This is a genomic window from Micromonospora sp. NPDC005203, from assembly GCF_042872705.1.
Lineage (GTDB): Bacteria > Actinomycetota > Actinomycetes > Mycobacteriales > Micromonosporaceae > Micromonospora.
Map to the genome: position 1 here is coordinate 1 of NZ_JBIAKV010000007.1, position 57671 is coordinate 57671.

Annotated in this window: 47 protein-coding genes (1 of these 47 running past the window's edge); 21 read left to right on the forward strand and 26 right to left on the reverse strand. The window is 72.9% G+C overall.

Going from position 1 to position 57671, the window contains the following annotated elements:
* Positions 1-116 precede the first annotated feature (116 nt).
* A complete protein-coding gene (panB, locus tag ACFYPM_RS17250; RefSeq protein ID WP_387197402.1) occupies positions 117-962 on the reverse strand; it encodes a 3-methyl-2-oxobutanoate hydroxymethyltransferase in 846 nt (281 codons plus the stop codon).
* Positions 963-1150: 188 nt separating this feature from the next.
* The gene (locus ACFYPM_RS17255; protein WP_387197405.1) at positions 1151-2908 is read right to left on the reverse strand and encodes an NAD+ synthase; all 1758 of its coding nucleotides are present in this window, start codon (positions 2906-2908) and stop codon (positions 1151-1153) included.
* A 259-nt stretch (positions 2909-3167) separates the two neighbouring features.
* Here ACFYPM_RS17255 and glnA (ACFYPM_RS17260) point away from each other — a divergent pair, with 259 nt between their 5' ends.
* The 4 genes from glnA (ACFYPM_RS17260) to ACFYPM_RS17275 all read left to right on the forward strand — a co-directional run bounded on the left by glnA (ACFYPM_RS17260) (position 3168) and on the right by ACFYPM_RS17275 (position 6324).
* Entirely contained in the window at positions 3168-4517 is a 1350-nt protein-coding gene (gene glnA / locus ACFYPM_RS17260) for a type I glutamate--ammonia ligase (RefSeq protein ID WP_387197408.1), read from the forward strand.
* 90 nt (positions 4518-4607) lie between these two features.
* Complete coding sequence (locus tag ACFYPM_RS17265; protein ID WP_387197410.1) at positions 4608-5033, forward strand: DUF350 domain-containing protein; 426 nt, start codon at positions 4608-4610, stop codon at positions 5031-5033.
* A 79-nt stretch (positions 5034-5112) separates the two neighbouring features.
* Entirely contained in the window at positions 5113-5805 is a 693-nt protein-coding gene (locus ACFYPM_RS17270; protein ID WP_387197413.1) for a helix-turn-helix transcriptional regulator, read from the forward strand.
* A gap of 147 nt (positions 5806-5952) precedes the next feature.
* Positions 5953-6324: a VOC family protein gene (locus tag ACFYPM_RS17275; protein ID WP_387197416.1), complete on the forward strand. Its 372-nt coding sequence runs from the start codon at positions 5953-5955 to the stop codon at positions 6322-6324.
* A gap of 239 nt (positions 6325-6563) precedes the next feature.
* Here ACFYPM_RS17275 and ACFYPM_RS17280 read toward each other — a convergent pair whose 3' ends face one another.
* On the reverse strand, positions 6564-7091 hold the full coding sequence (locus ACFYPM_RS17280) for a hypothetical protein (protein WP_387197419.1): 528 nt from the start codon (positions 7089-7091) through the stop codon (positions 6564-6566).
* 185 nt (positions 7092-7276) lie between these two features.
* On the opposite strand from ACFYPM_RS17280, the gene ACFYPM_RS17285 reads away from it, so the two are divergent.
* Positions 7277-8170 carry a virginiamycin B lyase gene (locus tag ACFYPM_RS17285; RefSeq protein ID WP_387197421.1) on the forward strand — a complete coding sequence of 298 codons (894 nt, stop codon included), beginning with the start codon at positions 7277-7279 and terminating at the stop codon, positions 8168-8170.
* A 74-nt stretch (positions 8171-8244) separates the two neighbouring features.
* Here ACFYPM_RS17285 and ACFYPM_RS17290 read toward each other — a convergent pair whose 3' ends face one another.
* On the reverse strand, positions 8245-9180 hold the full coding sequence (locus ACFYPM_RS17290; protein WP_387197424.1) for an LD-carboxypeptidase: 936 nt from the start codon (positions 9178-9180) through the stop codon (positions 8245-8247).
* 104 nt (positions 9181-9284) lie between these two features.
* Here ACFYPM_RS17290 and ACFYPM_RS17295 point away from each other — a divergent pair, with 104 nt between their 5' ends.
* Together ACFYPM_RS17295 and ACFYPM_RS17300 are read left to right on the forward strand one after the other, a co-directional pair.
* Positions 9285-10052 carry a type 1 glutamine amidotransferase gene (locus ACFYPM_RS17295; protein WP_387197427.1) on the forward strand — a complete coding sequence of 256 codons (768 nt, stop codon included), beginning with the start codon at positions 9285-9287 and terminating at the stop codon, positions 10050-10052.
* Complete coding sequence (locus ACFYPM_RS17300) at positions 10052-13153, forward strand: bifunctional [glutamine synthetase] adenylyltransferase/[glutamine synthetase]-adenylyl-L-tyrosine phosphorylase (RefSeq protein ID WP_387197430.1); 3102 nt, start codon at positions 10052-10054, stop codon at positions 13151-13153. The genes ACFYPM_RS17295 and ACFYPM_RS17300 overlap by 1 nt, the downstream gene beginning before the upstream one ends.
* A gap of 5 nt (positions 13154-13158) precedes the next feature.
* Here ACFYPM_RS17300 and ACFYPM_RS17305 read toward each other — a convergent pair whose 3' ends face one another.
* Positions 13159-14844 (reverse strand): hypothetical protein, encoded by a 1686-nt coding sequence (locus tag ACFYPM_RS17305; RefSeq protein ID WP_387197432.1) that lies wholly within the window; start codon positions 14842-14844, stop codon positions 13159-13161.
* Positions 14845-14888: 44 nt separating this feature from the next.
* On the opposite strand from ACFYPM_RS17305, the gene mptB (ACFYPM_RS17310) reads away from it, so the two are divergent.
* Both mptB (ACFYPM_RS17310) and mptB (ACFYPM_RS17315) read left to right on the forward strand, forming a co-directional pair.
* Positions 14889-16289 carry a polyprenol phosphomannose-dependent alpha 1,6 mannosyltransferase MptB gene (gene mptB, locus ACFYPM_RS17310; protein ID WP_387197435.1) on the forward strand — a complete coding sequence of 467 codons (1401 nt, stop codon included), beginning with the start codon at positions 14889-14891 and terminating at the stop codon, positions 16287-16289.
* 44 nt (positions 16290-16333) lie between these two features.
* A complete protein-coding gene (gene mptB, locus ACFYPM_RS17315; protein ID WP_387198028.1) occupies positions 16334-17818 on the forward strand; it encodes a polyprenol phosphomannose-dependent alpha 1,6 mannosyltransferase MptB in 1485 nt (494 codons plus the stop codon).
* 68 nt (positions 17819-17886) lie between these two features.
* Here mptB (ACFYPM_RS17315) and ACFYPM_RS17320 read toward each other — a convergent pair whose 3' ends face one another.
* From ACFYPM_RS17320 to glnA (ACFYPM_RS17330), 3 genes are all read right to left on the reverse strand, one after another.
* Positions 17887-18870, reverse strand: a complete 984-nt coding sequence (locus ACFYPM_RS17320) for a hypothetical protein (protein WP_387197438.1) — start codon at positions 18868-18870, stop codon at positions 17887-17889.
* Positions 18867-19232, reverse strand: a complete 366-nt coding sequence (locus tag ACFYPM_RS17325; RefSeq protein WP_387197441.1) for a PadR family transcriptional regulator — start codon at positions 19230-19232, stop codon at positions 18867-18869. Before ACFYPM_RS17325 ends, ACFYPM_RS17320 begins: the two co-directional genes overlap by 4 nt.
* Before the next feature lie 136 nt (positions 19233-19368).
* Positions 19369-20793 (reverse strand): type I glutamate--ammonia ligase, encoded by a 1425-nt coding sequence (gene glnA / locus ACFYPM_RS17330; RefSeq protein ID WP_387197444.1) that lies wholly within the window; start codon positions 20791-20793, stop codon positions 19369-19371.
* A 262-nt stretch (positions 20794-21055) separates the two neighbouring features.
* On the opposite strand from glnA (ACFYPM_RS17330), the gene ACFYPM_RS17335 reads away from it, so the two are divergent.
* Positions 21056-21454 (forward strand): RDD family protein, encoded by a 399-nt coding sequence (locus ACFYPM_RS17335; RefSeq protein ID WP_357245033.1) that lies wholly within the window; start codon positions 21056-21058, stop codon positions 21452-21454.
* A 451-nt stretch (positions 21455-21905) separates the two neighbouring features.
* Here ACFYPM_RS17335 and ACFYPM_RS17340 read toward each other — a convergent pair whose 3' ends face one another.
* Positions 21906-22592, reverse strand: coding sequence for a DUF4191 domain-containing protein (locus tag ACFYPM_RS17340; protein WP_387197447.1), 687 nt, complete (start codon positions 22590-22592; stop codon positions 21906-21908).
* 102 nt (positions 22593-22694) lie between these two features.
* On the reverse strand, positions 22695-24428 hold the full coding sequence (locus tag ACFYPM_RS17345; protein WP_387197450.1) for a hypothetical protein: 1734 nt from the start codon (positions 24426-24428) through the stop codon (positions 22695-22697).
* Positions 24429-24630: 202 nt separating this feature from the next.
* On the opposite strand from ACFYPM_RS17345, the gene ACFYPM_RS17350 reads away from it, so the two are divergent.
* Positions 24631-25287, forward strand: a complete 657-nt coding sequence (locus ACFYPM_RS17350) for a hypothetical protein (protein WP_387197453.1) — start codon at positions 24631-24633, stop codon at positions 25285-25287.
* A gap of 127 nt (positions 25288-25414) precedes the next feature.
* Positions 25415-25654, forward strand: coding sequence for a hypothetical protein (locus ACFYPM_RS17355; protein WP_387197455.1), 240 nt, complete (start codon positions 25415-25417; stop codon positions 25652-25654).
* Positions 25655-25745: 91 nt separating this feature from the next.
* Here the strand turns inward: ACFYPM_RS17355 and lipA are convergent, their stop codons facing one another.
* Entirely contained in the window at positions 25746-26741 is a 996-nt protein-coding gene (gene lipA / locus ACFYPM_RS17360; protein ID WP_387197458.1) for a lipoyl synthase, read from the reverse strand.
* A gap of 445 nt (positions 26742-27186) precedes the next feature.
* Between lipA and aspS the strand changes: the two genes are divergently transcribed.
* The gene (gene aspS, locus ACFYPM_RS17365; protein ID WP_387197461.1) at positions 27187-28473 is read left to right on the forward strand and encodes an aspartate--tRNA(Asn) ligase; all 1287 of its coding nucleotides are present in this window, start codon (positions 27187-27189) and stop codon (positions 28471-28473) included.
* A 104-nt stretch (positions 28474-28577) separates the two neighbouring features.
* Here the strand turns inward: aspS and lipB are convergent, their stop codons facing one another.
* From lipB to ACFYPM_RS17380, 3 genes are all read right to left on the reverse strand, one after another.
* Entirely contained in the window at positions 28578-29219 is a 642-nt protein-coding gene (lipB, locus tag ACFYPM_RS17370; protein WP_387197464.1) for a lipoyl(octanoyl) transferase LipB, read from the reverse strand.
* Positions 29220-29300: 81 nt separating this feature from the next.
* Positions 29301-30560: a TolB family protein gene (locus tag ACFYPM_RS17375; RefSeq protein WP_387197467.1), complete on the reverse strand. Its 1260-nt coding sequence runs from the start codon at positions 30558-30560 to the stop codon at positions 29301-29303.
* A 56-nt stretch (positions 30561-30616) separates the two neighbouring features.
* Entirely contained in the window at positions 30617-32449 is a 1833-nt protein-coding gene (locus tag ACFYPM_RS17380; RefSeq protein WP_387197470.1) for a DUF2079 domain-containing protein, read from the reverse strand.
* A gap of 226 nt (positions 32450-32675) precedes the next feature.
* Here ACFYPM_RS17380 and ACFYPM_RS17385 point away from each other — a divergent pair, with 226 nt between their 5' ends.
* Positions 32676-33917: a PHB depolymerase family esterase gene (locus ACFYPM_RS17385; protein WP_387198031.1), complete on the forward strand. Its 1242-nt coding sequence runs from the start codon at positions 32676-32678 to the stop codon at positions 33915-33917.
* Positions 33918-33999: 82 nt separating this feature from the next.
* On the opposite strand, the gene ACFYPM_RS17390 is transcribed toward ACFYPM_RS17385, so the two are convergent.
* Positions 34000-34899 carry a TIGR01777 family oxidoreductase gene (locus ACFYPM_RS17390; protein ID WP_387197474.1) on the reverse strand — a complete coding sequence of 300 codons (900 nt, stop codon included), beginning with the start codon at positions 34897-34899 and terminating at the stop codon, positions 34000-34002.
* Positions 34900-35210: 311 nt separating this feature from the next.
* Here ACFYPM_RS17390 and ACFYPM_RS17395 point away from each other — a divergent pair, with 311 nt between their 5' ends.
* Positions 35211-36062, forward strand: a complete 852-nt coding sequence (locus tag ACFYPM_RS17395) for an NmrA family NAD(P)-binding protein (protein WP_387197477.1) — start codon at positions 35211-35213, stop codon at positions 36060-36062.
* 56 nt (positions 36063-36118) lie between these two features.
* Here ACFYPM_RS17395 and ACFYPM_RS17400 read toward each other — a convergent pair whose 3' ends face one another.
* Positions 36119-37117 (reverse strand): aldo/keto reductase, encoded by a 999-nt coding sequence (locus tag ACFYPM_RS17400; RefSeq protein WP_387197480.1) that lies wholly within the window; start codon positions 37115-37117, stop codon positions 36119-36121.
* A gap of 56 nt (positions 37118-37173) precedes the next feature.
* Here ACFYPM_RS17400 and ACFYPM_RS17405 point away from each other — a divergent pair, with 56 nt between their 5' ends.
* Positions 37174-37587 (forward strand): MerR family transcriptional regulator, encoded by a 414-nt coding sequence (locus ACFYPM_RS17405; protein WP_387197483.1) that lies wholly within the window; start codon positions 37174-37176, stop codon positions 37585-37587.
* Here the strand turns inward: ACFYPM_RS17405 and ACFYPM_RS17410 are convergent.
* Together ACFYPM_RS17410 and ACFYPM_RS17415 are read right to left on the reverse strand one after the other, a co-directional pair.
* Positions 37577-37711, reverse strand: coding sequence for a hypothetical protein (locus tag ACFYPM_RS17410; protein WP_387197486.1), 135 nt, complete (start codon positions 37709-37711; stop codon positions 37577-37579). The two genes, ACFYPM_RS17405 and ACFYPM_RS17410, sit on opposite strands and share 11 nt — an antisense overlap.
* Before the next feature lie 81 nt (positions 37712-37792).
* Positions 37793-39130 (reverse strand): low temperature requirement protein A, encoded by a 1338-nt coding sequence (locus ACFYPM_RS17415; protein WP_387197489.1) that lies wholly within the window; start codon positions 39128-39130, stop codon positions 37793-37795.
* Positions 39131-39344: 214 nt separating this feature from the next.
* On the opposite strand from ACFYPM_RS17415, the gene ACFYPM_RS17420 reads away from it, so the two are divergent.
* Positions 39345-40280: an SDR family NAD(P)-dependent oxidoreductase gene (locus tag ACFYPM_RS17420; protein WP_387197492.1), complete on the forward strand. Its 936-nt coding sequence runs from the start codon at positions 39345-39347 to the stop codon at positions 40278-40280.
* Positions 40281-40344: 64 nt separating this feature from the next.
* On the opposite strand, the gene sucB is transcribed toward ACFYPM_RS17420, so the two are convergent.
* Together sucB and lpdA are read right to left on the reverse strand one after the other, a co-directional pair.
* Positions 40345-42183, reverse strand: a complete 1839-nt coding sequence (gene sucB, locus ACFYPM_RS17425) for a 2-oxoglutarate dehydrogenase, E2 component, dihydrolipoamide succinyltransferase (RefSeq protein ID WP_387197495.1) — start codon at positions 42181-42183, stop codon at positions 40345-40347.
* Between the two features lie 68 nt (positions 42184-42251).
* A complete protein-coding gene (lpdA, locus tag ACFYPM_RS17430; RefSeq protein WP_387197498.1) occupies positions 42252-43682 on the reverse strand; it encodes a dihydrolipoyl dehydrogenase in 1431 nt (476 codons plus the stop codon).
* A 140-nt stretch (positions 43683-43822) separates the two neighbouring features.
* Between lpdA and ACFYPM_RS17435 the strand changes: the two genes are divergently transcribed.
* Positions 43823-44149, forward strand: a complete 327-nt coding sequence (locus ACFYPM_RS17435) for a hypothetical protein (protein ID WP_357245075.1) — start codon at positions 43823-43825, stop codon at positions 44147-44149.
* Between the two features lie 146 nt (positions 44150-44295).
* On the opposite strand, the gene ACFYPM_RS17440 is transcribed toward ACFYPM_RS17435, so the two are convergent.
* Positions 44296-45870: a leucyl aminopeptidase gene (locus tag ACFYPM_RS17440; RefSeq protein ID WP_387197501.1), complete on the reverse strand. Its 1575-nt coding sequence runs from the start codon at positions 45868-45870 to the stop codon at positions 44296-44298.
* Positions 45871-46032: 162 nt separating this feature from the next.
* Here ACFYPM_RS17440 and gcvT point away from each other — a divergent pair, with 162 nt between their 5' ends.
* Positions 46033-47163, forward strand: a complete 1131-nt coding sequence (gcvT, locus tag ACFYPM_RS17445; protein WP_387197504.1) for a glycine cleavage system aminomethyltransferase GcvT — start codon at positions 46033-46035, stop codon at positions 47161-47163.
* 104 nt (positions 47164-47267) lie between these two features.
* On the opposite strand, the gene ACFYPM_RS17450 is transcribed toward gcvT, so the two are convergent.
* From ACFYPM_RS17450 to ACFYPM_RS17460, 3 genes are all read right to left on the reverse strand, one after another.
* Complete coding sequence (locus ACFYPM_RS17450) at positions 47268-48563, reverse strand: DUF2314 domain-containing protein (protein ID WP_387197508.1); 1296 nt, start codon at positions 48561-48563, stop codon at positions 47268-47270.
* 66 nt (positions 48564-48629) lie between these two features.
* Entirely contained in the window at positions 48630-49403 is a 774-nt protein-coding gene (locus ACFYPM_RS17455) for an adenosylcobinamide-GDP ribazoletransferase (protein WP_387197511.1), read from the reverse strand.
* Positions 49393-51372, reverse strand: coding sequence for a bifunctional adenosylcobinamide kinase/adenosylcobinamide-phosphate guanylyltransferase (locus ACFYPM_RS17460; protein WP_387197514.1), 1980 nt, complete (start codon positions 51370-51372; stop codon positions 49393-49395). The genes ACFYPM_RS17455 and ACFYPM_RS17460 overlap by 11 nt, the downstream gene beginning before the upstream one ends.
* A gap of 328 nt (positions 51373-51700) precedes the next feature.
* Between ACFYPM_RS17460 and ACFYPM_RS17465 the strand changes: the two genes are divergently transcribed.
* Positions 51701-51901: a hypothetical protein gene (locus ACFYPM_RS17465; protein WP_357010793.1), complete on the forward strand. Its 201-nt coding sequence runs from the start codon at positions 51701-51703 to the stop codon at positions 51899-51901.
* On the forward strand, positions 51901-52701 hold the full coding sequence (locus tag ACFYPM_RS17470) for a site-2 protease family protein (protein ID WP_387197517.1): 801 nt from the start codon (positions 51901-51903) through the stop codon (positions 52699-52701). The genes ACFYPM_RS17465 and ACFYPM_RS17470 overlap by 1 nt, the downstream gene beginning before the upstream one ends.
* A gap of 89 nt (positions 52702-52790) precedes the next feature.
* Here ACFYPM_RS17470 and ACFYPM_RS17475 read toward each other — a convergent pair whose 3' ends face one another.
* Positions 52791-53789 (reverse strand): aldo/keto reductase family protein, encoded by a 999-nt coding sequence (locus tag ACFYPM_RS17475; protein WP_387197520.1) that lies wholly within the window; start codon positions 53787-53789, stop codon positions 52791-52793.
* Between the two features lie 44 nt (positions 53790-53833).
* Positions 53834-57671, reverse strand: the 3' portion of a protein-coding gene (locus ACFYPM_RS17480) for a WG repeat-containing protein (protein ID WP_387197523.1). The gene runs 926 nt beyond the window's last position; 3838 of the gene's 4764 nt are visible here — the last part of the coding sequence; the start codon falls outside the window, past its right edge; the stop codon is at positions 53834-53836.

A 57671-nucleotide genomic window follows, 5' to 3' on the forward strand; every position in this document is an offset into this window, starting at 1 on the left:
TCGCGCCGCGCCGGTCGCGCCGCGCCGGTCGCGCCGCGCCGGTCGCGCCGCGCCGGTCGCGCCGCGCCGGTCGCGCCGCGCCGGTCGCGCCGCGCGAGACCGGCCGACCGGCCGGACTAGAAGGTGTGTTCGGCCGTCGGGAACTCGCCGCCGCGGACCTCGTCGGCGAAACGCCGGGTGGCGTCGGTGAGGGCGCCGGCCAGGTCCGCGTAGCGCTTCACGAAACGCGGCGCCTTTCCGGTGCGCAGCCCGGCCATGTCCTGCCAGACCAGCACCTGCGCGTCGGTGTCCGGGCCGGCGCCGATGCCCACGGTCGGGATGGGCAGCTCGTGGGTGATCCGCTTGGCCACCTCACCGGGCACCATCTCCAGCACCACCGCGAACGCGCCCGCCTCGGCCACCGCCCGCGCGTCGGCGAGCACCTCGTCCGCCGTGTCGCCCCGACCCTGCACCCGGTAACCGCCCAGCGTGTGTTCGCTCTGCGGGGTGAAGCCGATGTGCGCCATCACCGGGATGCCGGCGCCGACGATCGCGGCGATCTGCTCGGCGCAGCGGCGGCCACCCTCCAGCTTCACCGCGTGGCAGCCACCCTCCTTCATGAACCGGACGGCGGTGCGCAGCGCCTGCGCCGGCCCCTCCTCGTAGGAGCCGAACGGCAGGTCACCGACGACCAGTGCCTGCCGGGTCGAGCGCACCACGGCCCGGACCAGCGGAAGCAGGTCGTCGGCCGTGATCGGCAGGGTGGTCTCGTAGCCGAACACGTTGTTCGCGGCCGAGTCGCCGACCAGCAGCACCGGCACGCCGGCCTGGTCGAAGATCCCCGCGGTGTACTGGTCGTACGAGGTCAGCATCGGCCACCGCTCGCCACGCTCCTTGGCGGCGAGCAGGTCACGGGTGCGGACCCGACGGGTGACCGGCCCGCCGTACAGCGCGGTCACCTCATTCGGAGCGGACTCCACCATCTCTGTCTCCCTTCCTCGAGGCCGCCTGCGCGGTCCCCGGGTTCTGCCGCGATCGTCGCACCGCGAGACCGGGCGACGGCAGAGTCGAGTGCGAGATATCACTGCACCGCGCGAGGTCCGGGCCGCGCGGCCCACGCGAGGCGACGCCGGGCCGGCCGCACCGACCCGCCACCTTCGAGGAGTACGACTCAGCCGTGCTCGCGCCACCGGTTGGTGATCGGCAGACGACGGTCCCGGCCGAACGCCTTCATGGAGATCTTCGTGCCCGGCGCCGACTGGCGTCGCTTGTACTCGGCGGTATCCACCAGCCGCAGCACCTTGTCGACCACCGCCGGGTCGTGGCCCGACTCGACCAGCCCGTCGCGGCCCAGGTCACCATCGACGTACCCGATCAGGATCGGGTCCAGGACGTCGTAGTCGGGCAGGTTGTCACTGTCGAGCTGGCCCGGGCTCAGCTCGGCGCTCGGTGGCTTGCCGATCGAGTTCTCTGGAATCGGGGCGGTCTCACCGCGCCGATCCGCGTCCCGGTTGCGCCACTTCGCGAGCCGCCAGATCAGCGTCTTCCAGACGTCCTTGACCGGGTTGAAGCCGCCCACCGAGTCGCCGTACAGGGTGGAGTAGCCGACCGCCAGCTCACTCTTGTTGCCGGTGGTCAGCACCAGGTGGCCCTCCTGGTTCGACAGGGCCATCAGGATCACGCCACGGACCCGGGCCTGGAGGTTCTCCACGGCCACCCCGGACAACGACAGGTTGGCCAGGAAACCGTCCACCATCGGCTGGATCGGCTCGACGCGGTAGTCCAGGCCGGTGCGCTTGGCCAGGTCGGCGGCGTCGGACCGGGAGTGCTCGGAGGAGTGCTGGCTGGGCAGCGACACCCCGACCACCCGGTCCGGCCCCAGGGCGTCGACGGCCAGCGCGGCCACCACCGCCGAGTCGATGCCGCCGGAGAGTCCGAGCACCACCGACGGGAACCGGTTCTTGTTCACGTAGTCGCGCAGGCCGAGCACGAGCGCCTGCCACACCTCGGCCTCGTCCGCCACCGGCTCGATCAGCCCGCCGGTGGCGGCCGGGCCGGACGGCGTGGGCGCAACGCCGTCCAGCGTGTGGTGCGCGATCCGCATCCCGTCGGCGATGGTCTCCGTGGTCGGCGAGGAGGTGGCGGCCGGCAGGTCGACGTCGTGCACGAGCAGGTGCTCGACGAACTGCGGGGCGCGGGTGAGCAGGTCACCGTCGGCGGTCACGATCATCGAGTCGCCCTCGAAGACGAGCTCGTCCTGGCCGCCGATCATGTTGACGTACGCGATGGTGGCGCCCGCCTCGGCGGCCCGGCGGCGGACCAGTGGCAGCCGGATGTCGTCCTTGTTCAGCTCGTACGGCGAGCCGTTGATGTTGACCACCAGGCCGACGCCGGCCTGCCGGGCGGCGGCGAACGGGCCGCCGGCCTGCCACAGGTCCTCGCAGATGGTCAGCGCGACGTCCACGCCGCCGAGCCGGACCACGGTCAGCGTGTCGCCGGAGACGAAGTAGCGGTCCTCGTCGAAGACCCCGTAGTTGGGCAGGTGGTGCTTGAAGTAGCGGGCGGCGACGACTCCCCGGTGCAGCAGCGCGGCGGCGTTGCGGGCACCCCGGCCCGGCTCGGCGTCCCCGCTGACCTGCGGCGGCCCGTCGGCGTCCAGGTAGCCGACCACGACCGGCAGCTCCCCGAGGCCGTCGGCGGCGAGGTCGGCGGCGAGCCGCTCGACGGCGGCCTGGGACGCGGCCACGAAGGAGCGCCGGAAGACCAGGTCCTCGACCGGATAACCGGTCACCATCAGCTCCGGGAAGAGCACCAACTGGGCACCGGCATCGGCGGCCTGGCGTGTCCAGCTGCGGACCAGGTCGGCGTTGCCGGCGAGGTCGCCGACGCTCGGATTGACCTGGGACAGGGCGAGACGCAGGGTGGGCATGCCCTCATCTTGCCCCAGCTTCGTCGCGACAACCGCCACCCTCCGGCGAGACGGCCGCCACGCTGCGCCGGATGCGCGCGCGCAGCCGCAGCGGGTTGGCCGGTCGGCGGCGGGGCACGCGTCTGCCGAGCGGGAGGCGAGGGGACGGCGGGCGGCAGTTCGCGTAACGTCTGCGTAATGAGGCCCGGGAAGACTGGGCGATCAGGTCGGGTGCAGCCCGACCAAGGCGGACAAAAGAGCGTCGCGAGGGGTTGGGGAAGTGGACCGTCAGCAGGAGTTCGTCCTCCGTACGCTGGAAGAGCGGGACATCCGGTTCGTCCGGCTGTGGTTCACGGACGTGCTGGGGACGCTCAAGAGTGTTTCGGTGGCGCCGGCCGAGCTGGAGGCGGCCTTCGAGGAGGGCATCGGCTTCGACGGCTCGGCCATCGAGGGTTTCGCCCGGGTCTTCGAATCGGACATGGTGGCCATGCCCGACCCGACGACCTTCCAGGTGTTCCCGTTCGAGGGCGGGGTCAGCGGCGAGAGCGCCCGGATGTTCTGCGACATCCTGCTGCCCGACGGGGGTCCGTCCTGGGCCGACCCCCGGCACGTGCTGCGCCGCGCGCTGTCCAAGGCCGCCGAGAAGGGCTTCACCTTCTACACCCACCCCGAGATCGAGTTCTTCCTGCTGGAGAACGGCCCCCAGGACGGCTCGGTGCCGACCCCGGTGGACACCGGCGGCTACTTCGAGCACACCACCCACGCCGTGGCGCGCGACTTCCGCCGCCAGGGTGTGCTGGCGCTGGAACGGATCGGCATCTCGGTGGAGTTCAGCCACCACGAGGTCGCGCCCGGCCAGCAGGAGATCGACCTGCGTTACGCCGACGCGCTCACCACCGCCGACAACATCATGACCTTCCGGCACGTGGTCAAGGAGGTGGCGCTCTCCACCGGTGTGCAGGCCAGCTTCATGCCGAAGCCGTTCACCGACCAGCCGGGCAGTGGGATGCACACCCACCTGTCGCTGTTCGAGGGCGAGCGCAACGCGTTCCACGACAGCGGCGACCCGATGAAGCTGTCCAAGGTGGCCAAGTCGTTCATCGCCGGCCTCCTGGTGCACGCCCGGGAATACACCGCGGTCACCAACCAGTGGGTCAACTCGTACAAGCGGCTCTTCCCGCAGGCACTGCCGGACCGGATCACCGAGAGCCCGGCGTACGTCTGCTGGGGTCACCTCAACCGCTCCGCGCTGGTCCGGGTTCCCGCGTACGGCAAGCCCAACTCGGCCCGGGTCGAGGTCCGCTCGTTGGACTCGGCCGCCAACCCGTACCTCGCCTTCGCGGTGCTGCTCGGCGCCGGCCTGAAGGGCATCGAGGAGGGGTACGAGCTGCCGCCGGGCGCCGAGGACGACGTCTGGTCGCTGACCAGCGGCGAGCGGCGTGCCATGGGATACGAGGCGCTGCCGGAGAACCTCGCCGAGGCGATCGACGTGATGGCCGGGTCCGAGCTGGTCGCCGAGGTGCTCGGCGAGCACGTCTTCGACTTCTTCCTGCGCAACAAGCGGGCCGAGTGGGAGCAGTACCGCCGCGAGGTCACCCCGTACGAGCGGCAGCGCTACCTGGCGCTCTGATCGCCGGGGGCTGACGCGGTTGCGTACTGCCGCTATCGTCTCGATCACCGCGCCGGTACTCCTCCGGGCGGAGAGTCGGGAGGCAAGTCGGTGCTGGAGGATCTGCTCAACGGTGCCTGGCAGAGCGTCGTGTTCGGGATCGTCGGTGTGGGGCTGATGGCGGCCGGGTTCGGCCTGGTCGACCTGCTCACCCCCGGGCGGTTGCGGGACCTGATCTGGGTCGACCGCAACGCCAACGCGGGGCTGCTGCTGGCCGCCAACCAGCTAGGCATCGCCGGGATCGTCTTCACCGCGATCCTGACCAGCTACAGCGACTTCGGCAGGGGTCTCGCCTCCACTGTGGTGTTCGGGCTGCTCGGGTTGGCGATCATGGCGCTGGCCTTCGTGGTGCTGGACCTGCTCACCCCGGGCAAGCTCGGCGAGGTCATCTGCTCGCCGGAGCCGCACCCGGCGGCCCGGGTCAGCGCCGCCACCCACTTCGGCGCCGCGCTGATCGTCTGCGCCTGCATCGCCTGACGGCGGTCGGTCCCGGTCCGGTCGCTGGTCCGGTCGCGTGCGGGTCCGGGCGTCGTACCCCGGTCGTAGCGTGCGGGGAATGAACCGTACGGACCGGCTCTACGCCCTGGTCGAGGAGCTGCGGGCGATGTCGCCCCGGCCGCGCAGCGCGCGCTGGCTGGCGGTCCGCTTCGAGGTCAGCAGCCGGACCATCGAGCGGGACATCGGCGCTCTCCAGGAGGCCGGTGTGCCGATCTGGGCCGAGCCGGGGCGCACCGGCGGCTATGTCCTGGACCGCAGCCGCACTCTGCCGCCGGTCAACCTGACGGCGGCGGAGGCGGTGGCGATGGCCGTCGCGCTGCACCGGCTCGACGGCACGCCGTTCGCCGGGCCGGGTGCCACCGCGCTGCGCAAACTGGTGGCGGTGCTGCCGGCCGCCGACGCCGCCGAAGCGCACCGCCTCGCCGGCCGGGTGCACCTCGTCGGCGACGGACCCGCCACGCCCGTCCCGGCCATCGTCGCCGACGCGGTCACCGCGCGGCGGGTGCTGCGCATCCGGTACGCCGACCGCGCCGGCGTGGACTCGGTGCGCGACGTCGAACCGCTGGGCTACCTCGGCAACCCCCGACACTGGTACCTGCTCGCCTGGTGCCGGCTGCGCGACGAGTTGCGCTGCTTCCGTACCGACCGGATCCGGAGCGTCCAGGCGCTGCCCGACGTGGTGGTCCGGGAGTTCCGCCCGACGGATCTGGACATTCCGCACGAACGGGTCCGCGCGTTGAGCCTGGTCTGAGGCGCATCGGCGGGCGGCGCCGACGGCCCGGTCGCAAGGAACCCCGTCGGGTGATCTGGAAACACCGACAGGACGGTGTCGCGGACGACCCCGAGACTGCTCCGGACGGCGGCCGAACGACCGGCACGCACAACCTGGAGGCAGCAGATGTCAACAACGCCCATCACCTGGTTCGAGATCGGCACCGACCGGCCGGAGGAGACGGAACGTTTCTACGGAGAGCTGTTCGGCTGGACCTTCGAGGAGCAGGGCTCGACCGACGGCGGGTCCTACCGGGTGACCGGGGCCGGCGGGGACACCGGCATCGGCGGGGGCATCCGGGCGACCGACGGGACGTCCCCGAACTACGCGGTGTTCTACGCCGAGGTCGCCGACGTGGCGGAGACCTGCCGAAGGGCCGAGGCGGGCGGCGGCCGGGTGCTGGTGCCGGTGCGGACGGCCCCGAGCGGGCTCACATTGGCCCACCTGCTCGACCCGGCCGGCAACCACCTGGGAGTGTTCACGCCCCCGCCGGCCTGACGCCCGTGTGGCCTGACGTCCGTGCGGGCCTGACGCCCGTGCGGGCCTGACGCCCGTGCGGGCCTGACGCCCGTGCGGGCCTGACGCCCGTGCGGGCCGCACTGGCGTCCCGGGGGCGGTGATCGACTCGGTTTTCGTGATTCGGGGGTGTCGGGCCGTCGTGGACACCGCGAAATCACGGACGTCGAGTGGATCAGGCCTGGGGCAGGCCCGGTGTGGCCTGGGCCTGCCCCGAAGCGCTACGCGCCGGGCGTGGCCGCGGGGGCGCCGGGGCCGCCGTCACCGCCCGGGCCGTGACCGCCGGGGCCGCCGCGCCAGCCGGGGCCGCCGTGGCCACCCGGGCCGGGGAAGACGCCGGCCTCGACGGCCTTGGTGATGGCATCGGCCTGCTGCTGGGTGAGCTTGCCGTCCTTGACCGCCTGGTCCAGCCGTTGCTTGAGCGCGGCCTGCCGCTCCGCGGCCGACGGGCGCTGCGGCCGATCGGCCTGCCGGCGCTGCTCGCGGACCTTCTCCAGCGCGGCGGTCACCTTGTCGCTGGGCACGCCCAACTCCTTCGCGAGTGCCTCGGCGAACTCGTTCTGCCGGTCGGCCTTCGCGCCGGTAGCGGCGTCGACCTTCGCTCCGGGAGCCGGGGCGGTGCTGGCGCTCGGTGCCGGCGTCGGGGTGTCCGCGGCGAAGGCGATGGTCGGGGCCGCGATCCCCACGCCGAGGACGCCAGCGGTGGCGAGGCCGGCCAGGAGATGCTGCCGACGGATGGTGCGGGACATGCTGTCCTCCAGGAGGTCGGTGACGCTCGTGTCACCACCGACAGTGACCAGCCAGCCTGGGTGCGACCCGTGGCGAACCTGTCAGCGACCTGACAATCCGGGCGCGCGGGCGGCTAATTCGGTTGCGTCCTCGTCGGCGGCGCCGGCAGGGTTGGCGATCCACCGACGGAAGGGCGCAGCTGGTGATGAGCGTGGAGATTCGGGAGATACCGCTCGTCGAGCCGGGCGCTGGCCCGTACGACATCGCGGCCGGCCCCGACGGCGCGCTGTGGCTGACGCTGGTCCACGGCGGCGGGATCGCCCGCCGGGGGGCCGACGGCGCGGTACGGACCTACCCGCTGGATCCGCCGGGCGGCCGTCCGTTGATCATCACGGCCGGGCCGGACGACGCTCTCTGGTTCACCCGCTCGGGAGACGACAAGATCGGTCGGATCAGCCTCGACGGCGCGCAGCGCACGATCGCCCTGCCGACCGGCACCGGGCCGGGTGGTATCGCCGCCGGCCCCGATGGCGCGCTCTGGTACACCGGGATGACCTCCGACACGATCGGCCGGCTGGACACCGATGGCGCGGTCAGCACGTTCCCGCTGCCGGTGACCGGCGGGCTCGCCTCGATGATCACTGCCGGCGCGGACGACGCTCTCTGGTTCACTCTGCATCAGGCGAACGCGATCGGCCGGATCGACCTCGATGGCAGGGTGACACTGCATCCGTTGCCCACCCCGGACGCCGGCCCGGTCGGCATCACACTCGGTGGCGACGGTGCCATCTGGTTCGTGGAGATCGCCGCCGGTCAGCTCGGCCGGATCACCCCGGACGGCCGGATCAGCGAATTGCCGCTGCCGGACCGGGCAGCCCGTCCGCACGCGATCGTGGCCGAGCCGGCGGGCGGCGTCTGGTTCACCGAGTGGGGCGCCAACCGGATCGGTCACCTCGATCCCGCCGGACGGATCGACGGCTACGACCTGCCCACCCCCGAGTCTGAGCCACACGGCATCACTGTCACCCCCAACGGCATCTGGGCAGCCCTGGAAACCGGCGCGCTGGCCCACCTGACCCGAACCCCCACCCCAGCCTGACCATCCCCGCCCCGTCGCGAGTGACGACAACGCCATGATCACCGGGGGAGGCGGCCGGGGGAGTAGGGAGGGGGCTACTGGACGGCGGGGGCTGCCGTCAGGGTGTTGGTGTTGGTGTTCAGGGTTGCTTCGGTGCCGAAGGGGACTGTCAGTTGGTTGGGGCCGTGGCCGATCGGTAGGCCGCCGAGCACCGGTACGCCCAGGTCGCCCAGGCGTTCGGTGAGGACGTCGACGATCGTGGTGTCCCAACCGTCGCCGCAGTCGGTGAACTGCCCGACCGCCACGCCGGCCAACCCGTCCAGCGCGCCCGCCCGCCGCAGTTGGGTGAGCATCCGGTCGACCTTGTACGGGGGTTCCTGTACGTCCTCGATCAACAGCACCGCGCCGGTCAGGTCGGGCAGGTCCGGGGTGCCGATCGACGCGGCGATCAGGCACAGGTTGCCGCCGAGCAGGGTGCCGGTGGCGTGACCCGGGACGCGTACGTCGAAGGTCTCCTCGGTGGGCAGCGCGGTGATCGACACCGGCTCGGTCGTCATCAGCGCTGCGTGCAGGGATTCGGCGGAGCGAAGCGGGGTCCGCTCGTCCCGCCAGGCCGCCCCCGGGCCGTGCACCCCGGCCAGCCGGGCGCCTCGCCACAGCGCGAACTGCAACGCGGTGATGTCCGAGAATCCGGCCACCACCTTCGGGTCGCGGCGCACGGCGGCCATGTCGATGGCGTCCACGATCCGCTGGGCGCCGTACCCGCCCCGGGTGCAGATCAGCCCGCGTACCTGCGGGTCGGCGAACGCCGCGTTCAGGTCGGCGGCGCGCAGGTCGTCGGTGCCGGCGAGGTAGCCGTGGCGGGCGTACGCGTTAGGTGCCGGCACCGGCCGCAGCCCCCAGCTGAGCAGCAGCTCCATCCCCCGGGCCACCCGCTCCGGCGAGGTCGGCCCGGACGGTGACACCAGCAGCACCGTGTCACCAGGTCGCAGCACGGGCGGGCGGACGGCGGCGGTGTCCTCGTTGATCACAATTACAGAGCCTAGCGACCCCGCCGGATCCGGGACCGACGCCCGGCGCGCACATCCCGGTGGCGGGGGGTGGCCGTACGCGGTGCACCGGCTAGCCTCGACGGGTGGCAACCGCGCTGGTGATCGAGAACGACCCGACGGACGACGCGCGCCGGCTGGGTGAGTGGCTGACCGAGGCTGGGCTGGAGCTGCGGGTGGTTCGCCCGCACGCCGGCGACGAACTCCCCGCCGACCTGGAGGGGTACGCGGCGCTTGTGGTGCTCGGCGGCGACCAACAGGCGTACCCGCTGCCGGACGGCTCGCCCGGCGCCCCGTGGTTTCCCGCCGTGGAGGGGCTGCTGCGCAAGGCGGTCCGCTATCGGGTGCCCACCCTGGCGGTCTGCCTGGGCGCACAGCTGCTCGCCACCGCGCACGCCGGGCTGGTCGAGCGGAGCCCGTCCGGGCCGGAGATCGGCCCCGGCGTGGTCGGTCGGCGCGACGCCGCCGAGAACGACCCGTTGTTCCGGTACGTGCCGTTGATCCCGGACGTGCTCCAGTGGCACGCTGACGAGATCTCCGAGCTGCCCCGGGGCGCCACCCTGCTGGCCGCGTCCACCCGCTACCCGCACCAGGCGTTCCGGCTCGGCGACCGGGCCTGGGGGTTGCAGTTCCACATCGAGTGCGACGCCGCGATGATCGCCGACTGGGCCACCGATTCGACGCAGCTCACCGAGCTGGGCTACGACCCGGAGTTGGTGGTCGCGGCCTGCGCCTCGGTGCTGCCCGACGTCGAGGAGGTCTGGCAGCCGTTCGCCGCCCGGTTCGCCGCGCTGTCCCTCGGCGAGTTGGACGACAGCACGATCCGGCGCGGCCTGCCGCTGCTCGGGCACTGATGAGCCGGCCGACCAGGGCACCGGGCCGGCTCGCCCGGTACGGCTTCGGTACCGCCGACGGCGACGGCGGCGCGCGCGCCGCGGACCTGCTCGGCCCGGACGGGCTGCGGCTGTGGCGGCCGGCCGAGCAGGAGCCCGCGGACGAGTCGGCCGGGGAGTTGCTCGCCGCGCTGTCCCGGGCCGCCGACCCGGACCTGGCGCTGCGGCAGCTGCACCGCATCGTGGAGGCCGAACGCCGCCCGAGCGGAGCCGGGGCCGAACGCCGCCCGAGCGGAGCCGGGGCCGACCGCGGCACGAGCCAGGCCGGAGCCGGAGGCGGCGCGATCGGCAGCAGTACCGAGTCGTCGCTGCTCGCGGAGCTGCACACCGACCCGGGGCTACGGCGGCGGCTGATCGCGGTGCTCGGCGCGTCGGGGGCGCTCGGCGATCACCTGGTGGCCAACCCCGCACACTGCCTGGCGCTGCGGACCGCCCCGGACGGGCTCGCGCCGATCGCCGAGGGCCGGCTGGAGGTGACCGGCGGCGGCGACGCGGTGGCAGTGCTGCGGACCGCGTACCGGTTGGCACTGCTGCGGATCGCGGCGGCCGACCTGACCGCCGGGCGCGGCCTGGAGCAGACCATGGCCGCGCTGTCGGCGCTGGCCGACGCGACGCTCACCGCGGCGTACGAGATCGCCGTCGCCGAGCTGGCCGAGGGCACCGAGCGGCCCCGGCTCGCGGTCGTGGCGATGGGCAAGTGCGGCGGCGGCGAGCTGAACTACGTCTCCGATGTGGACGTCATCTTCGTGGCGGCCGAGGACGCCGACCTGCCGGCGGCGACCCTGGTGGCGACCCGGCTGATCCACATCTGCGGGCTCGTGGCCTGGCCGGTGGACGCCGCGCTGCGACCGGAGGGCAACCGGGGTCCGCTGGTGCGGACCCTGGCCAGCCACCTGGCCTACTACCGCCGGTGGGCGCGCACCTGGGAGTTCCAGGCGCTGCTCAAGGCCCGCCCGGCCGCCGGTGACGTGCCGGTGGCCCAGGAGTGGATCGACCAGCTCGCGCCGCTGGTGTGGCGGGCGGCCGAACGGCCCGAGGCGGTCGAGGACGTCCGCGCCATGCGACGCCGGATCATCGACCACATCCCGCCGAAGGAGCTGGAACGCGAGATCAAGCGCGGTCCGGGCGGGCTGCGCGACATCGAGTTCGCCGTCCAGTTGCTGCAACTCGTGCACGGCCGCGTCGACGAGACGCTGCGCGAACCCGGGACCATCCCGGCGTTGCGCGCGCTCGTCGCCGGCGGCTACGTCGGCCGGGCCGACGGCGAGGCGCTGCTGCGCGGCTACCGCTTCCTGCGCAGCGTCGAGCACCGGCTTCAACTCCAGGCCCTGCGGCGTACCCACACCGTGCCGAGCGAGCCCGGCGCGTTGCGGTGGCTCGCCGCCGCGCTGGGTTTCACGGCCACGACGGGGCGCAGTGCCGTGGAGAGCTTCCGGGCCGAGTGGGTCACCCACGCCACCGAGGTACGCCGACTGCACGCCAAACTGCTCTACCGGCCGCTGCTGGAGTCGGTGGCCCGGGTACCGGCCGACGGGTTGCGACTCACCCCGGAGGCCGCCCGCCACCGGCTGGAGATCCTCGGGTTCGCCGACCCGGCCGGGGCGCTGCGCCACCTGCAGGCGCTCACCGGCGGGGTGAGTCGCACGGCGGCCATCCAACGGACACTGCTGCCGGTGCTGCTCAGCGAGTTCGCCGACGCGCCGGAGCCGGACCGGGGGCTGCTCAACTACCGCAAGGTCTCCGACAAGCTGGGCAGCACCCCCTGGTACCTGCGGCTGTTGCGCGACGGCGGCCCGGTGGCCCGACGGCTGGCCCGGGTCCTCGCCCTGTCCCGGTACGTCGCCGATCTGCTCGCCCGGGAGCCGGAGGCGCTGCGGCTGCTGGCCGAGGAGAACGAGCTGGCCCCCCGCCCGCCCGAGGTGCTCCGGGAGGGGTTCCTCGCGGCGGCGGCCCGGCACACCGACCCGGTCGAGGCCACCCGTGCGGTGCGTGCGCTGCGACGTCGGGAACTGGTCCGGGTGGCCTGCGCGGACGTGCTCTGCCGGGCCGGCGCGCTCGCGCCCACCCCGAGCCGGCCGGACGGCGTGCACCGGCCCGCGGTCGGGCTCGTCGACATCACCGAGGTCGGCACGGCGCTCGCCGACGTCACCGATGCCACGTTGGCCGCCGCGCTGCGCGCCGCCCAGGCCAGCCAGCCGGCCGCGGCGGGGCTGCGGTTCGCGGTGATCGGGATGGGCCGGCTCGGCGGGTACGAGTCGAACTACCTCTCCGACGCCGACGTGCTCTTCGTCTACGACCCGCCCGCCGGGGCCAACGAGAGCGACGCCAGCGCCGCTGCGCACGCGATAGCCGAGGAACTGCGCCGGCTGCTCGGCGTACCCGCCCCCGACCCGCCGCTCGGGGTGGACGCCGACCTGCGCCCGGAGGGCCGGCAGGGCCCGCTGGTGCGCAGTCTCGCCGCGTACGCGGCGTACTACGCCCGCTGGTCGCGGGTGTGGGAGGCGCAGGCGCTGCTGCGCGCCCGGTTCGTCTGCGGCGACGCCGACCTGGGTGCCGAGTTCGAGACGATGATCGACCCGGTGCGGTACCCGGCCGACGGGCTGACCCGTGAGCAGGTCGTCGAGATCCGCCGGATCAAGGCGCGGGTGGAGACCGAGCGGCTGCCGCGCGGCGCGGATCCGGCCACCCACACCAAGCTGGGTCGGGGCGGGCTCGCCGACGTGGAGTGGGCGGTGCAGCTCGTCCAGCTCCGGCACGCGGGCAGGGTCCCGGCGCTGCGCGGCACGCGTACCCTCGATGCCCTCGCGGCGGCCGAACGGGCCGGCCTGATCGACCCGGCGGACGCCGCCGAGATGGCCTGCGGGTGGTCCCTGGCCGCGCAGGTTCGCAACGCGTTGATGCTGGTCCGGGGTCGGGCCGGCGACCAGCTACCCCGGCACGGGGTGGAGCTGGCCGGGGTGGCCCGGCTGCTGGGGCGCGATGACCCGGGGGAGTTCCTCGACGAGTACCTGCGCACCGGCCGCCGCTCGCGCGCCGCCGCGCAACGGGTGCTGGAGGCGTAGCGGCGTCAGCTACCGAGCGTGTACTCGCCGGGGCGGGGGACCGTGACGGTGGTCCAGTCGCCGTCGGCGGTGACCGTGGCGTCGCCGGACGCGACAAGCCACCGGCTGTGCCGGACCCGGACGGCCACCGGGCCGGCGGTCGGCGCCCGGAAGGTCACCCTCGCGCCGTCGGCGTGGGTCAGCTCGGCGGGTGCGGCGACCAGCGGCGTCGGGTCGGCCACAGCCCAGACCCGCCAGTGCGGCCCGGACCAGACCGGCGTCAGGTAGGGCAACCCGCCCTCGACCAGCTCCGCCTCGGCCCGCCCCACCCAGGACAGCGGGGCGTCCGGCAGCGCCACGTACTGCACGGCGTTCTCCGCCAACCAGGCGCGGTAGGTGATCGGGGTCAGCGGTGCGCCGGTGCCGGCCGCGCCGGGCACGGTGGTGAAGAACAGCGGGTTACGGTCGATGTCGGCCTGCCGCAGCCAACCCCGGGCCAGCGGCACCTCACCGAGGCGGGCCGCCTCCCAGTAGTTGCGGGTGGGCGGCACCTCGACCCGGCCGGTGAGCCGTTGCCCGGCCAGGAACGCGCGCAGCGGCGCGTGGTAGCCCGGCGCGCTCGTCGGGTCGCCGATGCCACGTAGGTCGGCGGGGACCGCCGGCGGCTGCCAGGCGCAGACCGCCACCAGCAGCGCGGTCAGGCCCACACCGCCGCGCAGCCGAACCCACCGCGACCGCCCCGCCGTCGCGGCGCGCGTTGCGGCGGCGCTGGCCGGGGTGGCGCTGGTCGGGGTGGCGCTGGTCGGGGTGGCGCTTCCCGGGGTGGTGGCGCGCGCGGCCGTGCGGCGGGCCAGGCGGTCGGAGAGCCAGGCGGGCGGGCGGGCGGCGGCGGCCAGCACCGGCAGCGCGAACATCGTCACCAGTCGGGTCGCGTTCAACCCCACAGGCGTGTGCACGACGGCGGCGGCGAGCACCCCGGCGGCGGCGAGCAGCGCACCGAAACGCACCGGCCGGTACGCCACCAGCGCCGCCACCACCAGGCTGGTCACCACCGCGCGCACCGCGTCGGTGCGGCTGATGTTCATCCAGCCGCCGTCGCCGAAGAGCACCGCCGTCGCGGCCAGCGGCACCGCCGCCGCGGCACCGAGCGCCAGACCGTCGGCGTACCGCCGGGTCAGCATCAGCGCCACGCCCGCCAGGCCGACGAACAGGCCGGCCACCGGACTGCTCGCCGAGGCCAGCAGTGCGGCGACCGCCGCGAGCACGAGCCGCACCCGCCCTCGTCCGGCTCGGCGAGTGAGCGCGAGCAGCGCGGCCAGCCCGAACGCCACACCCAGGGCGTACGTGACCCGACCGGAGACCAGGTTGCCGGCCAGCGTGACCACCCCGACCAGGCTGCCCAGCAGCGGTCGGGGCACCTCGGCGCGGACCAGCAGCGCGGCCAGCGCGGCAGCCGACACCACAAGCGCGAGCGCGCCGGTCACCCGTACGCCGAGCAACGCCATCACCGGCTGGGAGAGCAGGCTGTAGCCGAACTGCTGCACGCCGGCGTACCAGCGCAGGTCGACCGGGGTGGGGCCGTGGGCTGCGAAGAAGTCCGCGCGAGCCACCTGCGCGGCGAGGTCCGACCCCATCAGCGGCAGGGCCAGCCAGAGCGCGGCGAGCACGACTGCGGAACCGGTGGTCACCGCCACCACCCGACTGTGCCGCATGCCCACCTCCGTACCGCGACCACCGTACTGGCAGCATGTCCGGCGTGCCTCACCACCTCGCGCGTTGGACCGGACTGGCGGGATCGGCGTTGCTGGCCGTCGCCGCGTTCCTCGGCGGCGCCCTGCCCGGCTCCCCCCTGCGGACCACCCCGGTCAGCATCTGGCAGGGCCCGAACGGTCCGCTGGTCCTCGTCGCCTGGCTGGTCGGCACCGCGTTGCTGGCCTACGCCTGGTGGGCGCTGCGGGACTGCGTGCCGTCGACGCGCTGGGCGCTGACCACCGTCGGGCTCTGGCTGCTGCCGCTGCTGATCGCACCGCCGCTGGCCAGCCGCGACGTGTACGCGTACGCGTGCCAGGGCGCCAGCTACGCCGCGGGCATCAACCCGTACGAGCAGGGCGTCTCCGCGCTGCCCTGCCCCTGGCTGGACACCATCTCGTACATCTGGCGGGACACGCCCGCGCCGTACGGGCCGCTGTTCGTGCTGCTCGCCGGCGCGGTGGTGAAGGCCACCGGCTCGCTGACCGGCGCGATCGTGGTGTTCCGGCTGATCGCGGTGGCCGGGGTGGCGTTGATCGCGGTCAGCCTGCCGGTGCTGGCGCGACGCCTCGGCGTACCCGCCAGCCGGGCGATCTGGCTGGCGCTGGGCTGCCCGCTGGTCGCCGTACACCTGGTCGCCGGCGCGCACAACGACGCCCTGATGGTCGGTCTGCTGGTCGCCGGACTGGCGGTGATCGTCTCCCGGCCGGGCCGTCCCGGCCCGCTGCTCGCCGGCGGCGCCCTGCTCGGACTGGCCGCCGCGATCAAGGTGACCGCGCTGGTCGTGGTGCCGTTCGCGGCGCTGGCCGCGATCGTCGGCGGGTACTCGATCCGGGCCCTGCTCCGGCACGGCGGGTGGGTGGTCGGCGGCGCGGTCGCCGGCGTGGCCGGGGTGAGCCTCGCGGCGGGGCTGGACTTCGGCTGGGTCGCCGGGCTGGCCAGCGGCAGTGACGTGATCGCCTGGACGTCGCCGTCCACCGCGATCGGCCAGACCGTCGGCTACCTGGCGGTGCCGTTCGGCGGGCACATCGACGCGCTGCCGGTCACCCGGGGGATCGGGGTGGGGGTGCTGGCGCTGCTGCTGGTCTGGCTCTGGTGGCGGGCCCGCACCCGGGAGCCGCTGTGGTACGCCGCGCTGGCGCTGGCCGCCACTGTCGCCCTCGCGCCGCTGTTCCACCCCTGGTACTGGGTCTGGCCCCTCGCGGTGCTCGCGGCCACCGCCCGCCGGACCGGATGGTTCACCGTCGTCGCGCTCGTCGCGTCGTTCCTGGTGCTGCCCGACGGCACCGGCCTGCCCCGGTTCACCAAGACGGTCGGGGCGCCGCTGATGACGCTGTTGGTGATCGCCCTGGTCGTCTGGTTGGTACGGTCGGCTCGGGCGGCCCGTCACCCGGTCGCCGCCGACTGAGGGAAGGTGCGCCGGTGACCGCTCCCGGTCCGCCGCCTCCCGGCCTGCCGCGTTCGGGTCCGCCGCCGTCCGATCCGCCGCCGTCCGATCCGCCGCCTTCCCGTCTGTGGGCGGCGCGCCGGGCCCGGTACGTGGGACTGGTCGGCGCGGTGCTGCTCGCCGTTGCCGCGTACCTCGGTGGGGCGCTGCCCGACGCCCCGCTCGGCGCGACACCGGCGTCGATCTGGCGAGCCCCGGGCGGCCCGGCGTCGCTCACCTGCTGGCTGGTCGGCAGCGTGTTGCTGGTCGGGGCGTGGTGGTCGTTGCGCGGGGGAGCGCCGTCGACGCGGTGGGCGTACGTCACCGCCGGGCTGTGGGCGCTGCCGCTGCTTGTCGCACCGCCGCTGGGCAGCCGCGACGTCTACTCCTACGCCTGCCAGGGCTGGACGTACGCGCAGGGCGTCGACCCGTACGCGGTTCCGGTGGCGGCGGCGGGCTGCCCGTGGCTGGACGCGGTGGCACCGATCTGGCGGGACACCCCGGCACCGTACGGGCCGGTGTTCGTCCTCCTCGCGGCGCTCGCGGTGGGCCTCGGCGGCGGGCTCACCGGCACGATCGTGGCGCTGCGGGTCATCGCCGTGGCGGGGCTGCTGCTGGGTGCGCTCTGCCTGTCGGGGCTGGCGCGTGCGGCCGGTGTGCCGGTCCGGCGGGCGGCCTGGCTGGCGCTGGCCGGCCCGCTGGTCGGGGTGCACCTGGTGGCCGGGGCGCACAACGACGCGGTGATGCTGGGCCTGCTGCTGTCCGGACTCCTGATCGTGGTCCGCCGGCCGGGCCGGCCGGCGTCGTTGCTGGTGGCCGGGGTGCTGCTCGGGTTGGCGGTGACGGTCAAGGCCAGCGCCGTGGTGGTGCTGCCGTTCGCCGCGCTGGCCACGGTCCGTGGCCGCCACACCGTACGGTCGTTGGCGCGCGACGGTGGCTGGCTGGCCGGCGGGTCGATCGCCGCGCTGCTGGTCAGCTCCGCCCTGTCTGGGCTCGGGTTCGGCTGGGTGGGCGGGTTGACCCACAGCGGTGACTCGGAGCAGTGGACGTCGCCGCCCACCGCCGTCGGCCTGGTGGTGGACTACGCCGGCGCGCTGGCCGGGCGGGACCCGCAGGCGGTGCCGGTGGTCCGGGCGGTGGCGCTGCTGCTGCTCGCGGTCGTGCTGGTGCTCCTGTGGTGGCGGGCCTGGCGGGACCTGCGGGCCTCGGCTGATCCGGCCTTGGCCCGCCCCCGGATCACGCTGCACGGTGCGGCGCTGGCGCTGGTCGCCACGGTGGTCCTGTCCCCGGTCTTCCACCCCTGGTACGCGACCTGGCCGCTGGTGCTCCTCGCGCTCACCGCCACCCGGACCACGTGGTTCCTGCTGCCGGCCGCGGTGGCGACCTTCCTCGCTCTGCCCGACGGCACCAACCTGGCCCGCTTCACGAAAGCCCCCGGCGCGGTGGCGATGACCGCCCTGCTCGTGTTTCTGCTCCTGCACACCCTGCGCAGGATCTCCCAACCGCGCTGATCATGAGGTTGGCGGCGGTGTCGATCTCTGAACGCCCCGCCAACCTCATGATCAACGCGCGGTGTGCATCAGGACTGCGCGCCGGAGGTGGGGTAGTGGTGGTCGGCGCGCCTGGCAGCCAGGGTCAGGCGGGTGCGGACGAGGATGGTCAGGAGTAACACGGCGGGACCGGCCAGCGCGACGGCGATCGTGCTCGAGGCCAGCGCCGCGAAGCTGACGCCGCCGCGTATCGGGTCGATGGCATCGGCAAGGGCAGGCACCGCCAGGAATCCGGCGGGGGTGAGCAGCGTGACGAGCGCCCAGCCGCCCCGGGTGTCCCCGCCGACGGCCAGACCCACGGCCAGCAGGGCCCCGACGACCAGCAGCAACCCACCGACGGTGGGCAGGAAGCTCAACGCGGTGAAGCTGTAGGAGCCGAAACCGTCGTCCAACTCCACCAGGAATTCCGTCGCCGCCACCGCCGTCACAGCGGACAGCAGCGGCGCGAGGCGGATCGCCGCCGCGGGCCGGTCGGGCAGGGCCAACGCCAGCAGGCCGAGGATGACCTGCGGTAGCAGTACGAACAGCGGCGGCCGGTATGCGTCGAGCACTGCGGCCAACGGTGGCAGTGCCAGCGTGAGCAGGAGGGCGAGGGCGATGGCCAGCCGGGCCACCCGGCTCGGCGCGACGGCGGTGGCGATCGCGGCCAGCAGCCAGCCCGCCCAGGCGATGACCCCGATCGAGACGAACGGGCCGACGTGGGGTACGCGCCATTCCACCGGCGCTGGATGCAGCTCTGTCGCGCCCCAGACACCGGCGAGGACGCTCGCGGTGACCAGGGACAGCAGCGCCGCGAGGCGTACCCCGGGGGTCAGCCTGGCGACGCCGGCGGCCCGCAGCCGCTGGCGGAGCCCGCCGCGGAGGAGGTCCGCGGCGTCCGCGGGCGAGGGCCAGCGGCGACCCGGCGCGGCCAGGTCCAGGTAGGTGCCGACGATCTCGGCGCCGCGGGAACGCCGGTAGTCGGCGGGGTACGCGCGCAGCAGTCGCAGGTAGCGGCGCTCCAGGTCGGTCATGCCAGCCCTCCGGTGAGGCGCGGGGTGGCGGGTTGGGCGGCGCGAGCCCGTGCGGCGAGCCGGGCGGTGGCGGCCTCGACGTTGTGCCGTAGCCGCTCGGTCTCGGCGGTCAGGGTGGTGTCGCCCGCGGGGGAGAGCCGGTAGTAGCGGCGCAGCCGGCTGTCCACCACCTCCTCCCGGTCGACCTCGACCAGGCCGGCGTCGACCAGCCGGTCGAGCGCCCCGTAGAGGGTTCCCGGGCGCAGGGTCACCCGCCCGTCGGACAGGGCGGTGACCTCGCCGATCAGCCCGTAGCCGTGCAGCGGCTCGCCGGCGAGCGCGGTGAGGATGAGGAACGTGGGTTCCCGCAGGGGTGTATCCATGGCCGTAGTATAACGGACACGAAGGTATCGCGGGGGGTGCAGGACGGCGCGTCGGACCGAAACGGCCGGGCCGGCTCCGCGGGTGCGGAGCCGGCCCGGCCGGTGATCGTTGACTGCTCAGCAGCCGAGGGCTGCCTCAGCAGTCGTAGTACATGGCGAACTCGTGCGGGGTCGGGCGCAGGCGCACCGGGTCGACCTCGTTGGCGCGCTTCCAGTCCACCCAGGTGGAGATCAGGTCCGGGGTGAAGACGCCGCCGTCGAGCAGGTAGTCGTGGTCGGCCTCCAGCGAGTCGAGCACGGCCGGCAGCGAGCCCGGCACCTGCTTGACGTCGCCCCACTCCTCCGGCGGGAGGTCGTAGAGGTCCTTGTCGATCGGCGTCGGCGGCTCGATCTTGCTCTTGATGCCGTCCAGGCCGGCCATCATCATGGCCGAGAAGGCCAGGTAGACGTTGGCCGACGGGTCCGGCACGCGGAACTCGACGCGCTTGGCCTTGGCGTTGCTGCCGGTCACCGGGATGCGGGTGCAGGCGGAGCGGTTGCGCTGCGAGTAGACCAGGTTGACCGGCGCCTCGTAGCCCGGCACCAGGCGGCGGTACGAGTTGACCGTCGGGTTGGTGAAGGCCAGCAGCGACGGCGCGTGGTGCAGCAGACCACCGATGTACCAGCGGGCCATGTCGGACAGGCCGGCGTAGCCGGTCTCGTCGTAGAACAGCGGCTCGCCGTTGAGCCAGAGGCTCTGGTGGGTGTGCATGCCGGAACCGTTGTCACCGAACAGCGGCTTGGGCATGAACGTCGCGGTCTTACCGTTGGCCCAGGCCTCGTTCTTCACGATGTACTTGAAGAGCTGGAGCTGGTCACCGGCGTGCAGCAGGGTCGAGAACCGGTAGTTGATCTCGGACTGGCCGGCGGTGCCCACCTCGTGGTGCGAGCGCTCCACGTTGAAGCCGGTGTCGACGAGCCGGCGCACGATCGAGTCGCGCAGGTCGGCGTAGTGGTCGACCGGCGGAACCGGGAAGTAGCCGCCCTTGTACGCGGTCTTGTAGCCGAGGTTGCCGCCCGCCTCTTCGCGGCCGGTGTTCCAGGCGCCCTCGATCGAGTCGATGTAGTAGAACGACTGGTGCGCCGAGGTCTCGTGGCGGATCGAGTCGAAGATGTAGAACTCCGCCTCGGCACCGAAGTAGGCGGTGTCGGCGATGCCACTGGCCGCCAGATATGCCTCGGCCTTCTTCGCGACGTTGCGCGGGTCGCGGCTGTAGGCCTCGCGGGTGAACGGGTCGTGGATGAAGAAGTTCAGCGCGAGCGTCTTCTGCGCGCGGAACGGGTCGATGAACGCGGTGGCGACGTCCGGGAGTAGGAGCATGTCCGACTCGTGGATCGCCTGGAAACCGCGGATCGACGAACCGTCGAACGCGAGGCCGTCGGTGAAAAGATCGTCGTTGACGGACTCGACCGGCAGGTTGAAGTGCTGCATCACGCCGGGCAGGTCACAGAAACGAACGTCGACGAACTTCACGTCCTCGTTCTTGAGGTATCGCAGCAGTTCCTCGGGATTGGCGAACACACATCCTCCTGGCACGTCCACGGGGTGGCTAGGCTTCTGGCGACGCTAGGGCCGGGCGGTTGCCCGGCCGTGTCTCCGTTGTTTCTGCCGTGTTACGTCCCGCGCGGAGCGTCGGTGGCGCTCCGGTCCACGCCCCCGGCCCGCCGCGAGCGCCGTCCGACTGTGCCATTGTAATGACATTTGATGCCGTTGGCCCGAATCAGCACGCCGTGCAGGCGACACTCGGCAAGTCCTCATCCCCGCGCGGATACCCTTGACCGCTGTGACCAATCCGCACGCCCCGGCCGCGCCGGCCACCGACCCCGGCTTCACCCCACCCAGCCTCGGCAAACGGTTCGGGGCGCTGGTCATCGACTGGGTGCTCAGCCTGCTGGTGTCAAACGTCTTCGCCGATCCGTTGCGCGACAGTTGGGCGCCGGTGCTGGTGCTGGTGCTCGAGTACGGCTTCTTCCTCGGCCTGTTCGCCCAGACGCCGGGCATGTACATCACGAAGATCCGCTGCGTGAACTGGTACGACGGTGGCCGGATCGGGGTGCTCCGCGGCCTGATCCGCGGCCTGCTCCTGGCTCTCGTCGTCCCCGCGCTGATCATGGACGAGCACCGCCGGGGCCTGCACGACAGATTCGCCAACGCGGTCATCGCCGACGCACCCCGAGGCTGAGCCCGCCGACGCACCCCGAGGCTGAGCCCGCACCCGCCGCTGCCGGCCTCCCGCCGCGCCCGCTGCCCGTCGCCGCGCCCGCGCCTCAGCCCGCTGCCCGACCCCGCCCGCCCAAGATCGCGCTCGATCCAGGATGTAGTGGTGTCCCAGCAGTTCGAGGCCATTACATCCAGGATCGAGCACGATCTTGACCCCTGCCGGATCGCAGCCCCCTGCCGGATCGCAGCCCCCTTCCGGCGGCCGATGCGTCCGCAGCCGGGCAAGATCCAGGCAACTTCGGGGAAGTTGCTGCCTGCGGCACGTCTGAGGCAGCAGCTTCGGGGATGTTGTGCGGGTGCGGGTGCGGGTGCCGGGTGCCGGGTGCGGGCGGGGAACGGGTGCAAGGGCACGGGGTGCCGACGGGAAAGAGCCGGACCCGTCCGGGTCCGGCTCTTACGCGTACACCTGGGGGTCAGCGGCCCCGCGACTGGCGAGAGGCGCCCGGCGGCCGCATGTTCTTCGGGATCGCGCCCTTGGGCATCTGCGGACGGGCGGTGAGGGCCTTGAGCCGCTTGTCCAGCGAGTTGACGTCCTTGCCGGAGAGCGCGCGGGGCAGACGCAGCAGCGTCGTGCGGAGCTTGCGGATCGGCAGTTCGCCCTCGTCCTGCCCGATCACGTAGTCGTGCAGGGGCGCGGAGCCGATCACCTTCGACAGCCGCCGCTTCTCCTGCCCGAGCAGGCCACGCACCCGCTGCGGGTTGCCCTCGGCCAGCAGGATCACGCCCGGCCGGCCGATCACCAGGTGGATCATGTCCATCTGGGTGGTCGAGCTGACCGCCGGGGTCACCCGCCAGTCGCCGCGCATGTTCTCCATGATCTGCGCCGCTGCGCCGGGCTGCCCCTCGGCGGCGTTCATCATCGCCTTGTTGGACCGCAGGTTGAGCACGATCAGCACCGCGAGCAGGACGAACAGGATGCCGATCGGCAGCCAGATCCAGCTCCAGAGGATGACCGCGACCACGGTGAGGGCGAGCGGGATGAGCACCGCGGCGGCGACCAACGGCGCGAACCACCGGTCCTGCTTGGCGGTGAACTGGAACACCATCCCGATCTGCTTCAGCCGCTGGCCGAACGAGACCTTCTCCTGGGGCTTTGCCATGTCGCAGAGTCTAGTGGTCGCCGCCGGCCCCGTTGATCCGCGTCCGGGTGCCGGCCGATCGAGTACCTTACGTCGCCTCGCCGCCGCCGCCCGGGCGCGTCGTCACGCCGACGGCAGGTAGATCCGCCAGCCGTCGATCATGACCAGGTCCAGGCTGCCCGGGGCGGCGCGCAACCGCTCGTCGAGCGTGTGGGCCAACGGCGAGCCGGTCGGTGCGACCCAGGCGGGCGCCGCCGCGCCGTCGACCTCCCGCCGGTACGCGGGGTAGCGGTCGAAGCCGGGGGTCAGCGCGTCGTCGACGACCGCGCAGACCACCTGCTCCGCCGTGGCGAAGGTGAGCCGGTTGCAGGTCCAGTAGCCGGCGCGGACGTGTCGTACGCCGAGCTGACGCAGGGTGGTCACCAACTCGGTGTGCCGGGCCTCGGCGGCCCGGGTCGCGGGCACGGTCCGCGCCGCCTGCCAGGTGGCGTGGCCGGCGGTCCCCAGAGTGGACACGAGCAACGCCAGCGCGACCGGGCGGGCCAGCGCCGACCCGACATCGCGACGGTCGCCCGCGGACTGCCGGAGACCGCCACGGGCCGCCGCCCAGACCGGCCACAGCAGTGCCGGCAGGGAGATGAGCAGGCAGGACAGATAGCGGGAACTCTCCACCGGCGTGAGCCCGGCGGAACTGCTCACGGTGTACGCGCCGAGGGTGCCGACCGCGGCCAGCACCAGCGCCAGCCACACGGCCGCCGCCACCCGAGCCGGGACCTCGGCGACGCCGGGGCCTGCTCGACCCGCCGCAGCGGTCGCCGGGCGGGCACCGGCTGTACCGCCCCCAGGGCCGCCGGCGGCAGGGGCCGCGGGGTCGGTCGGGATGGCGGATGCGCGGCGCAGGGTGTGCCAGGCGGTGGCGGCGGCGAGGGCCAGCAGCAGCGGCAGCGCGAGCGCCCACCACAGTTGCCAGGTGGCGCACCGCCCGGGACCGCAGAACCCCATGCCCAGCGCAGGACCGAGCACCAGGCCGCCGTGCAGCCGGTCCGGCCATCCCGCGCTGGCGTTCGCACCGCTGGCGGCGAGGACCGCGTGCAGCGGGTTCCGGCCGGTCAGCAGGCTGTCCAGCAGCAGCGGTGCGGCGCCCAGCACGGCGGCGGCCCCGAGCAGCGCCCCGGCCGCGCCCTGCAGCTCACGACGGCAGAACCCGACGAGCGCCGCGCCGAGCGCCACGACGTACGGCAGCACCAGCGGGTCGACCCAGACCATCAGGCCGGCCAGGAATCCCCACACCGCCCAGCGCGTCAGCCGCCACCCTGGGCACCCGGTGGCCAGATCCACCGCGAGTACGGCCAGCGCCATCGCGGACGCGTTCATCTCCGGATAGCCACCACCGGCGATCAGCTGGTTCTTCACCACCCGGTCGGAGCCCAGGGCCAGCAGCGCCACCACCAGCAGCCCGAACCACCGGTCTCCGGTCAGTCGCAGCGTCAACCGCCAGGCCAGCAGCAGGAACAGCACGTACAGCGCGAGCGTGGGCAGCCGCAGACCGAGCAGCGACGGCCCACCGGCCAGGGCGAACACCGGCGCGGCCAGGTACGCCTCCAGCGCGCCCATGTACTGCTGGCCGTAGAACCAGACCGGAAAGTCCTCAGCTCGGGCGATGTGCAGCGCGGCCAACCCCATGGCGGCCTCGTCGCTGTTGGTGGGCGGCGCGGCGTGACCCAGCAGCCAGAGCCGGTAACCCACCCCGACGAGTACGGCCAACCCGGTCAGCCAGCCGGCCAACCCGAGACGCGAGCCCGGCCGTGGGCGCGGGGAGCCCGCGCCACGCGGCTGCTGGCGTACGCCCAGGGTCATCGCACGATCATGACACCCGGACGCCGAACGGCCGTGCGGCGGCGCGAGCGGTCATCTCGGAGCCCGAGGCTGATAAGCATGTAAAGAGCGCTGCCATCCATCGGGCCATCAAGCCTCAACGTGCCGGCGCAGTTTCAGATCGCGCCCCCCTGGTCGACCTGCGGCGTCGTCGCGGACCTGGACGTACGACACGGCCGATCGGGTGAACAGCGCCGGTTACGTGTACGACGCCCTTGGCCGCACGACGACGGTACCTGCTATCGACACTGCCATGACGTCGGGCGGGAACGTGACCGTCGCATACCACTCGACGGACCTGGTGGACACGATCACCCAGGGCGTGCGTACGACGGATTACGTCCTGGACGTGACCGGTGAGCGAGTTCGTTCGTGGACCGACAACGCCAGCGGTGTCGCCGTGCAGGCGGGCCACCACTACGACGGAGATGAGGACAGCCCGTCGTGGACGCAGGAGACGGCGGGCCGGTTCACCCGGCCGGTGTCGGGCCTTTCGGCGATGGCCGGCATCTTCGACAGTGGCAGCGCTGAGGTCGACTGGCAGATCACCAACCTGCATGGGGACCTGGTCGCGGCGATCCACGGTGGCGACGAGGGCCTGTCGAGCACCAGCGAGGCCGACGAGTACGGCACCCCGCGCGATCCACAGAACGTCGGGTCGCAGCGGTACGGGTGGCTCGGCTCCAAGCAGCGAGCGGCGCTACAAGACCTACAAGTCCATCAAAAAGAGCGGTTTCAAGGCGACCTGGCGGCCGATCAAGAGAATGAGCTGGAAAGAGCGCTTCCAATACGGCGTGTCCGCCGGCGCATCTTAGATGGGTTACCACGATTTCAAGAATGACTGGCGGGGATATCGGCGAGTTGGGGTGACACCAAGAGCGCTGGTGGCGCGAAATACTGCAGATTCGCCCGTAAGGTGAGCCGCTGGGCTTCCCGCGGAATGTACTCAGGATGCAGGTGAGTGTCGTATGGGTAACGAAGATCCGACCGAGGCGCAGGCGCGTCGCCCGGAGTGGATTCAGCATCCTGCGTTTCTGGTGGTGTACTTCCTGGTTGCGCTGGCGTTTTTTCTTACCCACGAGAATTTGCTCTCGCGAATTCTGGCCGGCGCGATGATGGTCGTCCTGGCGACCCAGTTCGCCAACTCTGTCTGGCATCGGCGTCGACGTGGGGCCAAGCGCATCGATCCGCCGCGAGCGTCTGAGTAAGTTGCCAACGGTAAGCGCGTGACGGAAGAGAAGCGGCGAGAGGGCTCGTGTTAGATGCCCTCTCGCCGCTTCGATCGATCCCTCAGCGGGCTCAGCCCGCGGTGGCGACCGGGGTGGCGGCGCGGGCGTCGAGCGCCTGCTTGTAGAGCCGGCCCGCCCGGTACGACGAACGCACCAGCGGCCCGCTCATCACCCCGGCGAAGCCGATCTCCTCGGCCTCCTCGCGCAGCTCCACGAACTCCTCCGGCTTGACCCAGCGGGTCACCGGGTGGTGGCGGGGGGTGGGACGCAGGTACTGCGTGATGGTGATCAGCTCGCAACCGGCGTCGTGCAGGTCGCGCAGCGCCTGGGAGACCTCGGCGCGCTCCTCGCCCATACCCAGGATGAGGTTGCTCTTGGTGACCAGACCGTCGGCGCGGGCCTGGCGGATCACATCCAGCGAACGGTCGTAGCGGAACGCCGGCCGGATGCGCTTGAAGATGCGCGGCACGGTCTCCACGTTGTGCGCCAGCACCTCCGGGCGGGAGCCGAAGACCTCGGCGAGCTGCTCGGGCACGGCGTTGAAGTCCGGGATCAGCAACTCGACGCCGCAGCCGGGCTGAAGGAGGTGGATCTGTCGGACGGTCTCGGCGTACAGCCAGGCGCCGCCGTCGGGCAGGTCGTCACGGGCAACACCGGTGATGGTGGCGTAGCGCAGCCCCATCGCGACCACCGACTCGGCCACGCGACGCGGCTCGTCGGCGTCGAACTCGGCCGGCTTGCCGGTGTCGATCTGGCAGAAGTCGCAGCGCCGGGTGCACTGGTCGCCACCGATGAGGAAGGTGGCCTCCCGGTCCTCCCAACACTCGTAGATGTTGGGGCAGCCGGCCTCCTGGCAGACGGTGTGCAGCCCCTCGCGCGAGACGAGCCCGCGCAACTGGGTGTACTCCGGTCCCATCTTGGCCTTGACCTTGATCCACGGGGGTTTGCGCTCGATCGGCGTCTCGGCGTTGCGCGCCTCGATGCGCAGCAGCCGCCGCCCCTCGGGGGCCGCGGTTGCGGTGCGCGCTGCCTGGCCGGTCGTCGGCGCGGAGTGCTCGATCGTCACGAAATTGAGCCTACGCCGGACGGCAGGTGTCTATGTACGCCAGGCGACCGGCGTCACGCTCCAAACGTTGTGACGCCGGACACCGGATAGTCGAAAATGAGCGTCACACACGTAGGGATCTGGTGCTACGGTCTCCGCCAACAGCGACGACGGAGCCGAGTAGCGCCCCGACCCGCCAGTGCAGAGAGCCGCCGGTGCTGAGAGGCGGTCTGGCGCCGGTGCGTGAAGACCCTCCCGAGCTGCGGGCAGAACGGCCGAAACGCCTAGTAGAGCCCGCCCGGCTGGCCCCGGTCATCAGGCGACGAACGAGGCTCCCGCTTCGGCGGGGGTGAAGGTGTGGTGGCACCGCGAGGATCCCGCTCGCCCACACCTCCCTGGGGCTGATGCGACGCATCGCTTCCCCCGGGCGGCGACGGCGTGGCGATCGACCGAGGAGCAGCCCGCCATGCAACGAACCCTGTCCCACCACCTGCCCGCCCAGATCGGCACGACCGTGCGGATCGCCGGGTGGGTGCACCGACGCCGACTGCTGAAATCGGTGGCCTTCCTGATCGTGCGGGACGCCACCGGCCTGACCCAGGTGGTCGTGACCGACCCGGCCGTCCGCGCCGAGCTGGAGAAACTCCCCGAGGAGACGGTCGTCGAGGTCACCGCGACGGTGACCGCGAACGACACGGCGCCCGCCGGGGTCGAGCTGACCGACCCGGAGGTACGCCCGCTCGGGCCGCCCGCCGTGCCACCACCGTTCGACCTGTACCGGCCGGCGCTCACCGCGAGCCTGCCCACCCAACTCGACAACGCGCCGACCGCGCTGCGCCACCCCACCCGGTCGGCCGCGCTGCGGATCTCGGCGGCGGCGGTGGCCGGCTTCCGGGCCGCGCTCGACGCCCGGGACTTCGTGGAGATCCACACTCCGAAGGTGGTCAGCTCCTCCACCGAGAGCGGGGCGAACGTGTTCGCGCTGGACTGGTTCGGTGGTCCCGCGTACCTGGCCCAGTCGCCGCAGTTCTACAAGCAACTGATGGTCGGCGTCTTCGAACGCGTCTACGAGGTGGGGCCGGTGTTCCGGGCCGAGCCGCACGACACCGTCCGGCACCTGGCGCAGTACACGTCGCTCGACGCCGAATTGGGCTTCGTCACCGACCACCGCGACGTGATGCGGGTGCTGCGCGACACCCTGGCCGGGATGCTGGGCACCGTGGGCGATCGGGCCGGCGCCGCCCTGGCGACGCTGGGCGTCACACCACCGCAGGTGCCCACGGAGATTCCGGCGGTGCACTTCACCGAGGCCCTGAGGATCGCCGGGGCGCCCGCCGACGAGCCGGACCTCGCGCCCGCCCACGAACGGGCGCTGGGCGAGTGGGCTCGCCGCGAACACGGCTCGGACTTCCTCTTCGTCACCGGCTACCCGATGGCGAAGCGGCCGTTCTACACCCACCCGGACCCGGCGCGGCCGGCGTACTCGAACGGTTTCGACCTGCTCTTTCGTGGTCTGGAGCTGGTGACCGGCGGGCAGCGGCTGCACCGGCACGCCGACTACCTGGCGGCGTTGGCGGCGCGCGGTGAGCCGGTCGAGCCGTACGCCGGTTACCTGGACGCGTTCCGGCACGGCATGCCGCCGCACGGTGGCTTCGCCATCGGGCTGGAACGCTTCGTGGCTCGCCTGGTCGGCGCGGCCAACATCCGGGAGGTCACCGCGTTCCCGCGGGACCTGCACCGGCTGACCCCGTGAGCGCGGCGGCCCTCGGCGTTGCCGCCGGGGGCCGCCGATCAGCCCTCGGTGTTGCCGCCGGGGGCCGCCGATCAGCCCTCGGTGTTGCCGCCGGGGGCCGCCGCTCAGACCGCGATGAGGGTGGAGAGTCGGCGCTCGACCACCGGGAGCACGTCGGCGACGGTGATCGGGCGGCCCAGCTCGGCGGTGAGCGAGGTGACGCCGGCGTCGCGGATGCCGCACGGCACGATCCGGTCGAAGGAGGTCAGGTCGCAGTCGCAGTTGATCGAGAAGCCGTGCAGGGTGACGCCCCGGGCGACCCGGATGCCGATGGCGGCCACCTTGCGGGCCGGCCCCCGGTCGTCCTCGGGCACCCAGACCCCGCTGCGTCCCTCGACCCGGCCGGCGGTCAGCCCTACCTCGGCGCACACGTCGATGAGCAGCTCTTCGGTGCGGCGGACGTAGGCGACCACGTCCACCGGGTCGGGCAGCCGCAGGATCGGGTAGCCGACGAGTTGGCCCGGCCCGTGCCAGGTGATCTTGCCGCCGCGGTCCACGTCGACGACCGGGGTGCCGTCCGTCGGCCGGTCCCACGGCTCGGTGCGCTTGCCCGCGGTGTAGACGTTCGGGTGCTCCAGCAGCAGCACGGTGTCGCCGCGCTCGCCAGCCACCACCGACTCGTGCAGGCGTCGCTGCTCGTCCCAGGCGGCCTGGTAGTCGAGCAGGCCGGCGCGGACGGCGGTGAGGCCGGAGATCGTCGCTGTCACGGTTTCCAGCCTAGTCCCGCGCAAGGCGATCGTCCCTGGTGAGCCGCCTCACCGGGGCTGCCTCCGCCGGCTCCGCCGGGCTCAGGCGTTCGACGCTGGCGGGTCGGCCCTCTGGCGGCGACGAACACGCCGAACGACGAGGGCGACGGCGAGCAGCAGCGGCACGGCCAGCGTGAGGTAGACCCAGAGTGGGGCGGCGAACGGTGACGGCCGGGGCTCCGGCCCACCGAACGCGGCCCGGGTCAGCAGGTCGCCCGGCACCATCACGTCGGTCGACCCGACCGGCGTGGTCACCAGCACCTCGCGACCGCCGTCGGGCGACAGCGCGGCGAGAACGGCCTGCCGGTCGGTGTCCTGCTCGGTTGCGCTGACGTAGCGCAGGACGGGGTCGTCGCCGCGCCAGCCGATGATCCCGCTGGCCGAGGTGCCGGCCGGCAGGGGCTGGCCGACGGCGTGGCCGGTGGCCGTGTCCAGGAACTCGATCCGCCAGGTGCGCGCCGCCGCCTCCTCGGATGTGCACCGGGGCCCGGCGCAGCCGTCGAAGGCGAGCAGCGCGAGCCGCCGGCCGTCGGGATGCCAGGCGGCCGGGCCGGCCAGGACCCGCCGGTCGCCCAGGTCGACCTGCCAACGAGGGCCGCCGCCGGCCGGGTCGACGACCACCAGTCGCTGGTGCTCGGCGAGCAGGGCCGGCACGTCCGGCGAGCCGGTGACGGCCACCAGGTCGCCAGCGGGGGACCAGGCCGCAGCGTTGTGCGCGGCGAAGGTGCCGACGTCGACCACCCGCTCGGTGTCCCGGAACGGGTCGACGACGAGCAGGTCGTCGGGCTTTTCCGGGTCGTTGAGCTGCTGGTTGTCCGGCCCGTAGGTGATCACGTCGTCGTCGTTGCTGCGGGTGCCCAGCACCTGTTGCCCGTCCGGCGACCAGGCCATCAGGTGGACGCCGGTGCTCATCGTGCGGCGCTGCCGGCCGGTGGTGAGGTCCAGCAGCTCGCCGGAGTACGGCCGCAGGTAGTGCCGTCCATCCGGGGAGAGCAGCCCGTGCCCCTCGCCGATGGAGATCGGGATCAGTCGGTACGCGCCGTCCCGGTCGACGAGCACACCTGTCGACTCGAAGTAGCGGGTGCGGTCGGTGAAGAACACCAGCGCGGCCGGGCCGGCCGCGCGTTGCCCCACGGTGGCCTGCCACAGCCACGGATTGTGCACCCGGGTCGGCACCACGCCGGCCGTGCTGCCGGGGACAGTGCTGGTCCCGGCCGCGGCGGCTGGCGCGCTGAGTGCCACGAGGACCAGCGCGACACCGATCGCGGCTGCACGGCGCAGTCGCCGGCCGGTCATTTCCATCGGTCCATTAGACGCGACGCAGGCCGGGCGCGATGCCCCCGTCGGTCGCGCCGCGGCTATCGGTCGGCCGGCGGGATGCGCCAGAGCCAGACGTCGTCGACCCGCTGCGGCTCGCCGAACAGGGCGGTGCCGGTCCGGCGCAGCGCCTCCTCGTCGACCTCGAACTTCGCGCCGTGCACCCGGTCGGCGAGCACCACCGTCTCGATCCGCCAGTGCCGCAGGTCCGACTGCACCTCGCGGATCGTCCCGTCGGTGACGATCGGCACCAACCCGGTACGGCCCGCCTGGTCCATCAGTGCGCTCAGGGTGCGCGGCACCGGGCCGATCCGGCCGCGCCCGTCCGGTCCACCCGGGCCGAGAAAGAAGCCGCCCGGAATGGCGAACTCACCCTGCCGGTGCGACAACGCGTACGCCTGCCAGCGCTGACCGTCCGGGTAGATGTCCACGGTCAACGGCACCGGGGTGAGCACGCCGTCCGGTGAGACGTAGTCCCGCCAGGTGCCGGAGGTGATGAACTCCGGGATCGGTTCCCGCTCGTCGGTCAGCAGCGGGGTGGGCAGCAGCGGCACGAGGGCCACCGCGAACCCGATCAGCCAGGCCAACTCCGTGGAGCGGTGCCGGGGTGGTGCGGCGCGCAGGAGGTCGACGGCGTACGCCAGCAGTAGGCCGATCACCGGCGCGACCACGAGCGCCAGCCGGGCCGGCAGCGCGGCGTTCACCACCGGCAGTTGCCCGAGCAGGTCGAACGGCATGGGCAGGTCGGTGCGGCGCCCGTCGACCTTGGCGACCGGGCCGAAGGAGAGCACCGAGAAGATCAGCGCGAGGACGCCCAGCGCCCAGAGGGTGGCCCGGCGGCTGGGGTCGGCACGCCGCCAGAGCGCCACGAAGCAGACGACGGTGAGCACCAGCAGCGGGATGCCGAAGAACGAGTTCTCCTCGGTCGGGTTCGGTGCCAACGAGGTGCCCAGCCCCGCCTCGCCGGCCAGCGAGCGGCGTGGAAAGGCGGCGAACGCGGCGATGTCCTCGGAGTGGATCACCGGGTCGAAGCCGGTGCCGTGGAACCGCTGCGGCCCGGCGAAGTGCAACCACAGGGGATACGACAGCAGCACGCCGCCCACCGCGGCGGTCACCCCGAGCCCGCGCAGGAAGGTGGGCAGCGCGGCGCGCGCCTCGGCCCGGTTCGCCGGGTGCAGCGCCCAGATGGCGACGAACACCCCGAGCGCCAGCGCCGTGAAGAACAGCCCTTCGGCGGCGATCGAGAACGCCACCGCGACCAGCACCCCGAGGATCACCCCGTCGCGCAGCCAGTGCCCCGTTCGGCGCAGCGCGAACAGCCGCCAGATCAGCAGCGGCACCAGCCAGCCGGCGGTCCAGTTCAGGTGGGCGTTGGCGTGCGAGACCATGCCGGGGGAGTAGGCGATGAACAGGCCGCCGACCCCGGCGGCCAGCCGACTGCGCACCAGGTGCCGGGAGAGCAGCCAGTACCAGGCCAGCGCGGTGGCGAGCAGGTTCAGGGTGAGGATCACCAGGAACGTGGCCGGCGGCCCGATCAGGTACGTGAGCGGGGCGAAGACCACCGCGTACACCGTGATCGAGGTGTTCACCGCGAGGTTCACGCCGTCCGGGACGTTGATCAGGTACGTGAAGAGCGGGTTGTCGCCGTGGGTGACCGCGTGCCCGCCGAACGCCAGCAGCCACTCGAAGAGCGCCTGGTCACTGGAGTTGACGGTGATGGTGCGGACGTTCGGGTCCCGCCACAGCCCACTCGTCACCCAGACGGCGAGCGCGAACGCCACCAGCACGACGATCAGGTCGGCCCGGCGGTCCCGGACGACGCGCGGCGGTGACGCGGGTGCGGGCCCGGTGGCCAGCGACGGGGAGGACGGCACGCAGCGGACGTTACCAACCGGACCTGGACAGGCCGGTCAGACCTGCAAGGAGGGGACCGTTGTTGTCGCGTGGGGTTGGGGAGGACTCGCGTCGACGGTCCGGCGTACACCTCGGCGGCCGTGAATGTGTGAGCGCGCCCCATGTCATGGCAGCGACACATCGTCGTAACGTCACGGCAATTCGACCGTGACCCAGTTCACAGTCCGCCCCTTCCAGGAGGCCGCCGTGCGCCGCTCCTCGTCCATCCTCACCCGCCTGATCGGCGTGGGCGCCGGGCTCGTCCTCGCCGCAGCCGGCGCGGTCGCCATCGCCGCACCCGCCCAGGCCGCGACCCTCACCCAGGTCACCGGGTTCGGCTCCAACCCGGGCAACCTCGCCATGTACGCCTACCGGCCGGACAGCCTGCCGGCCAACTCCCCGGCGGTGGTGCTGCTGCACGGCTGCACCCAGACCGCCGCCGGTTACTTCTCCGGCTCCGGCTGGCAGAAGTACGCCGACCAGTGGAAATTCTCCCTGATCGTCGCCCAGCAGCCGTCCGGCAACAACGCCAACTCCTGCTTCAACTTCTTCGAGGCCGGCGACACCGCCCGCGGCCAGGGTGAGGCGCTGTCCATCAAGCAGATGGTCGACCACGCCAAGGCGAACTTCGGGGTGGACGGCTCCCGGGTCTTCGTCAGCGGGCTGTCCGCGGGCGGGGCGATGAGCGCGGTCATGCTCGCCACGTACCCGGACGTCTTCTCCGGCGGATCGATCATCGCCGGCATCCCGTACCGCTGCGCCACCAGCATGGTCAACGCCTTCAGCTGCATGAACCCGGGCGCGGACAAGACCCCGGTCGCCTGGGGCGACCTGGTGCGGGGGGCGTACTCCGGCTACACCGGTCCGCGGCCCCGCGTCGCCATCTGGCACGGCACCTCGGACCCGACGGTCGCCCCGCTCAACGGCACCGAGTCCCGCGACCAGTGGACGAACGTGCGCGGCATCTCGCAGACCCCGACCAGCACCTCGTCGCTGCCCGCCAACACGAGCCTCGAGGTGTACGGCAACGACGAGGTACGGCTCTACCGGGTCTCCGGCATGGGCCACGGCACTCCGGTCGACCCGGGTTCCGGGGCCGACCAGTGCGGCACCGCCGGGGCGTACCTGCTCGACACCATCTGCTCGACCTACCGCGACGCGCTCTTCTTCGGCCTGAACGGCGGCGGCACCACCCCGACCCCCACCCCCACGGCGACGCCCACGGCCACCCCCACCCCCACGGCCACCCCGACGCCGACGGCGACCCCCACCACGCCCCCGACCTGCGTGACGGCCAGCAACTACGCCCACGTGTCGGCCGGCCGGGCGTACCAGTCCGGTGGCTACGCCTACGCGAACGGCTCCAACCAGCGCATGGGCCTCTACAACACCTTCTACACCAGCGCCCTCAAGCAGACCGCCCCCAACTACTGGGTGATCGGCTGCTGACCCCTCCGGTGCCGCGTTGATCAAGAGGTTTGCGTCAGATTCCGGCTCCCGGATGCCGCAAACCTCTTGATCAACGCGCTGGTCAGTCGTTGAGGGCGGCGTGCAGGGCGCTGGACAGGTCGGAGTGGTGGTAGGGGTAGCCGGCCCGGGTGAGGACTGCCGGGAGGACTCTGGTGCTGGTCAGGGCCTCGTGTGAGAAGCCGCCGAGGGCCACCTTGAGCGCCAGTGCGGGGATCGGGATGATCGCCGGGCGGTGCAGCTGCCGCGCGAACTCCCGGGTGAACTCGGCGTTCGTCACCGGGTTCGGGCCCACCACGTTGACCGGGCCGGCGATGTCGTCGTGGTCCAGCAGGAAGCGGGTCGCGTCCAGCCAGTCGGTCATCGAGATCCACGGCAGCCACTGCCGGCCACTGCCCAGCCGGCCGGCGATGCCCAGCTTGAACGGCAGCAGCTGCGGCTTGAGCAACCCGCCGTCGCGGTGCAGCGGCAGGCCGGTGCGCAGCCGCACCACGCGTACCCCGGCGTCCTCGGCCGGCCTGGTCGCGGCCTCCCACACCCGGCAGACGTCGGCCAGGAAGCCCTCGCCGGCGGGCGCGTCCTCCTCGACGGCCCGGTCGCCGGTGTTGCCGTACCACCCCACCGCCGACGAGTTGAGCAACGCCCGGGGACGGTCGGCGGCGGGGAGCCCGGCGATGGTGGCGGCCAGGATGGTGGTGCTGTCCACCCGGCTGGTCCGGATCAACCGCCGGTAGTCGTCGTTCCAACGCTTGTCGCCGACGCCCGCGCCCGCCAGGTTGACCACCGCGTCCGCCTCGGCGACCACGGCCGGGTCGAGCTGCCCTCCGGCCGGGTCCCACCGCCGTTCCTGGGGATCGCGCGGCGACCGACGGACCAGCCGGGTGATCTGGTGCCCGTCCGCCGTGAGCCGGTCGGCCAGCCGGGTGCCGAGGAAGCCGGACGCGCCGGCCAGAAGGATGCGCATACCCCCATCTTCGTCCACAGCGCCACCGACGGATGCGTCGAGTCGGCGACGGTGGGGGTGTTCCGGCAAGAAATCTGCGCCCCCACGCGGTGCCGCCTGGAAAACGCAGGTCAACGGGCTCCCGCCCACCGAAAAATGGCTTCCACGCAGATTCGACGGTCACCGCGTTTCCGCAGGTCAGAGCGAACGTGAATGCGGTGTTCACGATTGCTTCCGGCATCGATCTGGCTGACCATGAGTCATCCGAGAGCGCTCCCGATTGGCGGGGTCGGCTCGCCGTGCCCGCCGTCGGGCGAAACTGAGGAGGAACCATGCCGATCCTGGTGACCGGAGCGACCGGGACCGTCGGCGGCAGCCTGGTTCGGCAACTGGTCAGCGCCGGGCACGACGTACGCGCGCTGACCCGCGACCCCGCGTCGCCGGCGGCCACCGCGCTGCCCACCGGGGTGGAGGTGGTGGCGGGGGACTTCGCCAGCCCCCACACGCTTGTCGCCGCGCTGCGCGGCGTGACGCGGATGCACCTGGTGGCGATGGACGGGTACGGGCCGCTGAGCACCGGTGCGGAGATCCTGGAGCTGGCCCGGCAGGCCGGCGTCCGCCGGGTCACCCACCTCGGCCACAACGATCCGAGCCGCGCGGACGACGACCCGATCGAGGCACCCCACCGGCCGCTGCACCGGGCCGTCGAGAGTTCGGGCCTGGAGTGGACGCACGTCTTCCCGGGCGAGTTCATGGCGAACACCCGCGATTGGGCCGCCGACATCCGCACCGAGGGGGTGGTGCGGGCGCCGTTCGGGGACTGGAACAGCGCGCTGGTCCACGAGGCGGACATCGCCGCGGTCATCGTGGCCGCGCTGACCGAGGACGGCCACGCCGGCCGGGTGTACCAGCCGACCGGGCCGGAACCGGTCCGCCGCCGGGACGCGGTCCGGATGATCGGCGAGGCGGTAGGCCGCCCGGTGCGCTTCGACGAACTGACCCCGGAGCAGGCCCGCGAGCACTGGAAGGACCTCTACCCGACCGAGGTGATCGAGTGGTTCCTGGAGATGGGTAGCTATGCCGAGGACAGCGGCTGGGTCGCCCCGGACGTCGAGCAGGTGACCGGACGCCCCGGGCGTACGTTCCGGCAGTGGGCCGCCGAGCACGCGGACGACTTTCGCTGACGAGGCCCGGGGCGAGGGCCGACAGGTGGTCCGGCCGCGCGGACCGGCCTGCGGGGTCAGGCTGCGTGGGCCGGGCGCAGGTCGGCGAGCAGGCGCTCCACCTCGGCGTACGCCTCGGCGCTCAGCGGGCCGAGCGCCAGGGTGGCCAGGTTCTCCTCGGCCTGCGCCACCGTACGCAGGCCGGGGATCGGGACGGTACGCGAGCTACGCGCCAGCAGCCAGCCCAGCGCGCCCTGCGCGAGGGTCCGCCCGTCGGCGGTGAGCGCCGCCCGAACCTGGTCCACCCGGGCCGCCCAGCGCGGCGTCGGCCGACCGTCGGTGAACCACTCCAGCCACTCCGGCGCGCGCCCGCGCACGTCGTCCGCCCCGACCGCCCGGGTCGACCCGGTGAGCAGCCCCATCGCCAGCGGCCCACGGTTGAGGCTGGCCAGGTCGTGGCTGTCGCAGACCGCCAGCACCCCTGCGTTGTCGCGCAGCACCGACTCGTCGTGCTGGATCGCGGCACAGTGCCGACCGGCGGCGGCGAACGCCTCCGCCGAAGCGGGGTTGTCGGTGCTCCAGCCGTACGCCCGGATCTTGCCCTGGTCGACAAGGCCCTCCAGGGTGTCGACCAGGTCGAGCGCGGCGGGCACCGGCAGCTCGTTGATGTGCAGTTGGTACAGGTCGACGTGATCGGTGCCGAGCCGGCGCAGCGAGTCTTCCAGGCTGCGGACCGCGAACGCCGGGCTGGCGTCGGTGCCGAGCGCCCGCCGGGTGCTCTCCTCGCTGACGTTGCCGAACTTGGTGGCGATCACTGCGCTGTCCCGCCGGCCGGTCAGGGCCCGGCCGAGGATCCGCTCGCTGTGCCCGGCACCGTAGTTGCTCGCGGTGTCGAACAGGGTCACGCCGAGGTCGAGCGCCCGGTGGATGGTGCGGATCGACTCGTCGTCGTCCACCTCACCCCAGCCGTACGGCTGTCGGTCGTCGCCCCAGAGTGTTCCACCGATCGCCCAACACCCCATGCCGATGGCGCTCACCTCGATGCCGCTGCGTCCCAGCGTCCGTGTCGTCGTCATGGCGACCAGCCTCCAACCTGGAGCGCACTCCAGGTCAAGCACTACGATCTGGCGACATGAGCGGTTACGCCCCCTCGGAGGCCGCCCGCCGCAGCGGCTTCAGCCTGGACACCCTGCGGTACTACGAGAAGATCGGCCTGCTCACCGAGGTGGATCGCACGGCGGGCGGGCAGCGGGTCTTCACCGATGACGACCTCGGCTGGCTGGTGCTGTTCCGCTGCCTGCGCGACACCGGGATGCCGATCGCGCAGATGTGCCGCTACGCGTCTCTGGCCCGGGAGGGCGAGCACACCGTCGCCGAGCGACGCGAGCTGCTGGAACAGCACGCGGTACGGGTGGAGGAGCAGATGCGCCTGCTCCAGCGCCAGTACGACCACCTCCGGGAGAAGATCCGCTTCTACGAGCGGCTGCCCGAGCCGGTGCCGGAGGCCGAGCACGCCCCCGCGATCGGCTCGTCCGTCAGCCGGTGACGCGCGGCGGCGCGGCCAGGCCGAGGAGTTCCTCGGTCGTCCCGGGCCGGCCGGTGAGCGCGTTCAGCGCGCTGACCAGCGAGCCGGTCGGCCGGTGAACCGGTCGGGTGCACGTTTGTCCCATGCTGTCCCCGCGCCTTGATGCCCACGACGGCCTTCGTGCCGGGTACACCGCGACGCTGCGCCGGGGTCTGTCCCGAACCGATCACGGGGTGGTGGGCTCGTCGGTCTCCCGGACGTCGTGCCAGCGGGCACGCCAGGCGGCCTCGTGGGCCTCGTGGGTGGTGCGCTCCTGGAAGACGGCGGCCCGCAACGCGTGCCGGGAGTCCGACATCACCATCACCTCGACGGCCACCAGCGCCACGCAGATCACTGTCGCGAGGGTGAGTGCCCCCAGCGCCGGCAGGTGCTGCCCGACCGGCAGGGCCGCCGTCAGCACCACGATGACGCCGACCCGGGTCCAGGTGACGGTGTGCAGCGTCCGCAGTTGGAACAGCATGTTGACGGCGAAGTAGCAGACCAGCCCGCCGAACAGCATCGGCACGGCCGGTCCCTCGACCCGCTCGGCGATCCCGCCGGCCGGGTCGGTGATCTTGTGCAGGACCTCCTCGTTGCCGATCGAGAACAGGATCACCCCGGCGATCATCGGCAGGTAGAGGTACGCGTAGGCGTCGCGGGCCATGGCCACCCGGGGGCCGCCCTCCGCCGCGTGCAGGGCGATCCGGGCGGCCGGCCCGACGAAGTCGAAGTGCGCCCACCAGAGGGCGGCCGTGATCACGATGCCCAGTGCCGCGGCCGCCACCGCCGGCCAGGTCACCGGCTTGCCGAGCAGATTGCCACCCACTCCGGTGGAGATGATGGACTCACCCAGCGCGATGATCAGAATGAGGTCGTAGCGCTCCGTCCAGTGCTCGGCACTCGTCACTCCCCAGCCCCAGGTGCCGACGATGAAGCCGGTGGCGTACTGCACCACCACCACGGAGATCCACAACGCGTCGCGGATCAGCGCGGCCTCGTCCGGCTCGGTGATCCGCGGCGGGATCAACGCGGCGGCCAGCAGCAGCACGATGCTCACCGCCAGCTCCGGGGCGAAGCGGCGCAGTTGCCGCCGCTGCTGCGGGCTGTCCCGCACCACGTGCTGGTAGAGGATCATGTGGACGGCCCGGACCACGACGTAGCTGACGGCCACCAGCATCGGGCCGCCCGCGCTCTCCTTCGGATCGCTGAACGCCTGCGGCAGCGCCAGCGCGAACGCGAACAGGGCCACCATCGCGATCACCATGAGCACCGGCACGTAGCCCTCGCCGAGCCGGACCCGGGTGGCGACCAGGCTGTGCACCACCCAGATCCACCAGAGCACGGCGAGCACCAGAGCGGCGTGCAGCAACTGTCGGCCGGAGATGTTGGCGGCGGTCGCCCGGGTGATGATGAAGAACGAGAAGACGAAGACCAGGTCGAAGAAGACCTCGAACTTGTCCACCCGGGCCCCGGGGGCGATCGGGACGGCAGGACCCAGTTGCCCACCCCGCCGATAGCTGCCCACGGTCCCACTCTGGCAGCGTCCGGCCTGGTCCAAGGCCCGAACAGCAATGGCGGGGCGGTCGAGCGTTACCTCCGGCCCGGGGCGGGAAAACGCCTGGACCGGCAGTCATTCGGCTTCGGAGCGCCGCCTGCCGGGGCGGAGGCCGAATCATGGCCGCCAGCGGCCCCCGGCAGACGGGTCGGCCGGTCCGCCCCAGCCTGGACAAGGATGGATCATGACGACGAATAACCCGATCACCACGTCATTCGCCCATACCTCTACGGCCACGGACGTGATCCGGGGCGTGGACCTCGTCGGCCGGCGGGCTATCGTCACCGGCGGATCGTCCGGCATCGGCGTGGCGACCGCCCGTGCCCTGGCCAGCGCCGGCGCGGAGGTCACCCTGGCCGTCCGCAACCCCGACGCCGGCCACCAGGCCGCCGACGACATCACCGGCACCACCGGCAACGACCGGGTCATGGTCGCGCCACTCGACCTCGCCGACCAGGGATCCGTCGCCGACTTCGTCGCCAACTGGGACGGACCACTGCACATCCTGGTCAACAACGCCGGCATCATGGCCGCGCCCCTGAGCCGGACCCCGCAGGGCTGGGAGATGCAGTTCGCCACCAACCACCTCGGGCACTTCGCGCTCGCCACCGGGCTGCGCCCGTCGCTCGCGGCCGCCGACGGGGCCCGGATCGTCTCGGTCAGCTCCGCCGCCCACCTGCGCTCACCCGTGGTCTTCGAGGACATCCAGTACGACAGGCGGGAGTACGAGCCGTGGCAGGCGTACGGGCAGTCCAAGACGGCAAACGTGCTCTTCGCCGTGGAGGCGAGCCGCCGCTGGGGCGACGACGGCATCATGGCCAACTCGCTGATGCCCGGCGCGATCCGGACCAATCTCCAGCGCTACGTGAGCGAGGAGGAGCTGAACCGGTTGCGCGCCGGGAACGCGGCGGCCTGGAAGACCGTCGAGCAGGGTGCCGCCACCTCGGTGCTGGTCGCCGCGTCGCCGCTGCTCGACGGTGTGGGTGGGCGCTACTTCGAGGATTGTCAGGAGGCCGCCCCCGCCACGCCCGGCGGTCGGACGGGCGTCGCGGAGTACGCGTTGGACCCGCAGGCCGCCGAGCGGCTCTGGAAGGTCTCGACCGATCTGCTCAAGAGCTGAGGAGCGCAGACGGAAGGGCGCCCCGGTCGATGACCGGGGCGCCCTTCTCGGCGTTGTCGCTGGATCAGGACAGGCCCAGCTCCGCCTCGAAGTTGCCGGCCTCCAGCCGCTCCTTGATCGCGCTCAGGAAGCGGGCCGCGTCGGCACCGTCGATCAGCCGGTGGTCGTAGGACATGGCCAGGTAGACCATCGACCGGACCGCGACGACCTCGCCCAGGTCCGGGTCGTTGACCACGACCGGCCGCTTGACCACGGCACCCGTGCCGAGCATCGCCGACTGCGGCGTCGGCACGATCGGGGTGTCGAAGAGCGCGCCCCGGCTGCCCGTGTTGGTAAGCGTGAAGGTCGCCCCGGCCAGCTCGTCCGGGCTGACCTTGTTGGTCCGGGTCCGCTCGGCCAGATCCGCGACCCGCTTGGCGATGCCGCCGAGGTTGAGGTCACCGGCATCGTGGATGACCGGCACCACGAGGCCCCGCTCGGTGTCCACGGCGATGCCGAGGTGCTCCGCCGCCGGGTAGGTGATCGTGCCGCCGTCCAGGTCGAGCTGGGCGTTGACGATCGGGTACGTCTGCAACGCCTCGACGGCGGCGAGAGCGAAGAACGGCAGGAAGGACAGCTTCACGCCGTGCCGCTGCACGAACGAGTCCTTCGCCTGCGCCCGCAACTTGGCGATCCGGGTGACGTCCACCTCGACCACCGTGGTGAGCTGCGCCATCTCGTGCAGCGACTCGTGCATCCGCTTGGCGATCGCCTTACGGATGCGGGGGAGCTTCTCGGTGGTGCCCCGCTTGCCGCTCGGCTGCGGCTTCGCGGCCGGCCTGGCCGGGGCGGCCGACGGTGCGGCGGCCGGCTGCGCGGCGGCGGGAGCGGCCTTGGCGGCCTTTGCCTTCTCGGCCGCGTCGAGGACGTCCTGCTTGCGGATCCGGCCACCCACGCCGGTGCCGTTGAGCGAGGACAGGTCGACACCGTGCTCGCTGGCGAGCTTGCGCACCAGCGGAGTGACATAGCCGGCTGCCTCTTCGCCACCACCCTGTGCGGGGGCGGACGGGCGCGGCGGCGTCGACGTCGGCGCGGCAGGCTGCGAAGCCTGCTCGGTCTTCGCCGGCTGCGCCGAGCGCTCGGTCTCCGCGGCCGGCTCGCTGTACGAGGCGCCCTGCGTCGGCTCCTCGACCTTCGGCTCCTGCTTCGGCGCGGCCTTCGGGGTCGGCGCCTCCGCCTTCGGCTCGGGCTTCGGCTCGGGCTTCGCCGGTGTGGGGGCCGCGCCGGAAACGCCGATGATCGCCAGGTCGGCGCCGACCGCGGCGGTCTCGTCCTCGGCGACCTTGATCTCCAGCACGGTGCCGGCGACCGGGGACGGGATCTCGGTGTCCACCTTGTCGGTGGAGACCTCCAGCAGCGGCTCGTCGACCTCGATGGTGTCGCCGACCTGCTTGAGCCAGCGCGTGACCGTACCCTCGGTGACGCTCTCACCCAGGGCCGGCATCCTCACCGCGGTGCCCTCGCCCGACGAGGCGGCGGCCGGAGCCGGCGCCTCGGCCGGGGCCTCGTCCTGGGCCACCTCGTCGGCGGTGCCCTCGGCGGCGGCCGTCGGCTCGGTGACCGGCTCGACCGACTCGGCCGGGGCCTGCTCCTGCGGGGCGGCCTCGCCACCGCCGGTCGACTCGCCCTCACCGGCGATGACCGCCAGCTCGCTGCCGACCTCGGCGGTCTCGTCCTCGCCGACCACGATCCGGCTCAGCACGCCCGCCGCGGGCGACGGGATCTCGGTGTCGACCTTGTCGGTCGAGACCTCGAGCAGGGGCTCGTCGACCTCGACGGTGTCGCCCTCCTGCTTGAGCCAGCGCGTGACGGTGCCCTCGGTGACGCTCTCGCCGAGCCGGGGCATGGTGACCGATACCGGCATGTTCTCCAGACTCCTTCATTCCCCTGGGGGGATCTTCGCCCGTCGCCGGACGCCGCGGTTGTGGGTGATCAGGCGTGCGAGTGCAGCGGCTTGCCGGCGAGGGCCAGGTGCGCCTCGCCCAGGGCCTCGTTCTGGGTCGGGTGGGCGTGCACGAGCTGGGCGACCTCGGCCGGGTATGCCTCCCAGTTGTAGATGAGCTGGGCCTCGCCGATCAGCTCACCCACCCGGGCGCCGATCATGTGTACGCCGACCACCGGGCCGTCCTCGACCCGGACCAGCTTCACGAAGCCGGTGGTCTTGAGGATCTGGCTCTTGCCGTTGCCACCCAGGTTGTAGTTGTACGTCTTGACCTTGTCGGCGCCGTACTGCTCCTTGGCCTTCGCCTCGGTCAGACCCACCGACGCCAGCTCCGGGTCGCAGTAGGTGACGCGCGGGATGCCGACCTCGTCGATGACGGCGGGGGTCTGCCCGGCGATCTCCTCGGCCACGAAGATGCCCTGCTGGAAGCCCCGGTGCGCGAGCTGGAGGCCGGGCACGATGTCGCCGACGGCGTAGACGTTCGGCACGCTGGTGCGCAGCCGCTCGTCGGTCAGCACGTAGCCGCGGTCCATCTTCACGCCCTGCTCCTCGTACCCGAGGTTGGCGGTGTTCGGGCCGCGACCGACGGCGACCAGCAGTAGCTCGGCCTCGACGGTCTCGCCGCCGGAGATGGTCAGCTTGACGCCGTTCTCGGTCTTCTCGACCTTCTCGAACGGCTTGCCGACCTTGAAGTTGATCTTCCGCTTGCGGAACGCCCGCTCCAGCGCCTTCGACGACTCCTCGTCCTCGGCGGCGACCAGCCGGGGCAGGGCCTCGACGATCGTCACGTCCACACCGAAGGACTTCCACACGCTGGCGAACTCGACGCCGATCACGCCGCCACCGAGCACGATCACCGACGACGGCACCCGGTCCATCGTGAGGGCGTGGTCGCTGGTGACGATCCGCTCGCCGTCGACCTCCAGACCGGGCAGGCTCTTGGCGTACGAGCCGGAGGCCAGGACGATGTTGCGGCCGGTGTAGCGCTTGCCGTCGACCTCGACCACGTTCTTGCCGACCAGCTTGCCGTGGCCCTCGATGATGGTGATCGCCTTGTTGCTCTTCAACATGCCCTGCAGGCCCTTGTACAGCCGGGCGATCACGCCGTCCTTGTACGCGTTGACCCCGGCCATGTCGATGCCGATCAGCTCGGCCTTCACGCCGAACTGCTCCGACTCGCGGGCCTGGTCGGCGATCTCGGCCGCGTGCAGCAGCGCCTTGGTCGGGATGCAGCCGTTGTGCAGGCAGGTGCCCCCGAGCTTGCCCTTCTCGACAAGTGCGACCTTCAGGCCCAGCTGGACGGCGCGCAGCGCGGTCGCGTAGCCGCCGCTGCCAGCTCCGAGAATGACAATGTCGAAGGTCGCTTCGTTCGGCTCGCTCACGTCCAACTCCCAGGTCGCGTCGCTGCAATGGGGGGTCACAGGGGTGTAACACAGACACACCCCACCTCGGTCATCTTGTCACCACCGGGCACAGGGTGCGTACCGAGGTGCCCAACGACACGTCATCGACACGTACCCTTGGCACCGTTGTCGATGACGCACGGTGGGGGAGAGATCCGTTGGGCTTGTTCCGGCGCCGCAAAAAGGCGGCTGTACCGAGCCATGACCGTGCGGCGAGTCGCGGCGACCTGGACCATTTGGAGAACTTCATCCGGAGTCGGCGCGGCGTCGAGGCGTTCATCGAGCCCCGGACGACGGTGACCGAGACCACTGTCATCCTGATCGCCGACGACGGGGAGTGGACCCGGCGCCGCATCGACGGCCCGGACGGTGCGCGGCGCTTCGCGTACCGGATGGGCATCCCGGTGTACGACGTCCGGCTGATGGGTTACCCGCAGCGGATGCGCGACTTCAACGAGCGGCGTAAACGCCGCCCCGAGCGGTAAGAGGCGGCGTACCCGCCGCCCCGAGCGGTAAGAGGCGGCGTACCCGCCGCCCCGAGCGGTAAGAGGCGGCGTACCCGCCGCCCCGAGCGGTATTGAACGCGACCGGGGCGCCCTCCGGAAGGAGGACGCCCCGGGTCGGCGGATCATCAGCCGTTGGCGGCGACGTCCTCGACGAGCTGCACCAGCGTGCGGACCGGGACGCCGGTGCCGCCCTTGGTCCAGTAGCCGGTCGCCTCACCGGAGTGGTAGCTCGGCCCGGCGATGTCGATGTGCGCCCAGGCCACGCCGTCGGCCACGAACTCGCGCAGGAACACCCCGCCCTGCAACATGTGACCGGCCCGGTCCATCCCGGCGTTGACCTGCGAGATGTCCGCCACGTCGGACTCCATGCCCTTGCGCACGTCGTCGGGCAGCGGCATCGGCCAGGCCGGCTCGCCGACCGCGTCGCCGACCACCTGAACCCGCTCGCACAGCTCCGGGGTCCCCATCACGCCCGCCACCCGCTTGCCCAGCGCGACCACCTGACCGCCGGTCAGGGTGGAGGTCTCGAACAGGTAGTCGGTGCCGTCCGCGCAGGCGCGGGCCATGGCGTCGCCCAGCACCATCCGACCCTCGGCGTCGGTGTTGAGCACCTCGACCCGCTTGCCGTTGAACATGGTGATCACGTCACCCGGCCGGTAACTGGTGCCCGAGGGCATGTTCTCCGCCATCGGCAGGTAGGCGCTGACCGCCACCGCCGGCTTCAGCGCGGCGATCGCCAGCATGGCCGCGCCCACCGCGGCCGCGCCGCCCATGTCGGACTTCATCTCCCACATGCCCTGCGCCGGCTTGATCGAGATGCCGCCGGTGTCGAAGGTGATCCCCTTGCCGACCAGCGCGACCCGCTTGCCGTTGCCGCCGTCCTGCGGCGTGTAGGTGAGCTTCACCAGCCGCGGCGGGGCCTCCGAGCCCTGACCGACCGCCACGATGCCGCCGTAGCCGCCGGCGGCCAGCTCCGCCTCGTCCAGCACCTCGACGCCGAGGCCCGCGTCCCGGGCGGCACCGGCGACCGCGTCGGCGAACGACGGCGGACGCAGCTCGTTCGGGGCGGTGTTGACCCAGTCCCGGGTGAGCCGGACCGCACTCGCCACCACCTGTGCCCGGGTGACCTCCGCCTGCGCGCCCGCGTCGCCCGCGTCCGGCACCGCGATGAGCACCTCGGTCACCGGCTCGCGCCGGGTCGGCTGCGGCCGGGTCTTGTAACCGGCGAACCGGTAGCCACCGAGCAGCGCGCCCTCGGCGACCGCGCGCAGCTCGGCCGACGCGTCCGTGTCGTCCGGCAGCGGCATCGCCAGCGCGACCCTGGGCGCTCCCGCCAGGGCCCGGATCGCCGAACCGGCGGCCCGGCGCAGCGTCTCCGGAGCCGGGGCGGCACCCGACGGCTCCGGGCCGAGCCCCACCGCGGCGACCAGTGGAGCGGTCACGGTGCCCAGCGTGGCCAGCTTGATGACCTCACCCGGCCCACCGGTCGCGCCGAGCAGCGCCAGCGTCTCGGTCAGCTTCCCGTCGAACGCGGCGGCGAGGCTCTCCGCGCCGCTGGCGAGCAGCAGGGTGCCGGCGAGGCCGCTGGTGGCGCCCTGCTCTCCGGTCTGGCTGTGCACGCCGATCACGATCGCGTCGACGGCGAGCTCGGCCGGGTCGGTGTCGACCAGGCTCAGGTTGGTCGTGCGGGGTGATGTCACTGAAGCTACTCCGGGCGGGCCGGGCCGGTCGCGACGTCGCGTACCAGCGGTGAAGGTCTCCGGCGGAACGTACCCGCCGAACGTCATGGCTGTCCCGCCGACAGCGCCAGCGGGCTCCCGCCGATGCTAACCAGCGACGTTGCCCCCGGTAAGTTGCCACCCATGACCGACGTGACCTTCGACGCCGCCGCGACCCGGCTGCGCCGTTCCCCGCTGCACGAGCGGCACATCGCCGCCGGCGCCAAGTTCGCCCCCTTCGGGGGCTGGGAGATGCCGCTGGAGTACGCCGGCGGCGGGGTGCTCAAGGAGCACACCGCGGTGCGTACCGGGGTCGGGGTCTTCGACGTGTCGCACCTCGGCAAGGCCCGGGTGAGCGGGCCCGGCGCGGCCGACTTCGTCAACTCCTGCCTCAGCAACGACCTGGGCCGGATCGGTCCCGGCCGGGCGCAGTACACGCTCTGCTGCGACGACGCCACCGGTGGTGTGGTGGACGACATCATCGCCTACCTGTACGCCGACGACCACGTCTTCCTCATCCCCAACGCGGCGAACACCGCCGAGGTGGTGCGCCGGTTGCGCGCCGCCGCGCCCGCGCAGGTCACCGTCACCGACGAGCACGAGGGGTACGCCGTGCTGGCCGTGCAGGGTCCCCGCTCGGCGGAGCTGCTGGGCGCCCTCGACCTGCCCACCGAACACGGCTACATGAGCTTCTCCGCGGCGAGCCTGGCCGGGGTGGAGCTGACCGTCTGCCGCACCGGCTACACCGGCGAGCTGGGGTACGAGCTGGTGGTGCCGGCGGAGCACGCGGTCACCGTCTGGGACGCGCTGTTCGCCGCAGGCGAGGCGTTCGAGTTGCGGGCCTGCGGGCTGGCCGCCCGGGACACGTTGCGTACCGAGATGGGGTATCCGCTGCACGGGCAGGACCTCTCGCTGGACATCACCCCGGTGCAGGCCCGATCGGGCTGGGCCGTCGGTTGGGACAAGCCGGCCTTCTGGGGCCGCGACGCGCTGCTCGCCGAGAAGGCCGCCGGCCCCCGGCGTACGCTGCGCGGCCTGGTCGCCGTCGACCGGGCCATTCCGCGCCCGGGGATGACCCTGCACGTGGGCGACAAGCAGGTGGGCGAGGTGACCAGCGGCACCTTCTCGCCGACCCGCAGGCAGGGCATCGCGCTGGCCCTGCTGGACACGGACGCGAACCTGTCCGAAGGCGACGAGGTCGAGATCGACATCCGCGGCCGCCGAGCCCGCCTGACAGTAACCAAACCCCCCTTCGTAACCCCCTCAGTCCGCTGACCCCACCCACCCCCGCCCCCGGCATCGCCCGGGTGATCAAGAGGTTTGCGTCAGGTTCGGACCGGATTCTGACGCAAACCTCTTGATCAACGAGGGTGGGGCGGTCAGCGGGTTGGGGTTGGGGGTTCGCCGGAGTCCAGGACTGCCTGCGTCCAGCCGCCCTCTATGACGCCTGTCGCATCCAGGATGGCCCAGTCGACAACATCGGTGGCCTGCACCACGACCGGGGCGCCGATCCGCACGCCGGGGTCGGTGCTGGCATCGCTGGCGCTCACGCCGACGATCCGTTCCGGGGTCTCCCACGAGGTCACGCCCGCCCAGACGTACTCCGGACCGTCGTCGCCGGGCAGGCCGTACTTGACCACCAACTGCGACTCGGCGGGCAGCTGACCGGCCACGAACCGGGCCCGCGCCTCGCCCAGCGCCGCCTGCGCGGTGGCGACCGCCCGGCTCATCGCGTCACCGGAGCGGGCGTAGCGCACGTCCGGCTGGATTCCGGAGAACAGGGTGGCGCAGGCGGCGGCGAAGTAGCGCCCGTCCGGACCCCGGTGCCCGGCCGGCGGGCGCAGGCTCAGGAACGAGTCGGCCTCCGGGTCGGTCGCCGGGTCCAGTTCCAGGCGCAGCAGCACCGGGGCCGTGGCGCCGTGCTGCTCCGGATTGCCGTACGCCACCGCGATGTCGTGCCCGGTGACGGTGGCCAGCACCGGCAGTTGCACGAACGCCGGCACCTCCTCGCCGGTGAGCCCGTCGGTCCAGTCCCGCAGCAACCGCCGGGCCGCCCCGGTCATCACCGCACCCCAGGCGCGGGTGAGGTGGTCGGGCACCCCCTGGGTCTGCAACTCCAGCAGCCCGAAGCGGCGCAGTCCCTTGGTGGTGAACCACAGCCCTTCGCTGTCCGAGGAGTAGGGCACCAGCACCCAGTCGACAAGTCGGATGCGGCCCTGCTCGTCGGGGAGGGAGCGCAGCGCGGTCGCCGGGTCGAGGAACTGCAAGCCGAAGACGTCCACGACGTCGCTGTCGACGGATTCCGCCACCGCGGCCGCGACCGCGCGGGCCGCCCACTCGTGCGCGGGCGGCCAACCGGGCCGGTACTCGGCCTGCACGACCACCAGGTGGGTCGCCGCGGCCAGCCGGGCCAACTGCTCCTCGGTGGCGCCGAACGCGGTGAGCAGATCCGGCGGCAGCTCGGGAAAATCGGCGATCGGCCGGGTGTCGACGCTCATCAGCGGGCTGTCCAGCATCTGCCGGGCCAGCCCGTGCACCGGCTCGGCCAGCCGGCCGCTCAGCGCCGCCACCGCGGTCTTCGCGCTGACCTTCGGCAGCCCCGCCATCGGCACCAGGTAGGTCGCGCTGAGCGACTCCGGCACCGGTACGGGCAGGAAGTCGTCCGTGATGAGCATGCTGGGTCCCCCGGTGGCCGTGCCGGTGCTGTCGAGCCGAACGCTACCCGGCCCGCCGCGCCCGGTTCAGGCGGACAGCACCAGACCCAGGTAGACCAGCGTGGTGACCACCTCGACGGTCGCGCCGAGCACGTCGCCGGTGATCCCGCCGAGCCGGCGTACCACGTGGGTCAGCAGCGCGAGCGCGACGGCGAGTGCGGCGACGACGGCCAGCGGCCCCTGCCATGGACGGCCCGGCACCGCGGGCACGGCCAGGATTGCGACGGCGACCGCGCCGACGGCCAGTGCCACCGGACCGACCGTGCCCGCGACCAGCGCGCCGAGGCCGTCCGGTCGGGCGGCCGGCACTCCCCGACGGCACGCCACCGTGACGCCGAACCGCCCGGCGGCGCTCGCCGCGACCACGGCCGCGAGACACGCCGGCCCGGACCGTCCCACCAGGTCGGCCAGCACGGCAGCCTGCACCAGGAGTACGACCACCAGGGCGACGACTCCGAACGGGCCGACGTCCGGCTTCTTCATGATCTCCAGTGCGGCCGCCCCCCGCCGGTACGAGCCGAGCGCGTCCACGGTGTCGGCCAGCCCGTCCAGGTGTAGCCCGCGGGTGAGCAACGCGCCCACGCCGACCGTCACACCCGCGGCCACCAGTGGCGGAGCGAACGCGCCGGTCAGCAGCAGCGCACCCGCCAGCAGGGCGCCGAGCAGCGCGCCGACGGCCGGGGCGAGTGCCATCGCGGTGCCGGCGACCGGGCGGTCGATCCGCCCGGCCCGCACCGGCAGCGTGCTGAACGTGGTGAGCGCCAGCCGGGTTCCCGCGAGGAGCCGCGACTCAGCCGGCACGCCAACCCGACGCCGGCTGCTCGTCCGCCCCGGTGCTGGCCGGGCCTGGACCGGCCGGCTCCGGCTCGGCGAAGTCGGACTCGTCGAGGGTCTCGTCGAGGTGGTCCGGCGCGTCGGCGTCCGGGTTCGGGTCGTCGTCGCCGCCGAGCGACGGGTGGACCGGCAGGGCGGCGGCCAGGGCGAGCACCGAGCGCAGCAGCGGGAGCGCGACAAGGGCGTTCGCGCCCTCGCCGAGATCCATTCGCAGGTCGAGCAGGGGAGTGAGGCCGAGCACGTCGGCGGCGAGCCGCACCGCCGGGTGACCGCCGTGGTCGGCGAGCAGGCACCAGTGCCGGGCCTGTCCGGCCAGATCGCGGCTGACCATGCCGGCGGCCAGCCCGACCGGCCCGTCGAGCAGCACCGGCACCCGGCGGGCGGTGGCGCCGAGCAGCACACCGCTGGCCACGGCCACGTCGCCGCCGCCCAGCTCGGCCAGGATGTCCTTGGCCCCGCGCGACGAGCGGCGGGTGCGGTGCAGCGCGTCGCGGACCGCCGCGCAGCGGACCATCCACGCTGCGTCGTCGATCTCGCCGGAGTCGGTGATGACCCGGCCCAGCACGGCGGGCGGCTCCGCGCCCGCGGTCGCCGCGAGCACCGCCGCGGCCGCCGCCTCGGTGCCGGCTCCGCACGCCCCCAGCACCAGCAGCTGTACGCCGGCGTCGGCGGCCTGCTCGGCGAGCCGCCAGCCGTAGCGCAGCGCGGACTCCACCTGGTCGAGCGAGAGCGCCGGCTGGTCCTCCATCGGGGCGGCGGCGGGAGTGTCCACCACCTGAAGGCTGGCCCCACTCTCGGCGGCGAGTCGCGCCAACGCGCCCCGGCCGGCGCGGGCCTGCGCGGCCCGCCGCGCCGACTCACCGGCGACCGTGCCGGCCGACGCCCCGCCGGCGTGGTCGCCGTGCAGCAGCAACACCCGCACCGACCCCCAGGCCTGGGGGGTGACGGTGCCCTGGGTGGCGGCGGCGAAACCGACCACCCGGTCCAGCACGCCCAGCCCGGCGCCCGGTACGTCCAGCGTGGCCAGTCGGTCCACCGCCTGCGGGCCCGCGTACTCGTCGGGCATCGGCAGCTCCATGCCCGGCTGGATGACCAGCCCGGTGGCCACCATCGGCAGCGCCATGGTCGGGGCCGCCCAGGGGTTGCCGGGCTCCTGGTTCGGCACGACCGGCGGCTTGTGGGTCAGCACGTCGGGCAGCTGCACCTCGGGGGTGGGTTCGGCGTCGGCCAGGCTGCCCGGGATGGCCGGTGCGGTCGCGCTGTTGGTGGCGGTGCTGTTGGCAGCGGCCGGGACGGCGGCGCTGTTGGTGGTGGTGGCCGGGACGGCGGTGCCCCCGAGGGTGGCCGGGACGCTCGCGCTGGCGGGGGCCGCGGGGGCGGTCGCGCTGGCGGCCGGCTTCAGCCAGACCGGCTGGCCGGCGACCACGAGCACCACCGCGTCGCAGGCGTCGGCGACCGCGCGGTTGGCAGCGCCCAACGCGTCGGTGAACGCCCGACCCAGCGGGGTGGTCGGCACCAGCGACAGCCCCACCTCGGGGCTCACCAGCACCACCCGGGCCGAGCAGGTGCGGATCGCCTCGGCCAGCTCGGCGATCGTCGCCACGTCGTCGGCAGGCTGGTAATCCGGGTCGAGCAGCACCGTCACCCAGCCGCCCAGGTCGTCGACGAGCAGCGTCTCGTTGGGCTCGGTGGAGGCGAGCACGTCAGCCAGCCGGCGCGGGTCCTCGGTGGTCTCCTCGGTGGTCCAACTGCCCGGCCGTCGGGCGCGGTGCGCCGCCAGCCGGGTCGCCCACTCGGTGTCCTCCGGGTCGCCCTCGGGCGCGGTGGCGACGTAACGGACCACCGGTGCGTCGGTGACCAGGGACTCGGCGAACTCGGACTTGCCAGACCGGATACCGCCGAGCACCAGGACCGTGTTCCACCCGTCTACGGACATGCCCGTACCTTAGTTCGCCTCGTCCGAGTCCGGGCACGTCGCCCCAGCCCTAGCGAAGGTCGAAAACCCGCCCCGCCTCCCGCCCCGCCTCCCGCCCCGCCTCCCGCCCCGCCTCCCGCCCCGCCGATCTTGCAGTTTCTGTCGCCGGGATGCGTGGAATGCCTCCTATGTCGCGGCAGAAAGCGCAAGATCGCGGAGGGTCGCGGTGGTTCGACGTCGCTGGCGGGATGATCTGGCCCGGGGCGAGCGAGCGGCCGTCACGCGCCGGGCCGACTACGCTTGCGAGGGTTCGTCCCACGGGGACATCAGCGGCGAGGGGAGACGCGGCATGGCGTGGAGCTGGCGGTACGAGGGCACGGACGGCCAGACGGTCGAGGGACCGGCGGAGTCGTTCAGCAGCCAGGCCGACGCCGAATCCTGGATCGGTCAGACCTGGCGGGAGCTCGCGGCGTCCGGCGTCACCTCGGTCGCACTCGTGGAGGACGACCGGGTGGACTACCGGATGAGCCTGCTGCCCACGGCCGAGTGATGGCCTACGACCGGCCGGGCACCGACGGGCTGGTGCTCGGCGTGCCCAAGGCGGCGTTTCGGCCCAGCCCGGTCTTCCTCGGCCTGGTCGCTCTCTTCGCGGTGAGCGGGGTGCTGGCCTGGAACGAGTACGGCAACGCCCGATTCAACGTGTTCCTGTTCGTGGTGTCCGGCTGGCTGGTCTCGCTGTGCCTGCACGAGTACGCCCACGCGGTGGTCGCCTACCGGGCCGGCGACCGGGACATCGCCCACCGGGGCTACCTGACGCTCAACCCGTTGAAGTACACCCATCCGCTGCTGTCGATCGTGCTGCCGGTGGTGGTGCTGCTGCTCGGCGGCATCGGTCTGCCCGGCGGCGCGGTCTGGGTGGACCGGCACGCCATCCCGGGTCGACTGCGGCACACCCTGGTCAGCCTCGCCGGCCCGGCGACGAACGTGGTGTTCGCGCTGGTGTTGGTGGCGGTGCTGCGGATCGGCACCGAGTCGGCGGGCGGCCCGGTGGAGTTCTGGGCCGGCGTGGCCCTGCTCGCCTTCCTGCAACTCACCGCCAGCGTGCTCAACCTGCTGCCGGTGCCGGGCCTGGACGGCGGCAACATGATCCAGCCGTGGCTCAACCCGCAGTGGCGCAAGATGTACGACCTGTTCGCCCCGTACGGCTTCCTGCTGCTCTTCGCGCTGTTGTGGAACCCGCGCATCGGTGGCTGGTTCTTCGACGCGGTCTTCGCGATCGGCGACGCCCTGGGTCTGCCGTCCTGGCTCTACGCCACCGGCCTCGACCTGATCCGCTTCTGGCAGGGCTGACCGGGCACGGGCTGAGCTGACCGGGCACGGGCTGAGCTGATCCGGTCCGGCCGGCGCGACCATCTCGCGCCGGCCGGACCGCAGCGGCGTCAGGGACGCTGTGCGGGGGACTCGGTCTTCGCCGGGTCCCGTTCGGTGACCGGCTCGACGATCTCGTCGATGGCCTTGAGCAGCCCGGCGTCGAGCTTCACCCCGGCCGCCTTGACGTTGTCGTGCACCTGCTCGGGGCGGGACGCGCCGATGATCGCCGACGAGACGTTCGGGTTCTGCAGGACCCACGCCACGGCGAGTTGGGCCATGCTGAGCCCGGCCTGCTCCGCGAGGGGCTTGAGCTGCTGGACCCGGGTGAGCACGTCGTCGTTCATGAACCGGGAGATGAAGTTCGCACCCGACTTCTCGTCGGTGGCCCGGGAACCGGCCGGCGGCGGCTGCCCCGGCAGGTACTTGCCGGAGAGCACGCCCTGGGCCATCGGTGACCAGACGATCTGGCCGATGCCCAGCTCCTCGCTGGCCGGCACGACGTCGGTCTCGATGACCCGCCACAGCATCGAGTACTGCGGCTGGTTGGAGACCAGCGGGATGTGCAGCTCACGGGCGAGCGGGTGGGCCGCGCGCAGTTGCTCGGCGGTCCACTCGGAGACGCCGATGTAGTGCGCCTTGCCGGAGTGCACGACGTCGGCGAACGCCTCCATCGTCTCTTCCAGCGGGGTGCTGTAGTCGTACCGGTGGGCCTGGTAGAGGTCCACGTAGTCGGTGCGCAGCCGGCGCAGCGAGCCGTTGATCGACTCCATGATGTGCTTGCGGGACAGGCCCCGGTCGTTGCGGCCCGGCCCGGTCGGCCAGTAGACCTTGGTGAAGATCTCCAGGCCCTCGCGACGCTCGTTCTGCAACGCCCGGCCGAGCACGTCCTCGGCCCGGGTGCCGGCGTACACGTCGGCGGTGTCGAAGGTGGTGATCCCCGCGTCGAGGGCGGCCCGGACGCAGGCGAACGCCCCGTCCTCCTCGACCTGTGAACCGTGGGTGATCCAGTTGCCGTACGAGATTTCACTGACCAGCAGGCCTGAACGGCCCAGGTGTCGGAATTCCATGTACCGACCCTAGCCCCGGTGGATCACCATCGTCGAACGGCGGCTCAGAGCACCGGGTTGGCGTCGGTCAGCAGCCGATCGATCTCCGCCAACACCTCGTCGCGATCGCGGTGCACCAGGTCGATCAGTGGCTCGCCGCGCCGGTCCAGCGCACCCCACCGCCCGCCGCTGCCGACCAGGAACGCCACCGGGTGGATGACCAGCATCGGGTGCGTCGGCGGGACCAGCACCGCGCCGGTGCGATCCACCACCCCACGCCGGCCCGCCACGTCCACCACGGCGAGCCCTTCGTCGGTGAAACCGTCGACCCGCTGGCCGTCGGCCAACTCGGTGACGAACCCGTGGTAGCGGGTGGGCACGACGATCCGGCCGGTCCGGTCGACCGCCCCCCACCCCTCGCGTCGCACCGCGGCCAACCCGCGGCGGAACTGCCGTACCTCGGCGAAGTTGGGCGCGACCTGGACCGCGCCGGTCGCGTCGATGGCCGTCCAACCGCCCTCGCCGACCACCCAGGCCAGGCCGTCGCTGAAGGGGTGCGCCGTCCGGTAGGACGGCGGGATCACCGTCGTACCGAGCGGATTGATCAACGACCACCGGTCGGTGTCCGGTCGGCGAACCCAGGCCAGACCGTCGTGGAACGGCTGCGCCTCGGCGTAGCGGGCGGGGATCACCAGGTCGCCGCCCTGGCCGGTGTAACCCCACAGCGGCCCGTCCCGCTCCGGCACCGGGGGTCGGTCCCGGTCGAGCACCTCGTCCCGACCCCGGCGGTACGGCCCGAAGCCGTCGGCCGTGGCTCGGACGGCCACCGCGTCGAGAGCCACCCGGACCCGGTCCAGCAGTTCGGCGTCGCCGGCGCCACGCAGGTCGAGCGCCTGCTCGAAGTGCTGGCAGGCCTCCATGAGCCGTCCCTGGTCGTAACACGACCGTCCGGAGTGCTCATGAAGTGCGGCCCGCAACCGGTCGGGTAGCTCGACCGAGTTGGCCTGGGTGAAGAGTTGGTCAGCCTCGGCGAAGTTGCCCCGCCAGCGCAGGACGTGGGCCAGCCGGGCCTGGGCCAACGAGGTCCGGCGCAGCTCGCCGGTCGCCTCGGCGTAGGTGAGGGCGAGCCGGCCGTCGGCCAGCGCGTCGTCCAGGTCGCCGAGGATCCGCGAGGCCACCGCCCGCAGGCTGAGCAGCCGGGCCCGGGCGCGGTTGTCGTTGGCCGAGCCCAGCTTCTCGGTCAGCCGCCGCCGGATGGCCCGCAGGTGGTCCGGCTCGGTCAACTCCTCGCGCAGGGTGATCGGGTCCAACCGCCAGCGGTACGCCGCGAGGACCTGCTCCGGATCACCCGGGTCGGCCAGCGAGGGGCGGGTCGCCGCCGGTGCGGTGTCGCCGGGTGGTGCGGAGACCGGCGCGTCCTCGCCGCGCGGGCCGGTCCTCGGGCCGGGAACGTTGGCCGCGGGTGCTGCGTGGGCCGGCTGTGTCGGCGCGGGCGGTGCGGAGATGGGCGGTTCGGAGATGGGCGGCGCGTGGGCCGGTTCTGTCGACGCGGGCGGCGCGGACACGGGCGCGAGGACGGCGGGCGGCGCGGACACGGGCGCGGGGGTGGCGGGTGGTGCGGAAACGGGCGGTGGCACCGACGCCGGTGCGGCGGACACCGGTTCTGCGGAGATTGGTGGCGCGGAGACCGGTGCTGCTGCGAGGGGCGGCGTAGGTGCCGGGGGTGCGGAGACGGGCGTCAGGGTCGACGGCGTGTGGTCGGCCGAGACCGGTGCTCCCGAGACCGGTGCATCGTTGTCATCAGACATCGCGGACGGGGCCGGTGGGGCCAAATCGTCCAGCCAGTCGTGGGTTCGCGAGCCGTCCGTCGAGGCGGTGGCGTGCGGATCGGCCTCGGCTTCGGACGGCCAGAGGTACGCCTCGGCGTCGACAGTGGTGTCGTGCGCGACGGGATCGGTGTCCTCGACCAGTTGAGCGGTGTCCATCGGCTGGTCGACCTCGGCGATGACCTCTGCCTGCTGGTGCGACGTCCCGGTGGCGGGTGCGCCGGACACGGGTCGGTCGTCGGGCGCCGTGGTGGGTCCGCCAGCCGTCTGCGCATCGTCCTGCGGGTCGTCGGCCCGGGAGTCGACGGTCGGGCGTGCGGGTGGCGTGGACACGGGCTCGGGAGCGTCAGCCGGTGTCGACCCGCCTCCGTGCTCGTCCCTCGGCTCGTGAGTGACGTCGGTGGGTGGTGCCGACGCGTCGTGGTCCAGCGGGCCGTGGTCCAGCGGGTCCCGATCCAGCGGGTCCCGATCCAGCGGGTCCCGATCCAGCGGGTCCCGATCCAGCGGGTCCCGATCCAGCGGGTCCCGATCCAGCGGGTCCCGATCCACCGGGTCGTGGTCCATTGTGGTCGGTGTCGCGGACAGGTCGGGCTCGCTGACCGTCGACTCGCCGTCGGCCGGCGCGGACGACTGCCGGTCCGGCGCAGGCTCGCGCGGATCCGGGTCGGCGGGCTGAGCGGGGCTGAACCACGCGTCCGGCCCGCGAACGCCCGCGACCTCGTCCGCGCCTCCAACGGGGGCGAGCGGTTCTTCCGAGGGCGGCGGCGGTACGTAGCGGCGTGGCGTGCCAGGGGCGAGCGGGAGTGCCGCCGCGTCGGCGTCCGGGGGCTCCGGTGCGGCAGGCGTCGGAGCGGGTGGGGTCGCCGCCGGGTGCGGGACCTGCCAGGTGGGCGGCGGCGCGACCGGCGGGCGTGCGTCCGCCGAAGGGGCCATCCGATCCGCCGAGTCCGGGCGCTGCCCCGAGACGGGCCGCTCCGGGGAGTGCGGCCGCTCTGAGGAGTGCGGCCGCCCCGTGGAGTGCGGGCCTCCCGTGGAGTGCGGGCGTTCCGTGGGGTGCGGGCGTTCCGTGGGGTGCGGGCGTTCCGTGGAGTGCGGGCGTTCCGTGGGGCGCGGCTGGTCTGTGGAGTCTGGGCGCTGCCCCGAGGCCGGTCGGTCGGGAGAGTGTGGCGTCGGGCGGCGGTCGGTCGGGGTCGTGCTGCCCGACGGGTCGCCGAACTGGCGGCGCTCCGGGGTGGGCTCGCCGGCTCGCCGCTGGTCTGTCGGGCGGGCGGTGGTGTCTGGGCCGGGGTAACGCGGCGGCGCGGTGGGGTGTGCCCCGACAGTCGGTGCCGGGTCGCCAGGTGTCCGGCGCTCCGGCGGAGGTGGCACCTCCGAATGCTCGTCGGGCGCGGGCAGGTACTCCAGCCGAAGGCGTGCGGCTGGTGGACCCGAGACGGGCACGTCGGGGGCGGGGGAGATCGGAGCGGCCGGGGCCTGTCGATCCCGGTTGGGCGGGGCGGGGGAGACCGGAGCGGCCGGGGCCTGTCGGTCCCGGTTGGGCGCGGCGGGGGAGACCGGTGACGGCGGCGGGGGCACCGGAGTGGCACGGCCGGCCGTCGACGGGGCCGTGGCGGCCGGGCGAGCCTGTCGCTCTTCGTAGCGGGACGGGGTGACCGCCTGTCGCTCGGGCCGAGCGTCCGGCCGCAACGGGGTGACCGGCTCGGCGCCGCGGTGTGGGTCCGCGCTGCGGTGCGGGTCGGTCCGGTGGCCCGGCTCCCGCGTGCGGTCCGGGCGCACGGGACCCGGCGGCGGCCAGGGCAGGGTGCCGTCCGGACGTGGGCCGGGCTGCGCACGAGACTCCCGGTACGCGTTGTCGTACGGCCGCTCCTCGCGGTACGCGTGGTCGCGAGGTCCGTCCTCGCGGTACGCGTCCGGTCGGGACTCCTCGCGGGGACGCCGGTCCGGGTACGCCTCGGCGCGGGCCGCGGTCTCGCGGGGCTGCTGGCGGCGCGGGTCGCTGTCGGGCCGACGCCGATCGTCGTCGCGCCGGGGATGGTCGGGCAGGTCCGGCTCGGGCCGGTGCCGTCGTCCCCCGTTG

What these genes read in the sequence shown, in the direction of transcription:
- ACFYPM_RS17285 (WP_387197421.1), top strand. Translation starts at nt 7,277, where the DNA reads ATGAGCGTGGAGATTCGGGAGATACCGCTCGTCGAGCCGGGCGCTGGC.
- ACFYPM_RS17475 (WP_387197520.1), bottom strand. Translation starts at nt 53,789, where the DNA reads ATGGAATTCCGACACCTGGGCCGTTCAGGCCTGCTGGTCAGTGAAATC.
- ACFYPM_RS17395 (WP_387197477.1), top strand. Translation starts at nt 35,211, where the DNA reads ATGCCGATCCTGGTGACCGGAGCGACCGGGACCGTCGGCGGCAGCCTG.
- ACFYPM_RS17355 (WP_387197455.1), top strand. Translation starts at nt 25,415, where the DNA reads ATGGGTAACGAAGATCCGACCGAGGCGCAGGCGCGTCGCCCGGAGTGG.
- ACFYPM_RS17375 (WP_387197467.1), bottom strand. Translation starts at nt 30,560, where the DNA reads ATGGAAATGACCGGCCGGCGACTGCGCCGTGCAGCCGCGATCGGTGTC.
- ACFYPM_RS17345 (WP_387197450.1), bottom strand. Translation starts at nt 24,428, where the DNA reads ATGACCCTGGGCGTACGCCAGCAGCCGCGTGGCGCGGGCTCCCCGCGC.
- ACFYPM_RS17420 (WP_387197492.1), top strand. Translation starts at nt 39,345, where the DNA reads ATGACGACGAATAACCCGATCACCACGTCATTCGCCCATACCTCTACG.
- ACFYPM_RS17280 (WP_387197419.1), bottom strand. Translation starts at nt 7,091, where the DNA reads ATGTCCCGCACCATCCGTCGGCAGCATCTCCTGGCCGGCCTCGCCACC.
- ACFYPM_RS17465 (WP_357010793.1), top strand. Translation starts at nt 51,701, where the DNA reads ATGGCGTGGAGCTGGCGGTACGAGGGCACGGACGGCCAGACGGTCGAG.
- ACFYPM_RS17405 (WP_387197483.1), top strand. Translation starts at nt 37,174, where the DNA reads ATGAGCGGTTACGCCCCCTCGGAGGCCGCCCGCCGCAGCGGCTTCAGC.
- ACFYPM_RS17390 (WP_387197474.1), bottom strand. Translation starts at nt 34,899, where the DNA reads ATGCGCATCCTTCTGGCCGGCGCGTCCGGCTTCCTCGGCACCCGGCTG.
- ACFYPM_RS17325 (WP_387197441.1), bottom strand. Translation starts at nt 19,232, where the DNA reads ATGGATACACCCCTGCGGGAACCCACGTTCCTCATCCTCACCGCGCTC.
- ACFYPM_RS17300 (WP_387197430.1), top strand. Translation starts at nt 10,052, where the DNA reads ATGAGCCGGCCGACCAGGGCACCGGGCCGGCTCGCCCGGTACGGCTTC.
- aspS (WP_387197461.1), top strand. Translation starts at nt 27,187, where the DNA reads ATGCAACGAACCCTGTCCCACCACCTGCCCGCCCAGATCGGCACGACC.
- ACFYPM_RS17255 (WP_387197405.1), bottom strand. Translation starts at nt 2,908, where the DNA reads ATGCCCACCCTGCGTCTCGCCCTGTCCCAGGTCAATCCGAGCGTCGGC.
- ACFYPM_RS17340 (WP_387197447.1), bottom strand. Translation starts at nt 22,592, where the DNA reads ATGGCAAAGCCCCAGGAGAAGGTCTCGTTCGGCCAGCGGCTGAAGCAG.
- ACFYPM_RS17320 (WP_387197438.1), bottom strand. Translation starts at nt 18,870, where the DNA reads ATGACCGACCTGGAGCGCCGCTACCTGCGACTGCTGCGCGCGTACCCC.
- ACFYPM_RS17275 (WP_387197416.1), top strand. Translation starts at nt 5,953, where the DNA reads ATGTCAACAACGCCCATCACCTGGTTCGAGATCGGCACCGACCGGCCG.
- ACFYPM_RS17270 (WP_387197413.1), top strand. Translation starts at nt 5,113, where the DNA reads ATGAACCGTACGGACCGGCTCTACGCCCTGGTCGAGGAGCTGCGGGCG.
- ACFYPM_RS17410 (WP_387197486.1), bottom strand. Translation starts at nt 37,711, where the DNA reads ATGGGACAAACGTGCACCCGACCGGTTCACCGGCCGACCGGCTCGCTG.
- sucB (WP_387197495.1), bottom strand. Translation starts at nt 42,183, where the DNA reads ATGCCGGTATCGGTCACCATGCCCCGGCTCGGCGAGAGCGTCACCGAG.
- panB (WP_387197402.1), bottom strand. Translation starts at nt 962, where the DNA reads ATGGTGGAGTCCGCTCCGAATGAGGTGACCGCGCTGTACGGCGGGCCG.
- ACFYPM_RS17450 (WP_387197508.1), bottom strand. Translation starts at nt 48,563, where the DNA reads ATGCTCATCACGGACGACTTCCTGCCCGTACCGGTGCCGGAGTCGCTC.
- ACFYPM_RS17400 (WP_387197480.1), bottom strand. Translation starts at nt 37,117, where the DNA reads ATGACGACGACACGGACGCTGGGACGCAGCGGCATCGAGGTGAGCGCC.
- gcvT (WP_387197504.1), top strand. Translation starts at nt 46,033, where the DNA reads ATGACCGACGTGACCTTCGACGCCGCCGCGACCCGGCTGCGCCGTTCC.
- ACFYPM_RS17305 (WP_387197432.1), bottom strand. Translation starts at nt 14,844, where the DNA reads ATGCGGCACAGTCGGGTGGTGGCGGTGACCACCGGTTCCGCAGTCGTG.
- ACFYPM_RS17460 (WP_387197514.1), bottom strand. Translation starts at nt 51,372, where the DNA reads ATGTCCGTAGACGGGTGGAACACGGTCCTGGTGCTCGGCGGTATCCGG.
- ACFYPM_RS17470 (WP_387197517.1), top strand. Translation starts at nt 51,901, where the DNA reads ATGGCCTACGACCGGCCGGGCACCGACGGGCTGGTGCTCGGCGTGCCC.